Source organism: Streptomyces sp. NPDC000151 (genome assembly GCF_040301705.1).
Lineage (GTDB): Bacteria > Actinomycetota > Actinomycetes > Streptomycetales > Streptomycetaceae > Streptomyces.
Window position 1 is genome coordinate 57,672 of record NZ_JBEPFC010000009.1, and the last position, 43,587, is coordinate 101,258.

The following is a 43,587-nucleotide window of genomic DNA, read 5'->3' on the forward strand; positions in this document are numbered from 1 at the left end:
CATCGGGGGACCCGCGACAGGTGCGGTACGAGACGGGCATCGGCACCGCCGTACCCGACGCCCTCGCCTACGACGAAGAAACCGATACTCTCCACGTGGGCCCGGGTACCTTCACGAGGGTCCCGCCGGAGGTCTGGCGCTACGAGGTCGGCGGCATGCCCGTCGTCAAGAAGTGGTTCGGTTACCGGAAGGCCTCCCCCACCAGCAGGAAGACCAGTCCCCTGGACGACATGCACGTCACGAGCTGGCCGAGCGAGTGGACTCAGGAGCTGATCGACCTGTTGTCCGTGCTGCGTCGGCTGGTCGACCTCGCGCCCGCGCAGCAGGCGCTCACCACGGACATCGTGAACTCACCGGTCATCACCGTCGCCGACCTCACGTCGGCGGGCGTTCTCCCTTTGCGCCCCGGAACGACCCGCGCCCGGCGTCGCGTCGTCCTGGACTTCGGCGAGTCGGACACGTCATGAGCGGTCGTCGCCGAGCCCGCCGTCGCGGACGTAGGCCTGCGCCTGCTCGAGGGTCCATGCCCCTTCGGCGAGCCGTGTCAGGGCGTACCCCGCGGCACGAGGTGCCGCGCCGCGTGACACGGTGTCGGCGAAGGACACCACCGCGCTCAAGCGGGCGGTCAATTCGTCGCACTCCGCGGCGCGTAGAGCCGCCGCTCCGAGCGGGGTGAGCCGAAGCGCGCCCTCGTGATCGCTTCGCTGCTCGACCAGCCCGGCCCACAGCAGGCCGGGCAGAGCGTCCTGAACCTCGTCTGTGTCGAGGTCTCGAGCCGCGTAGGGCTCCGGCGTCGCTGTGGGGAGCGGGAGGTCGCAGAGATCCAGTTCCTGCAACAGGTGTCGCTGGACTAGCGAGAGCGGGCCAGTGGATACGAGCATGGCCCCAGTATGGCCCGCAACGTGCGCCACGCCTTGTTGCCGCCCATGAACCGGCCCCATGGTGGAGACCGGATCGCGGAACGGATCGCAGCGCGACGCGCGGAACTGGACGAGGTGGGAGGTAGCCCGTGACGGCGTCAGACTCGGCGGCAGCGATCTCGAAGCTCGGAGATGACGGCTTTCTCGAGCGCGTTAGCGGTGCCGTCCACAGCGGCCACCCGGTTGGCCACGTCAAGGAGATCGCTCAGGTCCCCTGACTCGGCGTCTAGCCGTCGCCACACTTCAGCGGGCTCGATATCAACAAGGTGAGCGAGCTCTTCATCGACCACCTGATGCCGCTCCCGGACCAGCCTCACCAAGTGCCGCATCAACAGCGCCTCGTCATCGTCAATCTTGTGGTTCGCCTTAATGACGAGCCACGCGACCCACAGCATCAACTGCGGGTGCTGACTCTGCTTGCTCAGATTCTCGGCGAGTTCGATCACCCGCGCCTCGTTACGGAAGACAGCTTGCGCGTGCCGCCCCGCGAGCAGCGTCGTATACCGGTTCAACACCACCGCAAGGGGAACGCCGACCACGGGGATACCAATCTTGATAACGTTGCGCTGCAGGAGGAACTTCCCGACGAAGGGGAGCCCTTTCGCGGCGGTCAGTACCCCTTTGGAGTAGAAGCGCTTGATCACCGGCCGCATTATGGCCGGGATCATCTTGACCACGGGTCCCCGGACCACTTCCCCGCTCTTGATCGTGAAGGCCACTCGAATGAGATTCCACATGTCTTCGGGGTCGGACAGGTCGAGCGGGATCCGATAGAGGACCGCGACGTCGCAGGCCAGGCGAAGTTGAAGCCGGGTGATGAACGTGACATCGACCATCAGGGTTGCGACGGCGGCCGGGAAGGTCGCCGGCGAGGCGCCACCAAGGCTTCCGAGAGTGGCAACGACGGCCGCCGTGTAGGCCCCGGCTGAGAGCCCACCTTCGAGCGCGGCGTACCGAGCCGCCATCTTGATCCGCTGATCGACGATGGCATCCGCGGGTACGCCCTCGTACCGCTCCTGGAAGTACTGCCAGTCGACTTTGTCGGTGTAGGAGCCCATGGCCTGAGCGATGAGCTTGGTGAACCAGTTGCCCGACTTGATATCGTCCGGGCTCAGTCCCTTGACGAAATCCCTTAGCTCGGCCCGCTCATGTTCGACAGCCGCTCTGTCAACGTCGTCGCCGCTGCCGGCATCGACAGCGTCAACCGGAATTTCGGTCATAGCGAGCCCCTCCCAAATGGATCAGCGTAGAGCCAAGTTGTCTGGTTGGGACGCCCTAGCCGACGCTCAACACAGTGGCTCAGTAACAAGCACTTCTATCGACGACCCAGATGTGAAGTCGCGCAGGAGGCACAACTCCCGGCCCGTTACTCCCTGGCCGTGCTCGCCCCCAGGTGACACCAATGCAAACTCGATCAGTATCTGACTCATGCACTCAGTTCACAAGGACAGAGGTTGCATCTCACGCCACTGTGCAGATCAGCTTGGCCGGTCACCACGAGCATGGCTGCCGTTTCAGCGCCTCAGTCTTCTGCTCATGCCAGTGGCGAGGGGTGGCGGCCATTTCGGGATGGCGGCCTGGGGCGATGAGGCCCTAGAACGCCTCCACCGAGTACGACCTGCAGCGCTTGCTCAACAAATGGGACCCGATTGGCTCGCTGACGACGTACAACGCGAGTACGCCTGCAGCCCCAGCGGTTGGCGTACCCCTCGATGAGGAGCAGGCCGCGGCCCGAGGTGGCGTCGGCGGGCAGAGGTGGGCCTTGCCCCCGGGGTGGCGAGGGCCCGGGGGCAAGTGTCGGTCACTTCGACGCGTAACGCCTGGGGCAGGAGGAGCAACGCCAGGTGGAAGTCCCGGTAGGGGATGCGGCCGTACGCGACGGCTTATGACGCCAGCTCGGCCATGACCAGAGCCACCGCCTGCGCGGTGTCCCAGTCGTGCTGTACGCCACACCACTGAGCTGCTGCACGGCGCAGCGTGCGCGCCCGGCCGGGGACCACGCCTCGTACTGCTGAGCAGAAACCTGAATTCAGCGAGGACGGTGGTACGGAGGGGCGCCCGTAGGGGATGGGCGGAGGCGGTCGCCCTTGTTTGTACGGACGTTGTACGGGTCCTGTACGGGCCGGGCGCCGTGTCCCCGAACGGGCGTCCCGCGTTGAACCATGCTCAGTCGCGGTGAGGTTGGGGCAGCCTGCGCATGGGGTGGCGGGGCGGTCTCGGAGAGCGGAAGGACGTGAGGGCTGTGCGGAACACGCGAAACGGCCGCGAGGGGAAGACAAAGGAAGAGCAGGACCTGCCGGGTGTGTGGTCGGCATACGGCAAGTTGCTCCAGCATCTGCGCAAGGGGACGGGGCTGAACCAGCAGGAACTCGGGGATGCCATCGGCTACTCCCAGGAGCAGGTCGCCTCGGTCGAGCAGGGCCGGCGGCCTGCGAAGGAAGCCTTCACGGTGGCGGCGGAACGGGTGCTGGAGGCGCGAGGCGTCCTGGAGGTGCTCCAGGACGAGGTGGACCACGCGAAGCTGCCACGTTTCTTCCGCAATTTCGCGCTCATCGAGGCAGAGGTCGTGAGCCGCTTCTCGTACGACCCGCTGCTGGTACCAGGGTTGTTGCAGACGGAGGCCTACGCGCGAGCGGTATTCGCGGGCCACTGCCCACCGCTGAACGAGGAACTCGTCGACCAGCGCACGGAGGCTCGACTGAGCCGTCAAAAATTGCTGACCCGGGTGCCGTTGGCCGAGCTGTCGTTCATCATCAGCGAGGAAGCTCTCCGTAACCCGGTGAGCGATGCGGAGACCACGCGCGTGCAGTGGCAACACCTGCTGACGGTCGGCACGACGCGGAACGTGCAGGTGCAGATCATGCCTGCTTCACCTGGCTTCCACTCGGGCTTGAACGGTCCGTTCGTAATGCTGGAGACGAAGGAGCACCAGCATCTCGGATACATCGAGTCGCAGGAGGTCGGCTGCGTCGTCCAAGATCCGTCACAGGTCAGCGCCTTCGGGTTGCGGTATGGGAAGCTGCGCTCGCAGGCCCTGAACGGTGTGGAGTCTGCGCGGCTCATCGAACGGCTGGTGGGAGAGACATGAGCGTGGAGCAGGTGACCGACAGCATGGACGGACTGCACTGGTTCAAAAGCAGCTACAGCGGATCGGGCGGCGGCGACTGCGTAGAGGTGGCTGCCGGCGCCGACGTCGTGTACATACGGGACTCGAAGGTTGCTGATGACGGGCCTGTGCTGCGGGTCGGCCGGGACGAGTGGGCCGCGTTCGTGGCACGGGCAGCCAGGTAACACCGTCCCATCGGAGGTCCGAGCAGAACGGCGGGCTGGTTGGTGTCACTTGATGCGTGATGCGAACCAGCCCGCCGTCATGCTGACGGCTCAGAACAGGGCGCCCTCAGCGCCCTCCCCGAAATCCGCCCCACCCCGCGCCGCCAACTGCTCCTTGCGCTTCCGAACAGCCTCCGGAGAGGGCGACGGCATATCGGGATGCTTCTCCCGCGCCTTCTTCTCCGTCACACCCTTATGCAAGCCGAGGTGAACCTCGTCCGCGTACGCCTGGTGATTCAACTGCCGCAGCCGGTCAATGATTTCGGTCCGGGCGAGCAGGCCGATGGTGTAACGGACACCTTGGTCAGTTTCATGGAAGCCATGATGGAGTGGCAGCTTTTCGTGCGTCGGATCAGCAGGTCGAGTTTTCCCGGAGCTATCCAGCAGGTCGTGCCAGCCATACGCCTCGATCGTCGCCTTGTCTATTTCCTCGTGAATCCGACGCAGCTCAACGATGTCCCTGTCCTGATAGTCCGGATCGTGAACCAGGTTGTATGCCGCGGTTAACCCCAGATTGCGAGCGAGCATTAGATTACGACGATAGGAATCGAGGCGGCCCCCAGCGGCGCGCAGACGATTACTGAGCGGCGGGCGGACGAAGGTTTCGAAGACGTCCGTCGGCGTGTAACGGATTCTCGTTTCAAGAGTGGAAGCACGGTCGATCGCCCACCAGTAGTGAGGAGCGCTGCTCAGCACGCCCAGTAGCGCAGGGTCGTCAGACTTGAATACATTCAGCGCGTGCGAGAAGACTTGATTTGTGGGCACCATAACAGGCATCACTATCTTACTCACTGCCGTGATAACGATACACCGCTTGAGCCCACTGAGCGCCCTCACCAGTTCGCTCCTCGGACGCCAATACTGCCACCAGCGATCGATCAAACCAGCGTAAGTTTCCGGATTCTTCCGCTCGCACTCGGGTTTAACATTCGCCAACACCTTGGCGAAAGCTTTCGGATATGCTCGCGCTTCCTCTTCACTCCACTCGCGGAAATTAATTATCCAACGACTGGAACTATGCTCCGGGTGGCTGTTTACATCCTGCCCATTCACGTAAGGGAGGACGACGGCAGCGTATTGAGGGTCTCCAGAGATCCACATTCGAGCCTCCTCTTCCGGTACGATGAATCCTGCACTATCCGGCTTGCAGCCACTGAACGAAATCCCTCCCGCCTTGCCGACCGGTTCAACCCAGGAAGGCTCTCTACTCTCTGGGGTAAGGGACGTCGTAATCCCCTTCGACAATGTCAACCCGCCGAGGACCCGAGCCGCCCGCTCACCGAGAGGGGCCCTACTGGACCAAACGGCACAATATTCCAATGCTGCAGATTTTGACGGCCAACGAGCACTTTTGATTCCGCGGCGGAACTCGACGCCGGCAGCCTCCAGTCGATCCAAGCCACTTTCTCGAGTGTCTCCTTGCGCCAACGTGTTGGTAGCGATCAATCCAGACTGGCCGCGAACATTCAGCAGAGCATGAGCACGCAGCACGAAATACGCTACGATATCCACTTTTCCTCTCGCCCCTCCAGCAAGAGAATCGATCATGCTCTCTCGATACGCTTCTCCCAATGCGGCAGCGAGTTTATGCCCACCCAAGAACGGCGGATTACCCACGATCGCATCGAACCCGCCCCTCAGCGAAAACACCTCGGGGAACACTAACGGCCAATGCACCGGCCGCCGCTCCAACGCCCCCTCCGGCAACTCCGCCGCCAGCCACTCCTCCGCCGTGGCCCGCGCCTCGCGCACCACCTCCGAGTCGTCCTCGACCCCGTCCTCCATGATCCGCTGCACGATCCACGCAGCCCGCGGGAACAGGTCCCTGACCCGCTCGCCGCCCTCCTCCTCGTACCAAGGCACCCGCCCCGAGGCGCACGTCGCCAGCGCGGCGCCCGCCACGAGGTCGCCCACCAGGCGCAGGCGGCGCGAGTGGCGGTTGACCTCGTCCAGGCGTTCTCGCTTCTGCTGGAGGGCGGCCAGGTCCACGCCCTTGATCGCGGTGATTGCCAGGCGTTCGCGTGTGAGTTGGTCGACCAGCTCGCGCGCCTTCTTGGCGAGGATGTCGGTCTGCTGTTTCGGCTTCATGTGCACGGACTGGATCTGTTCCATGCTGTGCACGCCCAGCAGCGAGTCGCCGCAGACCAGGCGGTCGTCCAGGAACGTGAACGGGCGCTCCGGATCCATCGAGACCAGCCACAGCGACAGCTTGGCCATCTCCACGGCCATGGGGTTGATGTCCGCCCCGTACAGGCAGTTCTCGATGATCTGGCGGCGCGCCTCGATGACGACCGGGTCCTGTTCGGCGTCGGCCGCCGTCAGGGCATCGACGGCCCGGCCGGCCCGGTACGCCATCGCGTCGGCCTGGCCATCGTTCTCCCACGCCTCGATCAGCCGGTCCGCCAGGTAGCGGCAGGCCGCCACGAGGAACGCCGCCGATCCCATCGCTATGTCCGCGACCTTCAGAGCGAGGATCTGCTCCGCCGACTTCAGGCGCCACTCCCCCGTGTCCGCCGTCTGGAGCGGACCCGGCTCGTACACCAGGGGCTCCAGTGCGTGCAGGACGACCTCCTCCGCGAGGAAGCGGGGGGTGTAGTGGGTGCCCGTGTTCTTGCGGAGTGAGGATTCGGTGACGTACAGGGTGCCGTTCGGGATGACCATCGGCAGGCCGCGCAGGTCGTCTCGAAGGATGCCGGCGAACGGCAGAAGTCGGTCGGTAAGCGCGGTGTCTTTGGTGACCGCGTTCAGCCGGCGCCGTGCCTCCGCCGCGTCCTCCGCCCCCATCGGGGCCAACCGCTTTTCCAGCTGGCCCGCCGTCGCCGGTGGCTTGGGGTCCTTCCACTTCTCGTGGATGGCCTTCGCCAGCGACTTCACCGAAGCGTCCGGCTTACCCGGCGACGCCGTGGCCGCCTTCGCCGCAAGGGACTCCAGCTCCCGCAGAGGTACCTCGTGCTCCAAGCCCGCGGGCCCGATCAGCCCGACCATGTGCTCGGTCGCCCGGCCGGCGTCGTAGGACAGCAGGCCCTCGTACACGTAGCCGATCTGCTCGACGCTCAGTGCACGGAAGCTCAGCGTGCGGACCTCGCGCTGCTTGCCCTTGCCGACGCGGACCTCCTGCACCGCCTGGAGCATGTGGAGGACGGTGCGGTCGTCGATGGGGAGGAGCGGGGTGGTGCCCTCCAGCCAGGGATACGTCTTCGGGTTGAAGATCGAGCCGTCGTACGCGGGCAGGCGGAAGCCCGAGCCGGGGTGGTCCACTCCCCCGTGGACCGCGTGAAACAGGGCTATCAGCCGGTGCCACGCCGACGTGGTGTGCTCCAGCGAGGGCTCGCCCTCCTCGTCCGCGCGGGCCTTGAGCTCGTCGCGCAGAAAGCGGGCCGAGTACGAGCGCGCGTACACCTCGTTGTCGGCGGGGAGAAGGCCGCGTTCTTCGGCGAAGAGGAGGAAGACGATGCGCATCATCACCGCTACCGCGCCCCGGTAGACCTCGCCCGCGCCGACGCCGGACGCATGCAGGCCAGGCGCACCGTTCTCCATGGCATGGACGTCGGCGCGGCCGATCGCGTCGACGAGGAGTTCCACCGCCTGCCGGACCTGGACGCCCAGCGCCTCGGTGACGTCCTCGCCCGCCGCGAGGCTCGCCTTGAGCAGGCCGACGAGGGTCTCGCCCTCCTCGTACTCGAAGAAGCGGCGGCGGCTCAGCAGGGACACGAACGCACGGACGACGTTGCGCTCGGCCGCCTCGTTCCAGCCGATCGCGTCGAAGACGGCCGTGGTCGTGACACCGCCGAGCGGAGCCCAGACCAGGCACCACCAGCGGCCGTTGGTGACCAGGCCGAGCGGCACACCGTGGTGCCGGAGCAGGCGGGCCAGCCGGTCGGCCGGTGCCGCAGCCCAGTCGCCGCCCCCGCCCGCACGCGCGGTGGGAGCGGTGCCGGCTGGGATCGTCATGCCGAGTAACCGCACCCGCTTGGCGGCCGCCTCGACGCTGGGCTCGGTAGCCAGATCGGTGCCGGGATCGACGAGGGCGAAGTCCGGGCGTACCTCGGTGTTGTGCTCCGCGACGCGGAGGGTGAGACGGTCCAGACCGTGGTGTTCAGCCTCGCCAAGACGGAGGGTCAGGGCGTCGTTCCAGCTCAGAAGCCGGGACAGGATGTACGCCACCCACTCGTCGCGCCCCGCCGTCGTGTTGTTCTGCCAGTCGGCGTGGCGGGCGCGCAGCCGGGCCCGTTCGTCCTTCTCCAGGGTGTCCAACTGGGGCCAGGCCCGCAACAGGACGGGCATGGTCAGGAAGGGACCGGAGATCTCGGTGAGGTCGAGCCACTCCTGGTGCTGCCGGCGTCCGTCGGCGGCCTGTGCCTTGGCGGCTGCTATTCCACGGCTCACGGGGCGGGGGCTCATCGGCGGGCTTCCTTTGCGGGAACGACGAAGACGACGGCGGCGGGGAAGAGGTGGGAGCGGGGTTCGCGGTACCGGGCGGCGATGGCGGCGAGTTCGCGTGTCCGCTCGGCGGGGAGTCCCTCGAGGCGTTCCTGCCAGCGGCGGCGGTCGTCCTCGAACTGGCGGCGCTCGTGACCGGTCAGCTCGTGGGTGGAGAGGAGGGCGAGCTGTTCGCCTTCGCCGTCTCCCTCCTCCTTGAGTTTGGCGCGCAGGGTGGTCTCGAAGCGGTCGAGGGTGGCGGTGATACGGCGCTCTTCCTCGGTCCGGCGGTCTGCGAGCCGGCCCTCCAGCTGGCGGCCGAGTTCGGCGGCGCGGGCCTCCAGCGAGCGGTACAGCGGGTCCCGTAGCCTCGGCCAGGCCGCGGTCAGCTCCTGGCGCAGGTGCGGGGCGGCCTCGGTGCCGTCGGTGAGCGCACGCGACAGGACTCGGCCCTGCTCGTTCACCGACTCCCAGCGGCGGAAGCGACCGGTGTCGCCGAACCAGCCGCCCGCATGAAGGACTTCCTCATGGAGGCGGGTGCCGTCAGTGCCGACAAGGACGTACCGGGCGTAGGCGGAGACCAGTGTCGTGGTGACGGCCGGGTCGTCGGAGACGACGGCGGTGACGCGGCTGAGGCCGACCGAGTCGGCGTTCCAGACGGCGGCGGTCAGCAAGCGTGTGGAGAGGGCGACGAGCGGATGCTTGAGGTGGGCGAGGACTACGTCGTCGCGGGCGTGCGCGGCGACCGCCGGGGAGAAGGTGAGGGGCCGTTGTTCGCCCTCGCGGAGCTTGTGGGCGAGGCCGCGGGTCGCCCGCTCCCAGCTCCCGGAGAGCGGCTGCACGTCGAAGAGGTCGCCCGGCTCGAATTCCTCGGCACGTAACGCGGAGGGGAGGAGTGCGGGCTGATTGTCGAGGGCTAAGGCGGTCTCGACGACGCGCTTGATGTTGGCCGGGGTGAGACCGAGCGTGGAGACGGTGTCCTCGTACTGGTCGGCGAGCCTCTTGGTCTGCGCGGTGACGTTCTGCTCGGGCGCGACGTCGCCGCCGGTGCGGCGGCCCTTGATCGGCCTCGGCCTGGCGTTCTCGATGTCGACAGATGCCATGTCACCGGTCATCCGGCGCTGTACGGCGTCGGCGAGGACGGCGTTGACGGAGCCGAGGTCGTGCTCCATGCGCGCAACCTTCTTGGCTACGCGGGAGAGGAATTCGAGGTCGGCCTCGTAGGAGCCGGCCTGGGCGTCCTGCCATCCGGAGCTGATGAAGTGGGTGATCTCCGGGTCCTGCTTCTGACCCCAACGGTCGATGCGACCTATTCGCTGTTCGAGCTTGTTGGGGTTGAAAGGTATGTCGTAGTTGATCAGGCGGTGGCAGTGGTTCTGCAGGTCGATGCCCTCGCCGGCGGCGTCGGTGGCGAGCAGGATACGGACCTTGCCCTCGGGGAGGGAGGGGTCCGCCTGGAAACCGAGACGGATACGCTCGCGTTCTTCCGCCGACAGTCCGCCGTGCAGGCGCTCGACGCGGCCGCCGTCGGTGAGTCCCTCCTGCTGGAGGAGGTCGTACAGCCACTCCTGGGTGTCGCGGTACTCGGTGAAGACCACGACCCGTTCGTTGGTCCAGTGCTTGCTGTCGGGGCGGCAGACGGCCTTGAGTTCGCGGATGAACGTCTCGGCCTTGGAGTCGGGCGCGGCTTCGTGGGTGAGGGCCCAGCGCTCCATCTTCTGGAGCAGGTCGAGCTCCTGACCGTCCTCCGCCGGCGTGAGGGAGGTGGAGCGGGTGAGGGCGTCGTCCTCCGCGTCGACCAGGCCGGTGTCGTCCAGGTCCGCGACGAGGTCGGCGAACTCCTCCAGCCACTCGGGCACGTCGTCGGCCGCCGCACGGCCGCGCGAGGGGCCGGTGTCCTCCAGGTGGGACAGATAGACCTGAACGGTGTGCAGGAAGCCCGCCGGCGAGGAGAAGAGGCGCTTCTTCAGCAGCAGCGTCACCAGGTCGGCGGCGCGGCGCCCGCCGCGTGCCCTGGGCGTCAGCTTCTTGCGGCGTAACGCGGCGAAGGAGCCGAGCACCTGGTGGATGTCGCGCTCCTGCGGCGTGTAGTCCACAGGCAGTTCGAGCGTCTTGCGGGTGCGGAAGCGGGGCGTACCGTCGGCGTTGGTGACCGTCGACTTCAGCCGCCGTACGACGGTGTCCTTGAGGGCTTCACTGTCCGGCTCGACACCGCGGGCGAAACGCTGGTCGTCGATGAGCTCCAGAAGCGCGGTGTACGACTCGGGGTAGCCGTTGTGCGGGGTGGCGGAGAGGAAGAGCCGGTGCTCGAAGTGCGGGACGAGGCGTCGGATGAGCTTGGTCTGCTGGGAGTCGACGGCGTACACCTGCTTGGGCACGGCAGGTGCGACGTGGTGAGCTTCATCGAGGACGAGTAGGTCGAAGAAGCGCTTGTGTTCGCCGTCGGAGCTTTCCTCGGGGCTGCCGATGACCTCATCTAGGAGACGCTGTGCCTTCTGCCCGCGCAGCCAGGGCAGGGACACGATGGTGAGCGGGTGGACGCGGAAGGGGTTCGCGGCGGTGCCGTGGGTGCGTCGCAGTCGGGCACAGTGTTCGGAGTCGACGATGGTGAATTCCAGACCGAACTTATCGGCCATCTCGTCGCGCCACTTCAGGGTGAGGCCGGCCGGGCAGACGACCATGGTACGGCGGGCGCGGCCGCGCAGGAGCAGTTCCTGCACGACGAGTCCGGCCTCGATGGTCTTGCCCAGACCGACGTCGTCGGCGAGAAGGAGGTTGACGCGGGGGGCGCCTACGGCGCGGGAGACCGGCTCCAGTTGGTACGGCTCGACGGCAACGCCCGAACGGAACGGCGCCTGAAGCGTCTTGGCGTCGGCGGAGGCGACGGCTGACCAGCGGACGGCGTCGAGGAACGCGGCGAGGCGGTTCGGGGAGTCGTACTGGCCGGTGGAGGCGTCGGGGAGGGAACCGGCGGGCAGGATGCGACGGCCGGGCTCGACCTCCCAGATGACGGAGAGCGTGTCGCCGAAACGGCCGTCGGCGACGGACTGGAGATGGATGAGGGTGGCGGGCCTGCGCTGCCCGTCGCCGTCGCCGGCCGGTGACGGCTCGACGCGGGCGACGACCCAGGACTGGCCGCGCACTTCGACGAGATTGCCTTCCTCAGGGAGCTGCTGCGCTCCCGTGCCCCCGATGACGCGCTGAACTGTTGAGGTCATGGCGCTGTTCCCCTTGTGATGTAACTGCCGTCGTGCTGTAGACAGTTCCACTGTCTCCCCGCCAGTACGACGTCGTCGCAGAGTAACACTCATATGCGGGCTGTGAACAGAGCTTTCAGCTGTTTAGTTGTCGCTGAGTCAGGTAATGCGGCGCAGCCGATCCAGCAGAGAGCGACTGCGTCCCTGTCGCGCGTCACTCGCCGGCAGGTCACTTTCCTCGTCGTCTGCCAGGCGCCTCAACAGCTCCGCAGCCGAGTGACGCTGTCCCGTACGGACCAGCAGGACGGCGATCTCGTACCGGGTGTCCAGCAGTGCGGGATCGCCCGGCTCGAGCACGCTCCGCTGTTCGGCCAGCACCGACTTCAGCCCTTCCAGCGCCTCGCGGGTGTGACCGAGCGCGCCCGTACACAGGGCCATGCCCACGCGTGCGGCGAGGGAATCGACACGACCGAGGCCGGGATCGGCAAGGAGGTTCTCGTACTCCTGCATGGCTTGGGCGGGGCGGCCGGACTGCCTCAGGCCGGCGATCTCCGCCAGTCGCGGGTGCGTCGACGCCGCCGAGGCAGCCGGTACTTGCGTGGGGCACCAGGCTGCGAGCAAGGCGGCGACCTCAGCCGCTGTGGCGGGCCTGTCCTCGGGGGCCTTCTCCAGCATTCCCGCCACAAGGTCCCGCAGGCCGCTCGGGACATCGGAACGACGGTCGGCGAGCGGAGGCACGGGCTCGTGCGCGTGCTGGTGGTACAGCATGAATGGGCTGCCGTCGGTGAACGGCGGGGCTCCGGTGAGCAACTCGTAGAGGACACAACCGAGCGAGTAGAGGTCACTGGCAGGCACAGTTCTGCCGACAGCCTGTTCGGGCGCCATGTACACGACCGTGCCGGGAGTGGCGTTGGCAGCGGTGAAACGCGTCTCGCCGGGTCGCGGTTCGAGAGCCGCCGCGACACCGAAGTCGAGGACCTTGATGCCGCCGTCCGGAGTGACCATTACGTTGGACGGCTTGAGGTCCCGGTGCACGATGCTCTGGCTGTGCGCGTAGGCGAGCACGTCGGCGACGCTCCGTGCGACCTCTGCGGCGCGCTCGATCGGGAGCGGGCCGTCACCGGCTAATACGGCATCGAGGGCACGGCCCGGTACGAGGTCCATGACGAGGTACAGCTCACCCTCGTGACTGCCGTGATCATGGACGACGGGGATACCCGGATGCTTCAGGCGGCTGGTGAGCCGTGCCTCCCTCAAGAACCGGCGTTCCAGCGTGGTCGGCTCGGCACCGTGTCCCCTGGATGCCAGCAGCTTGACGGCCACCTCCCGCCCGAGCCGGCGGTCGAACGCCGCCCAGACGACGCCCATGCCGCCCCGGCCCAGCTCATGCGTGAACTCGTATCGTCCAAGGCTTCGCCGCATTGCGCCCGTCCCCAGTTCCGGCGCCTCGGCGCCCGTTCACCGCCGTGCGGCCGGAAGCGGCGCAGCGCGTCCGGCCGACGCGATCATCCTCTCACTGTTCACAGGAGTCTCGGCCCTTGCGGCACGACGAAGGGCCTGCGGGGATCTTCGGGCAGGCTCCGCCGAGTGGCCAGATGAGGGGCCGGCTCCGGGAGGTAGGGCGCGAGGGCGACGTAGACCTCGGCTGCGGAGGAGGGCCGGTCGTCCGGGCGCTTGGCGAGCAGCGCCGTCACCAGTTCCTGAAGCGCTGCGGGAACGCGCACGCCCGCATCGGAGATCCGGGGTGGACGTGAGCTCAGGTGGTGGGAGACCAGGAGCGCCGGCTGATCGGTGGCGAAGGGCACGCTACCGGTGAGCATGTGGTGGAGCAGACAGCCGACGGCGTAGAGATCGCTACGACCGTCGAGCGGTTCTCGGCCGGAGAGCAGTTCGGGTGACGCACAGAGGATGTTGCCGATACTTTCCCCGGTCATCGTCAGGCGCGGGTCGGCGTCACTCAACAGTTTCACCAGCCCGAAGTCCAGGATCTTCACGACGCCGTCCCGCCGGACCATGACGTTCTGCGTCTTGAGGTCGCGGTGCACAAGGTCCGCGGCGTGCGCTGCGGACAACCCTCCGCACAGTTGTGCGGCGACGGCGGCCGCCGAGGTCACGTCGAACCGTCCGTCATCCTGCTGGTCGAAGAGAAACTCCAGCGTGGTGCCCTCGATCAGCTCCATGATCAGGCAACAAGTGTCATCCGTGATGGACGCATCGAAGACTGTGGTGATGTTGGGATGATCCAGACGCGCCGCGGCCTGCGCCTCTCGCTCGAACCGGGCGAGCGCCTCGTCACGGCTCCGCGGGACAGCCAGCAGCTCTGCGGCAATTGTCTTCACCGCGACGGGCCGCTCCAGATTCTGGTCGCATCCCTGCCACACCTGCCCCATTACACCCTTGCCGAGTACCGACCTCAGTCGGTATCGGCCGCCCAGCACCGTTCCAGCCTTTGTGCCGAGACTTTTCCCGTCCTTCACACTTCCCTCACAGCCTGGCGATACTTTCTCTGTGAACAGAGTCAATGAGCGTAGTAGCCTTCCCGCCGATACGGTGGCTGGGTTGCCGACCAGTCCAGCCGGCCAAGCATCTCGGAGACTTCGATGAGTACCCCCAACGCTGCGCCCGTCAGCTTGGCAGAAATCGCCCGGATCGCAGGCGTGGGCCGTGCGGCGGTCAGCAATTGGCGCCGCCGTCACGACTCGTTCCCCACCCGCATCGGTGGCACTGACGTCAGCCCACAGTTTTCGTTGGCCGAGGTCGAACAGTGGCTCAGGGACAACGGAAAACTCAAGGATGTGGGTGGCCGCGAATTCCTGTGGCCACGATTCGAGGCACTGGGCAGCCGGGACGAGTCGGGCCTGGCCATCGCCGAGGCCGCCCGCCGCATGCGGTCCCCCAGGTCCCGGAGTTCGGTCTTCGACCTCTCATCCGAAGCCGAGGAGCTGGTGCGCGAAGCGGCACGTCTCGGGCGCAGCGAAGGGCCTCGGGAAACCTTCGAGTTCCTTCTCCAGCGCTGGCTGGAGACGCACGTGCGACAGCTCAGCACCACGCCACCGCAGTTGGCCACATTGATGACCCGGATTGCTCTCGCCGTCCGGCTCGGCGAAAACGAGGGCGCACTGACGGTCTTCGACCCCGCCTGCGGCACAGGACATCTGATGGCGGCAGCTGCCCAGGAGCACGACAAGTCGGACCTGGCACTGCTCGGCTGCGAACGAGATCCGGCTCTTACCGCTCTCGCCGCTGCCCGACTCGAGTTCCTCACGGAGGGGCGTGGCGTCCGTACGGCGATCACCACAGCTGACGCATTGCGCGAGGACCCTTTTCCCGGGGTGCGCACTGACATTGCGCTCTGCAACCCGCCCTTCAACGAACGCGACTGGGGTTACGAGGAACTCGCCACCGACCAACGCTGGACGCACGGACTGCCACCGAGGACGGAACCGGAACTGGCATGGGTGCAGCACCTGCTCGCCCACCTCAGTCCTGGTGGCACCGCCGTCGTCGTCCTTCCACCCGCCGTCGCCTCACGAAAGGCCGGCCGGCGCATCCGGGCCTCGCTCCTGCGCACCGGCGCGCTGCGGGCGATCGTCGCCCTACCACCGGGCAGCGCACAGCCGCACAGCGTGTCGCTGCAGTTGTGGGTTCTGCGGGCCGCCGTGAGCAGCGTCACCTCGCCTCCCACGCAGGATGCAGTGTTCGTGGACGCCACCCGGTTCGCGAGGCCCGGCACACGGGAGCCGGGCCCCGACTGGCACGCTCTCGACTCCTTCGTCCTGTCCGCTATGCATGTCCTCGACAGCCCGGACGAGGAACTGCCGGAGGGCGCCGCGCGGGTCCCGTTGCTCGACCTGCTGGACGACGAGGTGGATGTCACGCCGGGACGCTACACCGCTCCCAACACAGAGCCCTCCAGCGTCGAAATCGCCGCGTCGTGCGCCGAACTGTCCTCAACTCTGAATACTCTGAAAGGGCACCTGAAGCATCTGTCGAAGCTCGCCTTCGAGGACGATGAGCCCCACACCACGGCGAGTGTGGGTGACCTCATCAAGGCCGGAGTCCTGACCTTGCGATCCGGACAGCAACCGCCGGATGCCGCGGAAACGACTCGCGATGATCACGCAGTGCCGCTCCTCACCGTTTCCGACCTACTGATGGACGGCACTCCCACTCGGGTGGTTGCCCCCGATGCGGCACCCACCATTGCAGAGGAAGGCGACGTCGTGGTCGCGGGAGTGATCCGGGCTTTCCAGGCATGGGTGCACGAAGGCCCGCCGATGGCCCTGGGACCCCAGCTCTATGCCCTGCGCGTGGACCCGGAGAAACTGCACGCCCACTTCCTCGCCGGCTGTCTGCGCGCGCCCGCCAACGGACGCCAGGCAGGCAGCCATGCCTCCAGTTCTTCCCGGGTCGACATCCGGCGCCTTCAGGTACTGCAACTTCCTCTGGAGGAACAGGCGTCATATGCCGAAACCTTCCGCCGCCTCCTGACCTTCGAGACACTAATGGCCCAGGTAGCCCACACGGGGCAAGGTTTGGTGAGCGGGATCAGCGATCGACTGGCGACCGGAGGACTGATCCCCTGATCCGCTGCGGGTAGCGGCTACGGCTACGGTTCGACGCCGAGTGACTCAGCCTCTATGAGCCAATACTGGCCCCCACGGCATCACACTGTGGCTGCGGATGGAGCACCGGGAGAAGACGGCCCCTCAGAATCTGGTCTTTGCAGGAAGCACCGGCATCGGTGCAGAGCCTTCCCGCCGCGGCGCTCCGCACATGGTTCTTGTCCACGTACGGTGCGGCGCTTTTCTGCAGGCTTCCGCAGAGGCATCTCCACGAATGGCCGACCGTCTCGATTCAGCCATTTCATACATTTCCGTGTCCGAGACTCTCCAAGAAGGCCCTCGGTCTATGCCCGATGCGCCATCAGCCAGCCAATCAAGCGACCGTTGTCAGTGGGGCTGCGTAGCCTCGCTGTTACGGACGAACCAGGTGAGTCCCTGCCAGCGGGAAGCAACGATGAAAGGGCGTGGCAGCGGCTGAGCGCGTACGCATATTTCAGCGCGCCTGAGCGACTGGAGTATGTCGCGATCATGCGGGCGTTCTGCCGCACCCTGCTGGCGGGCCTGGCGGTGCTGGATGCGTTGGCGAAACTGGACGACTCCAGCGGACTGCCGTCCTCGCTCGATGCAGAGACGCTCACGTCCCGGCCGGAGCAGCTGGTGCGTTGGGGCAATCTGTCGCGCAGCAGCCACACGGTGAAGGCGTTCGAGCATCACCGAGTACCAGCGGTCCAGGTCCCGCTATCAGTTGTCCAAATTGGGCGAGCGGATCCAGTGGGACGCGGATGAGGTTCTGGCCGGGGCGGATGCGGTACGAGAGGTGAGCAGTGAGCTACTGGCGCTGGTCGAGCGTGGACTGCGGGAGCTGGCCGAGAAGCCCGGCGGTGTCGCGCCACAGGACGCGCTGGAGCGCATCAGCACGCTATTCGTGCAGTTCACCGAGTTCGCGGATTCTGTGCGGGACTTCTACGCGTACCTTGGACAGGTTCTGGCGCGGTACGACCTGGACGGCGCCGAGTACCAGGAGTTCAAAGAGCTACTGCTCGACTACGTTCAGGCGATTGGCTTTCCGCGCGCCTCGGATTAGATCGGCCCTGGAGAGGTAGTGGCCATGGCTGCCTGGTGTGCTAGAAGCAATCGATAGCCACACCGGCGGTCCTATGGGGGCACCGGCAGGCAGCCTGTCCGAGACCCGGGTGCAGCGGACAAGGAAGCCAGGTCGATCAGCTGCGCGACGCCACGCTGCGTGCTCTGCAGTCGCTGCTCGCCAACGCCAAATGGATGCTGCCCTCTGCCTCCGGCGAAATGTCGCGTCGCCCAGGATCTGCTGCGCGTCGCTCGGTGGTTCGACGAGGCGACGCCCGATGACGCACACGACACCGCCGTCGCCGCAATCGGGCTGCACGGTGCGCGACATCTGGGCGTTCCGCCGAGTACAGACGAGGTGGTGCCGGCGTACCCGAGCTGGTGGACGGGGCCCGTGGTAGAAGTACCGGTGGCATTGCGTGAGCGGGGCAGCCGCGCCCAGCGGGGCCGGGCGTCAGCGGACCTCTCGCGGATCGTCCGCGTCCGGTCCCTCACTGCGGAGAGCCGGACACGGACTATTCCTCGTGAGCGCGCCGGCGGAGCGCTTGCCCCTTACCTGCCCCGCACTCGCCGGATCTCGTAGCCGTAATTGCGGTCCGGATTCACATCGAAGTACATCTGCGGACTATCGCCGGCCTGCTGGACTTCGAGCAGTGCCACTTCCGTGTCGGCGAATGAGCCCGCGGCGTCGAAGTGCAGAGTGATGGACCCGGTCCGGTGATCACCGTCCCTCATGTCCCACGTCCCCCTCCCGGAGAGCTTTCCCTTCCCGGACGGAAGATCCATGGAACCGTCGTCGACTGCGCTGCGGGGGACGCTCGTCACCTCGAAGGTCCCCTCCTTGTGGAACTCGACCCGAGCCCCGCCGTCACCCTTCCAAGTACCGACAATCTGCGCGGAGTCGAGCGTTGCGTCACTGGTCTGGCAGCTGGCCAGCGCAAAGAGTCCGAGGACGACCAGCACCGGTACCGCCATACTCGCCAGGCAGCCACCCAGGAGTGCTATAGCAATCTTCACTTGTAGATCGTCTCCTGCCAACGGACGTCGACCCGGAAGCCAGCGGTGAACCCACCCGTATATTTGGGGGCGCCGTTGAAAACTTCTTGCCATGCGGCATGGCCCGGCGCGAAGGACTCGTTATTAATGTCGGTCCAGGCATGATAATCGACCACAAGTGTGTTGCCCTTGCTCTTCTTGATCGTGTACTTCAGCGCATACGAACCAAGGACGCCCTGCGCCTCACGATCTTCCTTTCCGGTCGCCAGTCCGCCGAAGTCGGAGGCGTACACGTTGGCCATCTGCGCCACGTTCAGGTCTCTTCCGTCCTGGTTCTTGGTCACGCTGTAATCCGCACGGTCCTCTTTGGTCCCCAAGTCGACAAACTGAGTGACGACCTTAGTGCGCGCGTCAGCCATGCTCGTGCTCTTGATCAGCGACTGGGTGAGTTCATCGTCCCCGTCGAACGACTGATTGGCGGTCGTGGTCTTTCCCGCCGGCGCCCCCCACAGCCAGCGGAACGCCAGCGACCAGGGCCCACCTTCCTTGACCTTCCCGTCACCTCCGAAGTCGCCATTGGCCAGCTTGCCGGACGGCGTCCTGTTCACGGCCTGCATGTCGAGGAGCATCTTCACAAGGTCCCGAGTCTTGGGGTCGCTGTACATGACCGTCAGCGGATCAGGCCCCTTGAGCAGCGGCGGCGGCTTGGGCAACGGCAAAGAGGGCGTTCCCGTCCAGCCGTTGCTCGTGGTGGGTGCGCTGCCCAGCCATGGGAAGCCACCACCGCCACTGCCACCACCGCTTGCGCCGCTGGAAGAAAATGGCGGCGCCACAACGATGTCCGAGATGATCACGTCGAGCCCGCAGGCCGATCCAGTGCAGGAGATCGACCCCTGACCAGTGGGGTCAGAGAGAGAAACGGGATTGTTCTCGGCGTACCCATAACCGTTAAGAGACTGATGTTTCGCCGTTTCGAGGAGGGGGTCAACGCTGAGGAACCGACCCAGTTCAGCATCGTACTCCCGTGCCCCTATGTGCGTCAGGCCCGTTCCCGTGTCGTGCGTCTTGCCCAGGAAACCTCGGTCATCGACCCAGTCCCCGATGGACCCCTTGGTTCGCACGGCTCCGAAGACCGTTGTGTAGCGCTTCACGACCGCTTTGGAATCGGACGCGACAGCCAGGCTGGACGTGCCGTGATGGTCACCGGCCAAGTAGTAGAGCTTGTTGCTACCGGACTGGTTGGTCCGCAGCGCCACGGTCAGTTCCTCCGTGCCGTAGTACCGCTGCGCCCATGTCTTGCCGTCCTTCTTCAGGTGCAACTCCGTCGAGCCGGCGTACAGGACCCGCTCGCCATCCGTGTCGCTGCGGATGAGCAGGTTGCCGTCAGCGTCGTATACGTAGCCGGTCGATGCGGAACCCTCGGTGACCTTCGCGAGCTTTCCCTCGTCGGACCAGCCGAGCTCCTGAGCGCCGTCCTTGCCCGGACGCTTGGTGGTGTTGCCGGCTTCGTCATAGCCGTAGCTCTTGTCGGGTGCGTCGCAGTCTCCCTTGACGCTCGTCCCAGTCAGTGTGTGTTTCTGGGAACCGATGTAGCAGTACGTCGTCTTTGCGTCACCGCTGGCGGTGTGCTTCGTCTCAGTGGTGCGCTGCCCGGCGTCGTTGTAGGTGTAGCTGTCCCAGTACGGGGCCGGCCCGGTGAGGTTGTCGGCGTTCGGTGCGTCGGAGCACTTCTGTGAAGCCGGCGTCCAGGCGTCGGTCAGGCGCCGGTGCCCGTCGTAGGCAAAACACTGGGTCTCGGCCTTGCCGGTGCCGCCGAGCGTGGCCGAGTCGGCGACCGAGGTGACGTTGCCCGACTCGTCCAGCGTGTAGTGCAGGTCCTGCAGCGTGTAGGGGTGGGTCTGGTCGGTGACGCGGCTGTCCGTCAGCCGTCCTGTGCCTTCCTCGTAGGTCTGGGTGATGTAGGTCTTCCGGTGGTCCTCGGTGTTGGCGGCGCCCAGAACCAGTTGTTGTGGCTGACCCAGCGCTGAGTAGTCGGTGTCCAGCAGGTAGCCGGTGGTTCCGCTGATGGACTTCACCTGGCCGAGGCCGGTGTAGTCCCGCTCGACCGTCTCCGACGGCAGGCCGCCCAGGGCAGGTTCCGTCGTGTTCTTCAGCGTGCCGTTGATGTTGTAATAGCTGGAGAACTTGAGGGTGGCGGATGCGCCGGCCTTGACCAGGGGGTCGTCCTCGGGAAGACGGAGCTCGGTCTCGACGGCCCGGTCGATGCTGTCGTACGAGGTTACCGCCCTGGTGTACGCCTTGCCGCCGGCACCGCCGACATAGCGCGTCGAGGTACTCGGCTTACCCTTGGCGACGGTGTCATAGGTGTGCGCGGTGAGCCGCTTGTCGTCGGTCTTCTCCCCCGCCCAAGTGCCGGTGATCCGGCCGATCTCGTCGTACTCCGTGAGGATCGACTTTCCGCGTGCGTCGGTGGTTCTGATCACCTGGTCGAGCGTGTTGTATGCGGTGCTCGCCTTACCCTTGTCCGGGTCGTCGACGGAGATGCGACGGCCGAACAGGTCGTAGCCGTAACCCCACTTCGCGTCGTCCGGCCCGGTGATCCCGGTTTCCTGGCCGTCCAGCCCGTAGCGCGTCTTCACGGAGGAGTAGGCGGTGCCGTCCGTGTCGCCGAACTGCTTGTCCGCCGGGCTGGTCCCGGCGTACTCACGGGTCTCAACCGCACGCCCACGCGCATCGGTGATGGTGCGTTGTGCAGAGCCTCCCTTGAGCGCTGTCGTGGCGGTGGAGTCACCGGTGTACTTCGTGGTGGTGGACCAGCGTTCCTTGCCGAAGAAGAACACCCTGCGGCTCGTCTCGCGGCCCGCCCCGTCGGTCACGATCGCGGTCTGCGTCGGCGACTCCCCGTATTCGGCCCGGGTGTACGTGCCGGTGGGCGAGCTGGTGTTGTCGAAGATGTCGGCGTACGTCTCGTACACCAGACCTCGCGAGTCGTAGCGGGTATCGGTCAGGATTCGGCCGCCCTGAGGGGTGGGCGACTGGGTCTGCAACGGGCGCAGCAGCGCGTCGTAGAGCTCGTAACGCGTGTTGTAGGTCTTGCCGTCGGACTTCAGGGTCGAGGTCGACACCCACGAAGGAGTCGTGGTGTTGAGCTGGTAGGCGAAGGTGCTGCTCGCGGGCTGGCCCGCGGCCTTGCTCCGGTTCGGCAGCCACACGCTGGTCAGACGTCCGAGTGCGTCGTAGGCGAGCTCGGTCTTCTTCGCGTTCGGGTCATAGGTGCGCAGCTCCAGGCCGCGCCGCGGGTCGATGACGGTGGTCGTCTTGTGCTGCTTCGCATTGCTCCTGGCCACCTGTGTCAGCGGCCCCGAGTCGGCTGGGGTGTACGCAGTCGTCGTAGCCTTCCCCGCGGCGTCCGCTTCGCTGACCGGGCGGCCGAGCGTGTCGTACTCCGTTGTGCTCACCGTCTGCCAACCGGTCGGCAGACGATCACCCGTAGCTCCGGCCGTGGCCGCGTAGCCTGTCGCCCGCCCCGTCCAGGTCGCTTCTCCCCTTGTCGGCTTCTGCCCGGCCGTCCACTCGGTGGCCTTCGGGTCGTCGTACACCGTGGCCGTGTCGGAGAGCACGTCCCCACGCGAAGCGGAGGAAGACGGCAGTGACAGGTCGCTGTCGGCGACGGAACAGGATTTGCCGACAGTACGCACGCGACCGACAGGGGTGCTGATGCCGGCGTCGTCGTTGCGTGCGTACCAGGTCCGGGTGCACGTCTCGTCCCCGCCCTTGCCCTCCTCCCCCGAGTCGTCGACGGCAACTGCCATGCCGTAGTCGTCGTAGGTCTGAGCGACGGTGCGGGACCGCCAGGACTTGGCCGCAGTCAGGTAGGCGTACGTCGTTGTTCTGGCGCTGCGGACGTACCGTGCTGCGTCATCGGTGGCATCCGGTACCGACTGCCGTGCGGTCTCCTTGGACCACAGGTCGTTCCTCGTCGCGGTGACCGCTGTGGTCCCGTCGTACACGACCCGCTCGCGCAGCTGTCCGGCGTACTGATCGCTGTCGGCGACGGACGGTATGCCGAGGTCCGGACCGTCCAGCGGGGACACGCTGACGTCGCGGGCGGCATCACCCTTGGTCTTGTCGCCGTCCATGCCCTGCATGTAGAGCGAGACCGTCTTGGATCGGGTGGTGTTGAGCGCACCGGTGTGCACCGTCACCTTCCGATAGCCGCGCCAGCCCGACCAGGTGCGCTCGTCCTTCGGCACGAAGGGGTCGTCATCGTGGTGCCAGGCCGCACCGGCGTACTCATAGGCGTTCTCGACCGCCTCGTTGTGACCGGCGGGGTCAGAGGTGACCACGGCGAGGACGCGGTACTTGTGGAACCAGTCCACCGACGCCTTCTCGGCACCGTTGATGTTCCAGTACTGGGGATAGCAGGGGCGGGTGTTGGTGTCTTCGGCGGCGTCGATGACCTCACTGCGCCGGCACTCCGGCTGGGACAGCGTCACCGTGGTCAGCGCGCCGGTCTCCGAGGTGACCGTGGAGATGCGCGGCCGGGTGAGCGGCAGGATGTCATCAGTGGCGTCCACCCGGTTCGGGCGCATCTGATACGTGAACGAGATGGGGTGCTCGGTGATCGGTGTGCCCGCCTTGGCCGTGCGGGTGACCGATTCCAGCGTCAGCGTCTGGTCGGTGCTGTCACCGATGTCACCGCCGTCGAGGAACTTCTGCTTGAACTGCCAGGAGTCGACCGGCTGGTACTTCTTGTCGGCGGCCGACCAGGAGAAGGTGTCGATCCCGGTCAGGCGCTTGCGCGTGAAGAAAGAGGGCCCGGCCGCGTCACATTCCTTGTCACCATCCGAACACACCGCGTCGTAAGGAACGTCCGGCCAGTTGTGCGCCGTTTCCTTCGTCAGCTCGGAGCAATCCGAAGCTGTGCAGCGCTCCGCGTGGTCGAAGGTGACTTTCGCGTCGGCGTCATCGGTGAACAGGGCATTCTTGCGAAGCCCGTAGTCGATCTCCTTGAGGTAGCCACCGCGGGTGTAGGAGGCGTTGGCCGTCTCCGCCTTGTTCTTCTTGTAGTGGTTCGTTTCCTTGGCGTACCAGTACGTGGCGGCATTGCCCTGGGCGCTCACCACCAGATCCAGATTCCAGCGCCATGCCTGGGTGACTGCCCGGTCTGCGAACACATCACCCTTGGTGTAGCCGGGATCGCCGGAGTCGTCACCGAACACCGGCACCGTCCAGGTGGAGTTGGTGCGCTGGTCGGTGGCGCCGTCGAGCTTGTTGAGACCGAAGACGTACTTCGTCCCGTTGCCGGTGACGACGGTCCAGTACTCGCCGTTGTCGTCGCCGTTGTCCGCGCCCGTCGACCTGGTCACCCGCGACGCGTCGTCGTTCTTCAGCCGCCAGACACCGGCCTGCTCCGTCTTCACCAGCTGGGAAGACTTTCCGTTGAGCACCAGGCGCGCGTTGTCGTACTTCCAGCACCGGTCGAAAACCTCGTCGTGACCGGCGTCATCGCAACTCTCGTAGGAGCGCTCGATGTAGGAATCAGTCAGCCCGAAGCCCTCCCCTACGGGCGTGCCTTGGTTGTTCGTGTTGGATGTGCGGCCATCGGTGCTGCCGGAGTCGTACGACAACGACAGTGTCGGCGTTGGGTCGCCGGCTGCGGGAGGCAGTGGGAAGTCCTGCTTCCAGGTGAAGGATCCCGCGCTGTTGCCGGCTTGCCACGAGGACGCCGCCGAAAGGTCGGTCGCGGTGTAGTCACCCGCCCCAGACGCCGCCTCGCCCCCGCCTGCTGGTGCGGCGGTCAGGGCCAGTACTGTGCCGCCCGCGGCTGCACTACGCGCTCGGGTCGTTGTCTTCTTTTCCGCGAACGTCAACCGGGACGAGACGGACTGGTGTACCAGGTCGTTCTCGGACTTCAGCGGCGCCTGCCGGCGGCAGGCGTCCTTCTCCGGCGTCGTCAGCGCGCATGCGGGGAGCTTGACCAGCCGCAGCCGTCCGGCCCAGCCGCCGCCGATCGCGCTCGCGAAGTCGCTGTAGTCGATGCTCACCTCGGCGCCGCCCGACAGGTTGGCGGCAGTGGTCAGGAGTACGCCGGTGATACCTGCCTTGTTCGCGGCCTTCTGGTCCAGCACCGTGACCTTTGCTTCGGCCCCCGCCGGGGCAGCCGCCGCGTTCTTGGCCTTCATGGTCACCGGCATCCCGCCCGGCGAGGCGGTGCCACCGTCCTTGGCCTTCGTGTCGAGTGCGACGATCGCCTCGCCGGCCTTCGGCCAGGCAGCCGCTCGCTCCGCCGCGGCTCGCTTCGCCTGCCCAACGTTGGCCGTTCTGTCTTCGGCCGCCTTTTTGCGTGCCTTCCCGGCACCAGGGCCGCCGACCTTCTTGACCTCGCTCACCCGCTGGGCGGGCAGGTCTGGGCGGCCCATGCCGCCCGCGTTGGCTTCAGTGGCCGGGAGGCCCCCTAAAGAGATCAGCAGGGACAACGAGACTGCGCCTGTGACGGCGCGACCGTAGCGGCGCCTCCCCGCCTCACGGCATCTTGAGGTGTTGTTGCCAAATACCATGATTTTCCGCCCCACCGTCCGGAAAGAGAAGTCACCAAGTCAGCGCGCGTTTCCGCGCAGGGTCGGTACGGGCGATGGCCTGCCATCGCCCGTACCGTGGCAGACGTCAGTCGCCCACGCTCGTGTCGATCTGCTCCGAGCCGGCCATCGCACCCGCCCACATCCGCACGTCCGTGATGCGGCCAGACAGATAGTGCTTCCAGGCACCGCTCGTGAACCCGCGGCCGACGGAGAATTCCCCCGTACCCGCCAAGGCCGTGAACGCCTGCTCGTCGCCGTTGCGGTTGTGCCCGAGGTAGAGGCTGATCGTGCCGGCCTGGGCGTCGAAGACGCCGGTCAGCCGGGCGGCACTGTCCACCTCTGCTACCTCGTCGGAGACGACGGAGCTGAACGTGCCACCGGCGGTCAACCGTCCGAAGTGCCACTTGCCCACGGGCACGGTTCGCTCCGCACCTGTCTCTTCGTCGAGCACCGTGTCCTTGCCGGTCAGCTCGTACCAGAAACCCCAGGCCGATCCGTCCGCCGTCCGCTGACCGAGCACCTGCCCGGTATAGCCCGCGCTCTTGCCGGCGAGCACGTCACCACCCAGTTCCACAGCGGTCGTCACCGTGAACGATCCCGTGTCATCGACCAGGGGGCCCTCCGCCGCTGCGGCGTCGTCGGTGCCGTCGAGGGCGATAGCCTCGCCGTCGAGGGAGGCTCCGCCCGTCAGCTTCAGGTCCCTGCCGTAGCCGGAGGTCGTGTCCACGAGGGTGGTGCCGGCGGCGCCCGACGGATTCCAGTCCGCAATCAGTTCCGCGCCCGCATACCCCTCGGAGGTCAGCAGGCGAGCCTCATCGGCGATCTCCGCTTCCCCGAGGGCCCGTTGCCAGACGGCGACCTCGTCCACCGATCCGTCGAACGAGTCGACGGCCTCGCCGCCCCACTTCGCCCTGCCGATCTGCAAGGGCCCACTGGCCGGCCAGGGCGTTCCCGTATCGGCCTCGGACTGCAGGACCCCGTTGAGGTACAACCGCACCTTGTTGTTGTCGGCGTCGTAGGTGGCGGCCACATGCGTCCACACACCCGTGGGGCTCGTCTGCTTGCCACGTGCCTTGGCCCACTTGTTACCGGTCGTGGGGTCCTTGGACAGCATGCGTACGCTCCAATCCTTCACCCCGTCGGCGCCGTACGAGAGGTAGAAGGGGCTGTTCTCACCGCCGTCCACACTGAGCAGGGTCATGATTCCGGTCGCTCCAGGGTTGACCCGCGCCCATGCAGAGACCGTGTAGGAAGACTGGGTTTCGAGCACCTGCCCGCTGGTGGCCGCGTACGCTCCGGCCCCGTTCAATGACATGCCCCTGTCCGTGACGGGTTTCTCCAGCGGCACGCCCGACGCGTCGTGCGTGATCAGGCCCCGACGTCCGCGGTCGTCACGCGTCGCGCCGCCCGAGAGCGTGGCGGCATGACGCGTCGACCCGCCCGCCGTCGCCGAGTCGACCGCAGCGCCACTCGCCTCGTCGAAGTGCCACCTGCCGACGGCGCCCTCGCCCGGGTCGACGAGAAAGTCCAGCACACTCAGCGCACCTGCTCTGCCGATGCCATCGGTGGCCCGGACAAACACCCGGTACGTTCCCGACCTGCCCGGTGTGACCGTCACCGTCGGCTTGGCTGCGGGTACCGCCTTGGACCAGGAGGCCGACGTGCTCAGCTTGTAGGCGTAGCTGACGTTGTTCGTGTCACCACTGGCCGGGGCGAACGTCAGGGTCGCCTTCTGCCCCGGACCGCCATGCGGAACACAGTCCTGCGGAGTGCACGGGGTGTACGGAGAGCCGACCGTGATCTTGGGCGCCTTCGGTGCGGTCGGGTCGACCTTGAAGTAGCACCACCCCGTCGTCGAAGCGTTCGAGGGCCCGGACAGATAGCTGCTCCCGTCGTAGTAGGAGCGCACCCAGGCCCGGTACCGGTACAGCGTGTGCTCCCGGAGTGTCGACCACGGCATCGAGAGCTTGGTGCCGTCCCCCACATAGCCAGTCGAGGGCCGCAAATCCCCATTGCCCGCGTCGGCATCCGACCAGCTCGAGTCGCTGTTCTTACGGTCGACGTCGAAATACACCCGCAGCTGAGCGTCCTTCTCGCCCCCCGACGCGGTCTGCGCCGTGGCAGTCAGGGAGGGCGTCGGGTCCGAGACGACGGCCGGATCGGACTCCTCCTTCTCGCAGACCGTTCCCGACCCCGTGACGAGCCCGATGCCCGTCGGCTTGGCCGGCAACCCGACGAACTTCGCCGAGAGCACGGCGTCGTTCTTGAACCGCTTCCACGCGCCCGTGTCCGACTCGTCGTGCGCCCGGATCTCCAGGGTGAGCCGAGAGAACTTGCCCGCCGCGAAGTTCCGCACTGTCGGAGTCAGATTCTCATTGGATTCGTCAGGGTTGTCATTGAACTCGATAGGCGCGTCCGGGGAGTCCGGATCGCACAGTGACCCACGCCCCGCCGACACACTGCGGTCTCCCATCCAGTCCAGCTCTTTGGGGCGCGAGGACCATGTCGTGGAGGAGGAGATGTTGTTTGTACGCACCAGGTCCACCCAGCGCGGATCGCACTGGAAAGCCCATGGCTCCGTGATCCGGAACGTGGCATCCAGCACCTTCTTGCCCTTGAGACTGGCCGGCGAGAACTCGAAGTAGAGGCGCTGCACGTATCCCGGCCCGCAGGAGTAGTTGTGCCAAGTGCCGCACTTCCCCGCGCCCTTGCCGAGACCGTCGTCGCCGTTGCCCCACCCGTAGCTCTCGTAGCCGTCCGAGCGCAGCAGTGTTCGTTCCGACTCGCTCCACGTCACTGTCGGATCGATGTACAGCGGGAATGCGGCCGCATCGGTCTTCGTGAGCATCTCCGCATCAGGCTTGACCGCCAGAGCGTCCTTGGACACCTCGATGTCCATCGTCGTGACGTGGTCGCCGGGCGCCGGCTCCACACCTTGCGCTGCCCCCTCCGCAGTCGGAGCGGCATTACCCGAGCCAGCTGCGCTGAATAAGCCGCCCTTCACCGCCATCTGCCCCGTCTCAGTGGCCGCGCCCGCCGAGTCCCACATCTGCGCGGGTGGCGCCCTGAAGACCGTGTTGCCGTCCCCGTCGGTAGCCGTCAGGTTTCCGCCCGTCCCTTCGCGGACCTTCAGCTCATGCGTGCGCAGCGTGTAATCGATCTGCTTGAGTTCCGGCCTGGCCGCGGCCTCCGGAGACTTGACCACCAGTACGTGCCGGAAGCCCTCGACCGACGCCGTCACTTTGAGGTCGACATCCGGCAGTACCTCCGGGTAGAGAGCGCTGTCTCCCGCAAGCTGCGGCTTCGGCAGCTTCTCCGGCCATCCGAGCTCCAGCGACCGACCCAGGTCCTCGATCTTCACTAGCGCCGTGTCGCCACCGCCGGAAAACGACATCCGCGTCGCCGCTGCCTTGGGCCCGACGGACCCGTCGGCTCGCTGCTCAAGGGTCGGATCCGGCTTTGCCCAGCCTCCGGCGTCCGCAGCCACCCGGACCGGTACCGCCGACTCTTCAAGCGAAAAGGTGTAGCCGTCAGGGTTGGCATAGACCGTCGTGCGCTCCATGCGCTCCCCCGAAACCTCGACCTGCTGCCCGGTCTCCTTCGCCTGGGCAAGCGCCTTCTGCCCCTCCGAAAGTGCAGCGGGCTCCTCAGCCGCCGCAGAGACGGGAACAGGCACCACGAGCAACGCACCAACCATCGCGCCTGCTGCGAGCACACCTGTCCGAGACGCACCCATGCGTCTTCTCTTGCTCATAACGCCCTGATGGCGCCCCCACCCTAACCCCACGCCCCCCACCCCGTATTCACAAGAACCTCACAAGTAACGCACATCAAATAGGCATTGTTCTGCGCGCGTCAAGAGTGATCATTCACGGCGGTCGGTTTTGGCGGACCAACGGCGATGGGCGGCTATCGGCGCTTCGCGGCTGACGACGAACAGGCTGCCGTCGAAGCACTACTCGCCTTCGCTATCGACTCAGGCTCGCCGAGGAAGCTCGAGGTTCTGTCTGCCGGCCGAGAAGTCTGGTGCCGGAGGCACTTGCCTCCTCTCCGGCACCAACTGTCCACCTGACAACCGCTGCGCGTCCGATTCCGGGTAGGTGCTGATCATGCCTGCAGTCGCCCTACCGTATGTCCGTGAGCTCATGAATTCGGGGCAGGCAGAAGGGACGCGGTCCAGTGGGGACTGCGCGAGCGTGAACTGTCACAGCAGCCTTGAGTGGGCTTCGATGGGGGCCATGAGACGAGGCGCAGACCGGCTCGCTCTGAGCGACCAGCCAGGTCATGTGACAGCCTGATGACCCCCACAGGCAGGAGCACCGCGACGTCGCCGGGACGCCATACCGCTTCGACGAGCAGCTAACCCGCACCCGACCGTCGGTGCCCTTCCGGCGAAACCGAAGGGCCACCTCAGGGCCAATTACTCCGATTCCACACCGCACTCGGAGAACCTCCGCTGGTCCTCCGAGTGAACCCGACACACACCCACACGCCACAGTCACGCAAAAACGCAGGTCAGACCATGGAGCCTGAGCATGCTCCAGGCAGGCAAGGAGGCAAGAAAACACGAAAGCCCTGGTCAAACGACCAGGGCTCCATGGGTGAGTGTGTCCGAGGGGGGACTTGAACCCCCACGCCCGATAAAGGGCACTAGCACCTCAAGCTAGCGCGTCTGCCATTCCGCCACCCGGACTAGGTGTCGTCGGCGCGGGGCTTGCCCGCGGCGACATGGACAACAATACCAAGGTTTCGGAGTGGGTTTCACGCGTGTATGCGGGGAGGCATAAGTGGGGGTTATGTGGGGAGCGGTGTGCGGTCGGCGGGTGGTGGTGGAGGGTGTTTGGGCTGGTCACGAGGGGTGGTGGGTGGGGGCACGGATCGTGATGGAGGGGTGGGGCGGTGGAACGGGGGCTAGGTGAGAGGGGTGGGGGGTTGTGGGGGTGTGAGGTGGTAGTGGGGGAAATTTCCTGGGAGGGGGGTTTCTCCGGGTGGGCCTTCGGTTACGGCGCGGATCAGGAGGGGGCCGCCTACGAAGGCGCCGCGCCAGGAGGTGCCGGTGCCGCCGAAGAGTTCCGCGCGGTCGCCTCGGGAGCGGGGGTGGTTGTGGCCGGTCTTGAAGGCGCGGATCTGGGGAGCCAGCCGGGCGTACGTCGCCGGGTCGTCGGTGGAGAGGGTGGCGACGAGGGCGCCGTTGGAGGCGTTCATCGCGGCCAGGAGCTCCGCCTCGGTGTCGACCAGGACGATCGTGTCGACGGGGCCGAAGGGCTCGGCGTGGTGGAGGGGTGAGGACGGGGGCGGCGCGAGGAGGGTGGTCGGGGGGAGGTAGGCGGCGGTGTCCTGGGACGGGAGGAAGCGGCCCTCGGCGAGAGAGCCCTGGTGGAGGGGTACGGCGCCGCGGGCGATGGCCTCGGTGGTGAGGTCGGCGAGCTCCTTGGCCTTGGCCGCGTTGATCAGTGGGCCGTAGTCGAGGGCGGGGAGCGGGTCGGCGGGGTCAGCGACCGCCAGGGGGTGGCCGAAGCGGACGTCCCGTACGGCCGGGAGGTACGCGGCCAGGAAGTCGGCGAAGGCGGAGCGCTGGACGACGAAGCGGGGGTAAGCGGTGCAGCGCTGCTTGGCGTACTCGAAGGTCTTGGAGAGGAGGGGTGTGAGGGCGGGCCAGTCGGTGTAGTTCCACAGGCCCCAGGTGTTGAGGCCCTCCTGTTCCAGGATGTGGCGTTTACCGAGGTCGGCGACGGCCGTGGCGATGCGCGCGCCGGCGTCGCGGCCGCCCACGAAGGAGACGCAGCCGATCTCCGGCGAGCGGACGAGGGCAGGCGACAGCTCGCTGCCGGACCCGCTGACGAGGGAGAGGGGCACACCCTCACGGCGGGCCAGTGCACAAGCCAGGGTGAGGCAGGCCACGCCGCCGTCGGTCGGGGTCTTGCCGATCACGGCATTGCCTGCGAGTGCTTGTACCAGCATGGCGTGAACGAGCACGCTCATCGGGTAGTTCCAGCTGGCGATGTTGCTCACCGGGCCGGGGAGGGGTGACCGGCCGATGATCATGCCGTCGACCTCGTCGACGTACCAGCGGACGCCGTCGATCGCCCGGTCCACGTCCGCCTGGGCGAGTTTCCAGGGCTTGCCGATCTCCCATACGAGGAGGAGCGCGAGCAGCTCCCGGTGAGCGGCGAGGGCGTCGAGGGTGGCGGCGATGCGGGCCTTGCGTTCGGGCAGCGGTACGTGGCGCCAGGCGCGGTGCTGGTCGAGAGCCGCGCGTACGGCCCGGGCCGCGATGTCGGTGGTCAGGCGGGGCGGTCCCGCGATGGGGGTGGCGTTGTCGATGGGACTGGTCACGGGGAGCGGGGTGCCGTCCGCGTGCCAGGTAGCCGACCAGAGGTTCAGTACGCGGTCGTCGTGGAATCCCTCGGGGGCCGCGGCCAGGCATCGCGCCCAGACGTCGGGCCAGGCTGTGCCCGGTTTGAGGGAGAGGGGGGCGGAGAAGAGGGTGGGGGACGTGGAGGACGCGGGGGTTCGGTGTGCCGGTACCCGCGTCGGTTTCCCTGCCGGAGTCGGTCCCGGAGTCGGTGTCGGATGCGGTCCTGGAGTCGGTGTCGGTGTCATCGCAGGGCCTCCCACTGTTCGCGTACCAGGCGTGCCGTTTCGGTGGGTGTGGTGCCGACGCGTACGCCCGCCGCTTCCAGTGCGCGGCGCTTGCCCGCTGCCGTACCGGAGGAGCCGGAGACGATCGCGCCCGCGTGGCCCATCGTGCGGCCCTCGGGGGCGGTGAAGCCCGCGATGTAGGCGACGACGGGTTTGGTGACGTGGGCGGCGATGAAGTCGGCCGCGCGTTCCTCCGCGTCGCCGCCGATCTCGCCGATGAGGACGATCAGCTCGGTGTCGGGATCGGCTTCGAAGGCGGTGAGGCAGTCGATGTGGCTGGTGCCGATGACCGGATCGCCACCGATGCCGACGCAGGTCGAGAAGCCGGTGCCGCGGAGTTCGTGCATGAGCTGGTACGTGAGGGTGCCCGACTTGGACACCAGGCCGATGGGGCCGGGCTGCGGGGCGATGTCGGCGGGGATGATGCCCGCGTTGGACTGGCCGGGGGTGATCAGGCCGGGGCAGTTCGGGCCGATGACACGGGTGCCGCGGCGGCGGGCATGGTGCTGGAAGGCGACCGCGTCGTGTACGGGGATGCCCTCGGTGATGAGTACGGCCAGGCCGATGCCCGCGTCGGCGGCCTCGGTGACGGCCGCCTTGGCGAACGCCGGCGGCACGAAGATCACGGACACGTCCGCGCCCGTACGGTCGACTGCTTCGCGCACGGTCCCGAAAACGGGCACGGCCCGGTCGTCCAGCTCGACCACGCGGCCCGCCTTGCGCGGGTTCACCCCGCCGACGATCTCGGTGCCGGCGGCGGACATGCGGCGGGTGTGCTTCATGCCTTCCGCGCCGGTCATGCCCTGGACGATGACCTTGCTGTCCTTGGTGAGGAAGATTGCCATGAGTACGCGCCTCCTTGGGGGCGTCAGTACGGGGGCGTTAGTACGGGGGCGACGGTACGAGGGCGTCAGTACGCCGCATTCCGCAGGCGGGGCCTCAGCCCCCAACGCCCCCCGCCAGCTCCGCCGCCCGTTCCGCCGCGGCGTCCATCGTGTCCGCGCGGTGCAGGAGCGGATGGGGGTACTCGTCCAGTACCGCTCGGCCGCGTTCGGCGTTGTTGCCGTCGAGGCGTACGACCAGGGGTTTGGTCAGGCGTACGCGTTCCAGGGCCGCGACGATGCCGTGCGCGACCGCGTCGCAGGCGGTGATGCCGCCGAAGACGTTCACCAGGACCGAGCGCACGGCCGGGTCGGCCAGTACGACGGTTAATCCATCCGTCATGACCTGGGCCGATGCGCCGCCGCCGATGTCGAGGAAGTTCGCCGGGCGCGCGCCGCAGCCGGCGACCACGTCGAGTGTGGACATCACCAGTCCGGCGCCGTTGCCGATGACGCCGACCTCGCCGTCGAGCTTGACGTAGTTCAGGCCCTTGGCGGCAGCCGAGCGTTCGAGCGCGTCCGTCGAAGACTCCCCGGCTGCCCCGAGCGCGGCTGCCCCGAGCGCGACGCCCTCGGGATGCCCTTCCCTGTACTCCTCCCCGTACTCCTCCCCGCGCCCCTCCCCCATGCCCCAACGTGCCTGCCGGTAGCGCGCGTTGTCGTCCAGTGTTACCTTGCCGTCCAGGGCCATGATCAGCCCGTCGGCCGTCCGCACCAGCGGATTGACCTCGACGAGGAGGGCGTCCTCGGCGACCATGACCTGCCACAGGGCGCGCAGGGTCGGTACGACGTCGGGCGGCAGGTGTACCGCATCCGCGATCCGGCGGGCGAGCGCCTCCGTCACACCCTCCCCCGGGTCGATGGGTATGCGGGCCACCGCGTCCGGGCGTGCGGCGGCGACGTCCTCGATCTCCATGCCACCCTCGGCGGACGCGATGGCCAGGAACGTTCCGCCGGCCCGGTCGAGGACGTACGAGATGTAGAACTCCGAGGCCACATCCACCGGTTGGGCCAGCATTACCGCCCGTGCCACATGCCCCTTGATGTTCATTCCGAGGATCTGGCGCGCCGTCAGCTCGGCGGCGGCCGGGTCCGCGGCCATCTTCACGCCGCCCGCCTTGCCCCGGCCGCCCGTCCTGACCTGGGCCTTGACGACCACTCGGCCGCCGAGGCGGGCGGCGGCAGCGCGGGCCTCGGGGGCGCTGCGGGCCACCTCGGCCGGGGGCACCAACACGCCGTAGGAGTCGAAGAGTTCTCGTGCTTGGTGTTCGAACAGGTCCATGCCCGCTCCTTGTGTCGATCGAAGGATCGATCTCTGCACGCCCCCTGGACATCGATCAGCCGATGCGGGATAACAAGGTTCATACAGTATTCGTCGACTGTATGCAATCGACCGGCCAATGACCGAACCTGCCTCCCCGGGACCGGTCTTGGAGCAGTTCGGCCCGGTCGCCGACCCTACGAAGGGACGCGTTTCACATGCCCGACGACAACCAGGACCCCCAGGGCACTCAGGACCTCATCTCCGGCGGGCACTTGGTCGCCAAGGCGCTCAAGGCGGAGGGCGTCGACGTCATCTACACGCTCTGCGGCGGCCACATCATCGACATCTACGACGGCTGCGTGGACGAGGGCATCGACGTCGTCGACGTACGGCACGAGCAGGTCGCGGCGCACGCCGCTGACGGTTACGCGCGGATCACCGGCAAGCCCGGATGTGCCGTGGTCACCGCCGGACCCGGTACGACCGACGCGGTCACCGGCGTCGCGAACGCCTTCCGCGCCGAGTCGCCGATGCTCCTGATCGGCGGGCAGGGCGCCCATACGCAGCACAAGATGGGGTCGCTGCAGGACCTGCCGCACGTGGACATGATGGCGCCGATCACCAAGTTCGCCGCCACCGTGCCGGACACGGCGCGCGCCGCCGACATGGTGTCGATGGCGTTCCGGGAGTGCTTCCACGGCGCGCCCGGGCCGTCCTTCCTGGAGATCCCGCGCGATGTGCTGGACGCGAAGGTGCCGCGTGAGAAGGCCCGGGTGCCGAAGGCCGGGCAGTATCGTGCCTCCACGCGTACGGCGGGTGATCCGGAAGCCGTCGAGCGGCTGGCCGATCTGCTGGCGCACGCGGAGAAGCCGGCGATCCTGCTGGGCAGCCAGGTGTGGACGACGCGCGGCACCGCCGCCGCTGTGGAGCTCGTACGGACGCTGAACGTACCGGCGTACATGAACGGCGCGGGGCGCGGCACGCTGCCGCCCGGCGATCCGCACCACTTCCAGCTCTCCCGGCGGTATGCGTTCGCCAACGCGGATCTGATCGTGATCGTCGGCACGCCTTTCGACTTCCGTATGGGGTATGGGAAGCGTCTGTCGCCCGATGCCACCGTCGTCCAGATTGATCTGGACTACCGGACCGTGGGGAAGAACCGCGACGTCGATCTGGGGATCGTGGGGGACGCCGGGCTCGTGCTGTCGGCCGTCACGCAGGCCGCGTCGGGGCGGCTGAACGGCGGGGCGAGCAAGCGGAAGGAGTGGATCGAGGAGCTGCGGACGGCGGAGCGTACGGCGTTGGAGAAGCGGCTTCCGCAGTTGCGGTCGGACGCCGATCCGATCCATCCGTACCGGCTCGTGAGCGAGATCAACGACTTTCTGACGGAGGACTCGATCTACATCGGGGACGGGGGCGACATCGTCACCTTCTCCGGGCAGGTCGTGCAGCCGAAGTCGCCGGGGCACTGGATGGACCCGGGGCCGCTGGGGACGCTCGGCGTCGGCGTGCCGTTCGTCATGGCGGCGAAGAAAGCGCGGCCGGACAAGGAGGTCGTGGCGCTCTTCGGGGACGGCGCGTTCTCGCTGACGGGGTGGGACTTCGAGACGCTCGTCCGCTTCGACCTGCCGTTCGTCGGGATCGTCGGCAACAACTCCTCGATGAACCAGATCCGTTACGGGCAGCGCGCCAAGTACGGGGACGCGCGGGAGCGGGTCGGCAACACCCTCGGGGACGTGCCGTACGACCAGTTCGCGCGGATGCTCGGCGGTTACGGCGAGGAGGTGCGCGACCCGGCGGACATCGGGCCGGCGCTGCAACGCGCCCGGGAGTCCGGCAAGCCGTCGCTGATCAACGTCTGGGTCGACCCCGACGCGTACGCCCCCGGAACCATGAACCAGACGATGTACAAGTGAGGTGACCGCGCGGTGACAAGTCACGGTGGAACCAAGGCACTTGAAGGCATTCGCGTCCTCGACATGACGCATGTGCAGTCCGGCCCGTCCGCCACGCAGCTGCTCGCCTGGCTGGGTGCCGACGTGGTCAAGCTGGAGGCGCCGAGCGGCGACATCACCCGCCGGCAGCTGCGCGACCTGCCCGACGTCGACTCCCTCTACTTCACGATGCTCAACTGCAACAAGCGGAGCATCACGCTCAACACGAAGACGGAGCGCGGCAAGGAGATCCTGACCGAGCTGATCCGGCGCTCCGATGTGATGGTGGAGAACTTCGGGCCGGGCGCGGTGGACCGTATGGGGTTTACCTGGGACCGCATACAGGAGATCAATCCGCGGATCGTCTACGCCTCCATCAAGGGGTTCGGTGAGGGCCCGTACACCAATTTCAAGGCGTACGAGGTGGTCGCCCAGGCCATGGGCGGGTCGATGTCGACCACGGGCTTCGAGGACGGCCCGCCGCTCGCCACCGGCGCCCAGATAGGCGACTCCGGGACCGGGATCCACGCCGTCGCGGGGATTCTCGCCGCCCTCTTCCAGCGGGAGAACACCGGTCGCGGGCAACGCGTGAACGTGGCGATGCAGCACGCCGTACTGAACCTGTGCCGGGTGAAGCTGCGCGACCAGCAGCGCCTCGCGCTCGGGCCGCTCGCCGAGTATCCGAACGAGGACTTCGGGGACGAAGTGCCGCGCTCCGGGAACGCCTCCGGCGGCGGGCAGCCCGGGTGGGCCGTCAAGTGCGCGCCGGGCGGGCCGAACGACTACGTGTACGTCATCGTGCAGCCCGTGGGCTGGCGGCCGGTCACCGAGCTGATCGGCCGCCCTGAACTCGCCGACGATCCCGACTGGGCGACTCCCGAGGTACGCCTTCCCAAGCTCGGGAAGATGTTCCAGCTGATCGAGGAGTGGTCCTCGACGCTGCCCAAGTGGGACGTCCTGGAGCGGCTGAACGCCCACAACATCCCGTGCGGTCCGATCCTGTCCACCAAGGAGATCATCGAGGACGCCTCGCTGGTCGCCAACGAGATGGTCGTCGAAGTCCCGCACCCCGAGCGCGGCACCTTCACCACCGTCGGCTCGCCCCTGAAGCTGTCCGACTCCCCTGTCGACGTCGAGCGCTCACCGCTGCTCGGCGAGCACAACGAAGCGGTGTACGTCGGCGAACTGGGGCTGGGCGACGAGGAAGTGGCACTGCTCAAGGCGAACGGAGTGATCTGACCGATGGCGCAGGACACGACGACAGAGGCGGCGGCCACAGGCGGTGCCGCGCCCGCGTACGACAAGGACGCGGTGCGGGCCGTGCTGCAGGCCGCGCGCTCCGAGGGGCGGACCGCGCTCACCGCTCCCGAAGGCAAGCTGCTCACGGACGCGTACGGGATTCCGACGCCGGCCGAGGGGCTGGCGGAGTGCGCGGACGACGCGGTCGCGCTGGCGGACCGGATCGGCTTCCCCGTGGCACTCAAGATCGTCTCGCCGGACATCCTGCACAAGACGGATGCGGGCGGGGTGCGGGTGGGCCTGAACTCCGCGGCGGAGGTGCGCGGCGCCTTCACGGCGATCGTGAGCAACGCCCGGGCGTACGCCCCGGCGGCCCGGATCAGCGGCGTGCAGGTGCAGCAGATGGTGCCCGAGGGCGGTCAGGAGGTGATCGTCGGGGCGGTCACCGATCCGACCTTCGGGAAGGTCGTGGCCTTCGGGCTGGGCGGGGTGCTCGTGGAGGTGCTGAAGGACGTCACCTTCCGGCTGGCGCCCGCCTCGCACGCGGACGCGGAGTCGATGCTGGACGGCATCCGGGCGGCGGAGGTGCTGCGTGGCGTACGGGGCCGCCCGGCCGTGGACCGCGCGGCGCTCGCCGACCTGATCGTACGGGCCTCCCGGCTGGCCGCTGACTTCCCGGAGATCGCGGAGGTCGACCTCAATCCGGTGTTCGCCTCGGCGGACGGGGTGGTCGCCGCCGATGTGCGCGTACTGCTCAGCGAAGGTCCCGCCAAGGAGCGCCGGCGCTACTCGCGCGAGGAGATCCTGGGCGCGATGCGGCGGCTGATGCGGCCGCGGTCCGCCGCGGTCATCGGCGCGTCCGGCGAGCCGGGGAAGATCGGCAACTCGGTGATGCGCAACCTCATCGACGGCGGCTTCCCCGGGGACATTTACCCGGTGAACCCCAAGGCCGATGACATCCTCGGCCGCAAGGCGTACAAGACAGTGATGGATGTGCCGGGAGAGGTGGATGTGGCGGTCTTCGCCATACCCGCGAAGTTCGTGCCCGCGGCCCTGGAGGAGGTCGGCCGCAAGGGGATACCGAACGCCGTGCTGATCCCGTCGGGCTTCGCGGAGACCGGCGAGCACGCGCTGCAGGAGCGGATCGTGGCGATCGGCGAGGAGTACGGCGTACGCCTGCTGGGGCCGAACATCTACGGCTACTACTCCACCTGGCAGGATCTGTGCGCGACCTTCTGCACCCCGTACGACGTGAAGGGGTCCGTCGCGCTGACCTCGCAGTCCGGTGGCATCGGCATGGCGATACTGGGCTTCGCCCGGTCCACGAAGACCGGTGTCTCGGCGATCGTCGGGCTCGGCAACAAGTCGGACGTGGACGAGGACGACCTGCTCACCTACTTCGGCGAGGACGAGAACACCAAGTGCATCGCGATGCACCTGGAGGACCTCAAGGACGGCCGTGCCTTCGTCGAGGCGGCGCGGGAGACCGTGCGCAAGAAGCCGATCGTGGTGCTCAAGGCGGGGCGTACGAGCGCGGGGGCGCGGGCCGCGGGCTCGCACACCGGCGCGCTGGCCGGCGACGACGCGGTGTACGACGACATCCTGCGGCAGGCGGGCGTCATCCGGGCCCCGGGCCTGAACGACATGCTCGAGTACGCGCGAGCGCTGCCCGTGCTGCCCACGCCGCAGGGTGACAACGTCGTCATCATCACCGGCGCCGGCGGCTCCGGGGTGCTGCTCTCCGACGCGATCGTGGACAACGGGCTGTCGCTGATGGAGATCCCGGGCGACCTGGACGCGGCCTTCCGGCGCTTCATCCCGCCCTTCGGCGCGGCGGGCAACCCCGTGGACATCACCGGCGGCGAGCCTCCGTCGACCTATGAGGCGACGATCCGGCTGGGCATGGAGGACCCGCGCATCCACGCGCTGGTGCTGGGTTACTGGCATACGATCGTCACCCCTCCCATGGTCTTTGCCGAGCTAACGGCCCGCGTCGTCGCGGAGTTCCGCGACCGGGGCATCGAAAAGCCGGTGGTGGCGTCGCTCGCCGGAGACACCGAGGTCGAGGAAGCCTGCGCGTACCTCTTCGAGCGCGGGGTGGTCGCGTACCCGTACACCACCGAGCGCCCGGTCGCGGTGCTCGGCGCGAAGTACCGCTGGGCACGGGCGGCGGGGCTGCTGGGAGGCGCGTCATGACGTGACCCGGTGGTGCGAGTCCCGCGAGCACGAAGAGAACCGGACAGGGGGCGCTGGCCAGGCTTCTTCGACGCAAGGGGTTCGACATGACAACAACCGATGCCCCAGCGGGTGCCCCGTACCGGGAGGTGCGGGACCGCAACGGACGGGTGTACCGGATCGGCGAGCGCGACCGGGACATCCTGGGCCGGCCCCGCTGGACGATGGTGCTCCTCCCGTGGGTCGGCATGATGGGCATCAGCTCGTCGGAATACGCCTTCACCTCGGCCGAGGACACCCTGCACGACGCGCATCTGTGGAGCAGCGGGCACATCTTCTGGCTGCTGGGTGTGTGGGTGTTCTTCCAGGCGGCGGTGGCGTTCCCGGCGGGGAAGCTGCGCGAGAGCGGCCGGCTGCCGGCCCGTAACGCCATGATGCTGGGCGCCGTGGGGACGTTTCTGGGGTACCTCTCCCTGGCGTACGCCCCGCACGTCGTCGTCGCGTACATCGGCTTCGGCGCGTTCAGCGGGACGGGCGCCGGGCTGGTCTACGCGACCTGCGTGAACATGGTCGGCAAGTGGTATCCGGAGCGCAAGGGCGGCAAGACGGGCCTGGTCAACGGCGGTTTTGCGTACGGCTCCGTGCCATTCGTCTTCCTCTTCACCGCCTATCTGGACCTCAGCAACTACCAAGTGGTGCTGGTCTCCGTCGGCGCGGTGCTGCTGGTGATCGTGGCGAGCGCCGGGTGGTTCTTCAAGGACCCGCCGAAGAACTGGTGGCCGGAGCACGTCGACCCGCTGTCGGTCTCCGACGACCCGCGGATCCGGCGAGCGCTCGCGAAGAACCCGCCGGCGGTCAAGCAGTACACGCCCGCCGAGGCGGCCCGCACGCCCGCCCTGTGGATGATGTGGTTCTGCCTGCTCTGTACGGCCGGCATCAACATCTTCGGCATCGCCTTCCAGGTGCCCTTCGGGAAGGACATGGGCTTCGCGGGCGGCATCGTGGCCACCGCGATGTCCCTGAAGGCGATCGTCAACGGCACCGGGCGCGGCGTCATCGGCTGGATCTCCGACCGGTACGGGCGGCGCAACACGCTCATCTTCGTGTGCCTGGTGCTGGGCAGCGCGCAGATCGGCGTGCTCGTCTCGGGGACGCTGCAGAGCCTGCCCTTCTTCTTGATCTGTTCGATGGTCTCCGGATTCGGCGGCGGCGCGATCTTCCCGCTGTTCGCCGCGATGACCGCCGACTTCTTCGGTGAGAACAACAACGCCACGAACTACGGGATGGTCTACAGCTCCAAGCTCGTCTCCGGGCTGGTCGGCTCGGGCCTGGGCGCGGTCGTGGTGGGTGCCTGGGACTACCGGGGCGCCTTCGTGCTCGCCGGCGGCATCGGCTTCTTCTCGGCCGTGCTGGCCGTGTTCCTGCGCCAGCCGGGCCGGCCGGCCGTGCGCGCCATCCAGCCCAATCCGCGTCCGATCAGCAGGGAGGCGATGTGAGATGACCGCAGAGGACATCACGGCCCCGAGAGCGGGCCGGGTACGTGACCTCACCGACGCGCAGGGCCGGGTCTACCGGGTCGGTGTCACGGACCGGGAGATCCTGGGCTATCCGCGCTGGACCATGGTGCTGCTGCCTTGGGTGGCCATGATGGGCATCAGCGTGTTCGAGTACGCCTACGGGGCCGCCGAATCGACGCTCTCCGAGGCGCACCACTGGAGCCACACCGGAACGTTCTGGGTGCTGAGCGTGTGGGTCTTCTTCCAGGCGACGGTGGCCTTCCCGGCCGGCCGGCTGCGCGAGAAGGGCGTACTGACCAGCCGGGCGGCGATGCTGGCCGGCTCGGGCCTGGCGCTGCTGGGCTTCGTGAGCCTCGCGCACGCGCCGTCCCTGTGGTGGGCGATCGTCGGCTTCGGTGTGCTCGGCGGTACCGGCTCCGGCCTGGTGTACGCGACGTGCATCAATACGGTCGGGAAGTGGTATCCGGAGCGGCGGGGCGGCAAGACGGGTTTCGTCAACGGCGGCTTCGCCTACGGTGCGGTGCCGTTCATCTTCCTCTTCTCGTACGGCTTCGATGCCGGGAACTACCGCGGGGTGCTGGACCTGGTGGGCCTGTACGTGCTGCTGGTGACGGCGGTGGCGGGGATGTTCTTCAAGGACCCGCCGAAGAACTGGTGGCCGGATCACGTCGACCCGCTCGCGCGTCCCCGTACGGGGCGGACGGCGCAGGCGCTGCGCAAGAACCCGCCGGCAGCGGGTCAGTTCACGCCCCGCGAGGCGGTGCGTACCAAGATGCTGCCCCTGATGTGGGCGTGCCTGCTGTGCACCGCGGGTGTGTCGATCTTCGGCATCTCCTTCCAGGTGCCGTTCGCCAAGGACGTCGGCTTCGGCCCACTGGTCGCGGCGTCCTCCATGGGCATCATGTCGGTGGTCAACGGCACCGGGCGCGGCGTCGTGGGCTGGCTCTCGGACCGCCTCGGGCGGCGACTGACGCTGACCTACGTGTGCCTCGTCCTCGGGCTCGCGCAGTTCGGCGTCCTGTGGGCGGGCGAGAGCGCCAACCAGCCGCTGTTCCTGGTCTTCGCCTTCGTGTCCGGCTTCGGCGGCGGCGCGTTCTTCCCGCTCTTCGCCGCCCTCGTACCGGACTACTTCGGCGAGAACAACAACGCCTCCAACTACGGCCTGGTCTACAGCTCGAAGCTGGTCTCCGGGCTGCTGGGCGGCGGCCTGGGCGCCGCGGTGGTGGCCGCCTGGGGCTACGACGGCGCGTACGCCACAGCGGGCTGTGTGGGGCTGCTGGCGGCCGTGCTGTCGCTGTTCCTGAAGCGGCCGGCGGAACGGGCGGGGGTGGCGGGCTGACCCCGTAGGGCGGGGCGCGGCACGGCGGCTGTCAGCCGCCGTGCGCCGCGTCCCCTCCCGCGTTCTGCGCGATCGCTTTGTGGTGCCGGACGACCTCTTCGATGATGAAGTTGAGGAACTTCTCGGCGAATGCCGGATCGAGTTTGGCGTCCTCGGCGAGCCGGCGCAGCCGGTCGATCTGCGTGGCCTCACGGGCCGGGTCGGCGGGCGGCAGGCTGTGCCGGGCCTTGAGCTCGCCGACCTGCTGCGTGCACTTGAAGCGCTCGGCGAGCAGGTGCACCAGGGCGGCGTCGAGGTTGTCGATGGAGCCGCGCAGGTACAGCAGCCGCTCCCGCGCCGCCTCGTCCGATACGGAGGCCGCGTCGGAGCGCGGTTCTCCGCCGGCCGTGGTCGGCGCGGCGGGCGTCCACTCGCTCATGTGGTGTCGCCAATCTGGGTCGGGTAGTGCGTGATCGTGGGGCACATTACCCGGCCCGGACGAGGAGCACGTAAGGGACGGAACCGCCGTCTCACGGAGTGGTTGCCTCAGGCGGCGGCCGGCCGTCCTGCGCCGGAGTCGTGGCTATCCCCGCAGGTGGCGGAGGTGGGACGCGGAGCGGCGGGCCGTGGTGAGGGAGCCGGCGGGGTTGGCGGCGGGGTCGACGGCGTCGTCTCGTTCAACGATCCAGTTGTGGTACTTGCGGTTGGGCAGGCGGCCCACGCGGCTCAGGAAGTGCCGGTAGTCGATGTCGCCGTCGCCCACGTCCACCATGTGGTAGCCGTCGCGTGCCGCCTCGTCGTGCTCGCCGTCCTTGACGTGGAAGAGCGGGTAGCGGGCGGGGTCGGCGAGGACGTAGTCGAGCGGTTCGAAGGGCGCGGGCGTGCCGTCGGGCCGCTTGGAGAAGCGGTACTGGGCGACATAAGCCCAATAGATGTCCATTTCGAGACGCACGAGGCTGGAGTCGGTCTCGGCCAGGAGGACGTCGTAGAGCCGCACCTTCGGGTTGTCCGTGGCGAAGGCGAACTCGTCCGCGTGATTGTGCTGGTAGAAGTGCATGCCGCGGGCCTTGGCCGCCGCCCCGTAGGCGTTGAAGTCCGCGGCCGCGCGCTTCCAGCCGTCGACGGTGTTCCCGTAGCGGTTGGGCCCGGAGGCGGTGCCCACGTACGGCAGGCCGAGGGCCTGGGCGTCGTCGAGCACCTTGGTGAGGTTGGTGGCGAAGGTGTACGCCTTCGGGTCGGACGAGTAGTAGCCGACGTGGCTGCCGATGCCGCGCAGCCCGTTGTCCTTCATGAGGCGCTTGAGCTGCGCCAGGGTGATGGCGCCGGCCGAGCCCTGGGTGTAGCCCGCGAACTCCACCTCGTCGTATCCGTAGCGGGCCAGCTCTTCGAAGACTCTGGCGAAGCCGACGGAGGCCGTCTGGTCGCGGAGCGTGTAGAGCTGGATGCCGAGGCGGCCCGGCGGAACGACGGGGCGGTGGCCGTCGGCCGTGGCGGGGCCGGTGCGCGGGCCGGACTGGGCGGCCTGG

At 67.6% G+C, this 43,587-nt stretch carries 26 protein-coding genes and 1 tRNA gene (1 of these 27 cut by a window edge); 12 read left to right on the forward strand and 15 right to left on the reverse strand.

Going from position 1 to position 43,587, the window contains the following annotated elements; all coding sequences use genetic code 11:
- A protein-coding gene (locus tag ABT381_RS05145; protein WP_351587881.1) for a type ISP restriction/modification enzyme crosses the window boundary here: on the forward strand, window positions 1-467 show its end. Its footprint begins 2,836 nt before the window's first position; 467 of the gene's 3,303 nt are visible here — the last part of the coding sequence; the start codon falls outside the window, past its left edge; it ends in the stop codon at window positions 465-467.
- Here the strand turns inward: ABT381_RS05145 and ABT381_RS05150 are convergent.
- Window positions 462-881, reverse strand: a complete 420-nt coding sequence (locus tag ABT381_RS05150) for a hypothetical protein (RefSeq protein WP_351587884.1) — start codon at window positions 879-881, stop codon at window positions 462-464. The two genes, ABT381_RS05145 and ABT381_RS05150, sit on opposite strands and share 6 nt — an antisense overlap.
- Before the next feature lie 137 nt (window positions 882-1,018).
- A complete protein-coding gene (locus tag ABT381_RS05155) occupies window positions 1,019-2,140 on the reverse strand; it encodes a hypothetical protein (protein ID WP_351587887.1) in 1,122 nt (373 codons plus the stop codon).
- 1,022 nt (window positions 2,141-3,162) lie between these two features.
- Between ABT381_RS05155 and ABT381_RS05160 the strand changes: the two genes are divergently transcribed.
- Window positions 3,163-4,008: a helix-turn-helix domain-containing protein gene (locus tag ABT381_RS05160; protein WP_351587890.1), complete on the forward strand. Its 846-nt coding sequence runs from the start codon at window positions 3,163-3,165 to the stop codon at window positions 4,006-4,008.
- Window positions 4,005-4,211, forward strand: a complete 207-nt coding sequence (locus ABT381_RS05165; protein WP_351587893.1) for a DUF397 domain-containing protein — start codon at window positions 4,005-4,007, stop codon at window positions 4,209-4,211. Before ABT381_RS05160 ends, ABT381_RS05165 begins: the two co-directional genes overlap by 4 nt.
- Window positions 4,212-4,301: 90 nt before the next feature.
- On the opposite strand, the gene ABT381_RS05170 is transcribed toward ABT381_RS05165, so the two are convergent.
- The 4 genes from ABT381_RS05170 to ABT381_RS05185 all read right to left on the reverse strand — a co-directional run bounded on the left by ABT381_RS05170 (window position 4,302) and on the right by ABT381_RS05185 (window position 14,343).
- Window positions 4,302-8,651 carry an Eco57I restriction-modification methylase domain-containing protein gene (locus ABT381_RS05170; RefSeq protein ID WP_467754582.1) on the reverse strand — a complete coding sequence of 1,450 codons (4,350 nt, stop codon included), beginning with the start codon at window positions 8,649-8,651 and terminating at the stop codon, window positions 4,302-4,304.
- Complete coding sequence (gene drmD / locus ABT381_RS05175) at window positions 8,648-11,887, reverse strand: DISARM system SNF2-like helicase DrmD (protein WP_351587899.1); 3,240 nt, start codon at window positions 11,885-11,887, stop codon at window positions 8,648-8,650. Before drmD ends, ABT381_RS05170 begins: the two co-directional genes overlap by 4 nt.
- A 138-nt stretch (window positions 11,888-12,025) precedes the next feature.
- Window positions 12,026-13,288 (reverse strand): serine/threonine-protein kinase, encoded by a 1,263-nt coding sequence (locus ABT381_RS05180; RefSeq protein ID WP_351587902.1) that lies wholly within the window; start codon window positions 13,286-13,288, stop codon window positions 12,026-12,028.
- A gap of 98 nt (window positions 13,289-13,386) precedes the next feature.
- On the reverse strand, window positions 13,387-14,343 hold the full coding sequence (locus ABT381_RS05185) for a serine/threonine-protein kinase (protein ID WP_351587905.1): 957 nt from the start codon (window positions 14,341-14,343) through the stop codon (window positions 13,387-13,389).
- Window positions 14,344-14,466: 123 nt separating this feature from the next.
- On the opposite strand from ABT381_RS05185, the gene ABT381_RS05190 reads away from it, so the two are divergent.
- From ABT381_RS05190 to ABT381_RS05205, 4 genes are all read left to right on the forward strand, one after another.
- Window positions 14,467-16,452, forward strand: coding sequence for an N-6 DNA methylase (locus tag ABT381_RS05190; protein WP_351587908.1), 1,986 nt, complete (start codon window positions 14,467-14,469; stop codon window positions 16,450-16,452).
- A 507-nt stretch (window positions 16,453-16,959) separates the two neighbouring features.
- A complete protein-coding gene (locus tag ABT381_RS05195; protein WP_351587965.1) occupies window positions 16,960-17,217 on the forward strand; it encodes a hypothetical protein in 258 nt (85 codons plus the stop codon).
- The gene (locus ABT381_RS05200; RefSeq protein WP_351587911.1) at window positions 17,186-17,515 is read left to right on the forward strand and encodes a DUF2397 family protein; all 330 of its coding nucleotides are present in this window, start codon (window positions 17,186-17,188) and stop codon (window positions 17,513-17,515) included. The genes ABT381_RS05195 and ABT381_RS05200 overlap by 32 nt, the downstream gene beginning before the upstream one ends.
- 159 nt (window positions 17,516-17,674) lie before the next feature.
- Window positions 17,675-18,097 (forward strand): DUF2397 family protein, encoded by a 423-nt coding sequence (locus ABT381_RS05205; RefSeq protein WP_351587914.1) that lies wholly within the window; start codon window positions 17,675-17,677, stop codon window positions 18,095-18,097.
- Here the strand turns inward: ABT381_RS05205 and ABT381_RS05210 are convergent.
- The 7 genes from ABT381_RS05210 to ABT381_RS05240 all read right to left on the reverse strand — a co-directional run bounded on the left by ABT381_RS05210 (window position 18,067) and on the right by ABT381_RS05240 (window position 33,896).
- Entirely contained in the window at window positions 18,067-18,531 is a 465-nt protein-coding gene (locus ABT381_RS05210) for a hypothetical protein (protein ID WP_351587917.1), read from the reverse strand. The genes ABT381_RS05205 and ABT381_RS05210 overlap by 31 nt on opposite strands.
- Complete coding sequence (locus ABT381_RS05215) at window positions 18,528-25,070, reverse strand: RHS repeat-associated core domain-containing protein (RefSeq protein ID WP_351587920.1); 6,543 nt, start codon at window positions 25,068-25,070, stop codon at window positions 18,528-18,530. Before ABT381_RS05215 ends, ABT381_RS05210 begins: the two co-directional genes overlap by 4 nt.
- A 106-nt stretch (window positions 25,071-25,176) precedes the next feature.
- Window positions 25,177-28,845 carry a LamG-like jellyroll fold domain-containing protein gene (locus ABT381_RS05220; protein ID WP_351587923.1) on the reverse strand — a complete coding sequence of 1,223 codons (3,669 nt, stop codon included), beginning with the start codon at window positions 28,843-28,845 and terminating at the stop codon, window positions 25,177-25,179.
- An 854-nt stretch (window positions 28,846-29,699) separates the two neighbouring features.
- Window positions 29,700-29,784 (reverse strand) — tRNA-Leu (locus tag ABT381_RS05225).
- Window positions 29,785-30,002: 218 nt separating this feature from the next.
- Entirely contained in the window at window positions 30,003-31,694 is a 1,692-nt protein-coding gene (locus tag ABT381_RS05230; RefSeq protein WP_351587927.1) for an aldehyde dehydrogenase family protein, read from the reverse strand.
- A complete protein-coding gene (sucD, locus tag ABT381_RS05235) occupies window positions 31,691-32,578 on the reverse strand; it encodes a succinate--CoA ligase subunit alpha (protein ID WP_351587930.1) in 888 nt (295 codons plus the stop codon). The genes ABT381_RS05230 and sucD overlap by 4 nt, the downstream gene beginning before the upstream one ends.
- Window positions 32,579-32,672: 94 nt before the next feature.
- A complete protein-coding gene (locus tag ABT381_RS05240) occupies window positions 32,673-33,896 on the reverse strand; it encodes an ATP-grasp domain-containing protein (RefSeq protein ID WP_351587933.1) in 1,224 nt (407 codons plus the stop codon).
- A 197-nt stretch (window positions 33,897-34,093) separates the two neighbouring features.
- Between ABT381_RS05240 and ABT381_RS05245 the strand changes: the two genes are divergently transcribed.
- From ABT381_RS05245 to ABT381_RS05265, 5 genes are all read left to right on the forward strand, one after another.
- Window positions 34,094-35,794 carry a thiamine pyrophosphate-binding protein gene (locus ABT381_RS05245; RefSeq protein WP_351587936.1) on the forward strand — a complete coding sequence of 567 codons (1,701 nt, stop codon included), beginning with the start codon at window positions 34,094-34,096 and terminating at the stop codon, window positions 35,792-35,794.
- A gap of 12 nt (window positions 35,795-35,806) precedes the next feature.
- On the forward strand, window positions 35,807-37,051 hold the full coding sequence (gene frc, locus ABT381_RS05250) for a formyl-CoA transferase (RefSeq protein ID WP_351587939.1): 1,245 nt from the start codon (window positions 35,807-35,809) through the stop codon (window positions 37,049-37,051).
- A gap of 3 nt (window positions 37,052-37,054) precedes the next feature.
- On the forward strand, window positions 37,055-39,247 hold the full coding sequence (locus tag ABT381_RS05255; protein WP_351587942.1) for an acetate--CoA ligase family protein: 2,193 nt from the start codon (window positions 37,055-37,057) through the stop codon (window positions 39,245-39,247).
- An 86-nt stretch (window positions 39,248-39,333) separates the two neighbouring features.
- Window positions 39,334-40,722 (forward strand): OFA family MFS transporter, encoded by a 1,389-nt coding sequence (locus tag ABT381_RS05260; RefSeq protein ID WP_351587944.1) that lies wholly within the window; start codon window positions 39,334-39,336, stop codon window positions 40,720-40,722.
- A 1-nt stretch (window position 40,723) separates the two neighbouring features.
- The gene (locus ABT381_RS05265) at window positions 40,724-42,082 is read left to right on the forward strand and encodes an OFA family MFS transporter (RefSeq protein ID WP_351587947.1); all 1,359 of its coding nucleotides are present in this window, start codon (window positions 40,724-40,726) and stop codon (window positions 42,080-42,082) included.
- A 31-nt stretch (window positions 42,083-42,113) separates the two neighbouring features.
- Here the strand turns inward: ABT381_RS05265 and ABT381_RS05270 are convergent, their stop codons facing one another.
- Window positions 42,114-42,500: a chorismate mutase gene (locus ABT381_RS05270; protein WP_351587950.1), complete on the reverse strand. Its 387-nt coding sequence runs from the start codon at window positions 42,498-42,500 to the stop codon at window positions 42,114-42,116.
- Between the two features lie 144 nt (window positions 42,501-42,644).
- A partial coding sequence (locus ABT381_RS05275) for a sugar phosphate isomerase/epimerase family protein (RefSeq protein WP_351587953.1) occupies window positions 42,645-43,587 on the reverse strand: 943 nt, incomplete at its 5' end.

Coding starts and splice junctions, on each gene's coding strand:
- ABT381_RS05150 (WP_351587884.1), bottom strand. CDS start 881: ATGCTCGTATCCACTGGCCCGCTCTCGCTAGTCCAGCGACACCTGTTG.
- ABT381_RS05155 (WP_351587887.1), bottom strand. CDS start 2,140: ATGACCGAAATTCCGGTTGACGCTGTCGATGCCGGCAGCGGCGACGAC.
- ABT381_RS05165 (WP_351587893.1), top strand. CDS start 4,005: ATGAGCGTGGAGCAGGTGACCGACAGCATGGACGGACTGCACTGGTTC.
- ABT381_RS05170 (WP_467754582.1), bottom strand. CDS start 8,651: ATGAGCCCCCGCCCCGTGAGCCGTGGAATAGCAGCCGCCAAGGCACAG.
- drmD (WP_351587899.1), bottom strand. CDS start 11,887: ATGACCTCAACAGTTCAGCGCGTCATCGGGGGCACGGGAGCGCAGCAG.
- ABT381_RS05180 (WP_351587902.1), bottom strand. CDS start 13,288: ATGCGGCGAAGCCTTGGACGATACGAGTTCACGCATGAGCTGGGCCGG.
- ABT381_RS05190 (WP_351587908.1), top strand. CDS start 14,467: ATGAGTACCCCCAACGCTGCGCCCGTCAGCTTGGCAGAAATCGCCCGG.
- ABT381_RS05195 (WP_351587965.1), top strand. CDS start 16,960: ATGCGGGCGTTCTGCCGCACCCTGCTGGCGGGCCTGGCGGTGCTGGAT.
- ABT381_RS05215 (WP_351587920.1), bottom strand. CDS start 25,070: ATGGTATTTGGCAACAACACCTCAAGATGCCGTGAGGCGGGGAGGCGC.
- ABT381_RS05220 (WP_351587923.1), bottom strand. CDS start 28,845: ATGAGCAAGAGAAGACGCATGGGTGCGTCTCGGACAGGTGTGCTCGCA.
- ABT381_RS05230 (WP_351587927.1), bottom strand. CDS start 31,694: ATGACACCGACACCGACTCCAGGACCGCATCCGACACCGACTCCGGGA.
- sucD (WP_351587930.1), bottom strand. CDS start 32,578: ATGGCAATCTTCCTCACCAAGGACAGCAAGGTCATCGTCCAGGGCATG.
- ABT381_RS05240 (WP_351587933.1), bottom strand. CDS start 33,896: ATGGACCTGTTCGAACACCAAGCACGAGAACTCTTCGACTCCTACGGC.
- ABT381_RS05245 (WP_351587936.1), top strand. CDS start 34,094: ATGCCCGACGACAACCAGGACCCCCAGGGCACTCAGGACCTCATCTCC.
- ABT381_RS05255 (WP_351587942.1), top strand. CDS start 37,055: ATGGCGCAGGACACGACGACAGAGGCGGCGGCCACAGGCGGTGCCGCG.
- ABT381_RS05260 (WP_351587944.1), top strand. CDS start 39,334: ATGACAACAACCGATGCCCCAGCGGGTGCCCCGTACCGGGAGGTGCGG.
- ABT381_RS05265 (WP_351587947.1), top strand. CDS start 40,724: ATGACCGCAGAGGACATCACGGCCCCGAGAGCGGGCCGGGTACGTGAC.
- ABT381_RS05270 (WP_351587950.1), bottom strand. CDS start 42,500: ATGAGCGAGTGGACGCCCGCCGCGCCGACCACGGCCGGCGGAGAACCG.